This is a genomic window from Bailinhaonella thermotolerans (assembly GCF_003594875.1).
In the GTDB taxonomy this organism is placed as follows: domain Bacteria; phylum Actinomycetota; class Actinomycetes; order Streptosporangiales; family Streptosporangiaceae; genus Bailinhaonella; species Bailinhaonella thermotolerans.
The window spans coordinates 683,398-738,307 of the sequence record NZ_QZEY01000003.1 but is presented as its reverse complement, the minus strand read 5'-3'; the positions used below and the strand labels follow the sequence as shown (position 1 = coordinate 738,307).

The 54,910-nt window shown below is 72.9% G+C and carries 47 protein-coding genes and 1 pseudogene (1 of these 48 cut by a window edge); 21 read left to right on the top strand and 27 right to left on the bottom strand.

Going from position 1 to position 54,910, the window contains the following annotated elements; translation table 11 throughout:
- Positions 1 to 56: 56 nt before the first annotated feature.
- The 7 genes from D5H75_RS12545 to D5H75_RS12515 form a co-directional block, all read right to left on the bottom strand.
- On the bottom strand, positions 57 to 1,328 hold the full coding sequence (locus D5H75_RS12545; RefSeq protein WP_119926537.1) for a sensor histidine kinase: 1,272 nt from the start codon (positions 1,326 to 1,328) through the stop codon (positions 57 to 59).
- A gap of 6 nt (positions 1,329 to 1,334) precedes the next feature.
- Positions 1,335 to 2,003 (bottom strand): response regulator transcription factor, encoded by a 669-nt coding sequence (locus D5H75_RS12540; protein WP_119926536.1) that lies wholly within the window; start codon positions 2,001 to 2,003, stop codon positions 1,335 to 1,337.
- A gap of 111 nt (positions 2,004 to 2,114) precedes the next feature.
- Positions 2,115 to 3,680: an acyl-CoA carboxylase subunit beta gene (locus tag D5H75_RS12535; protein WP_202638071.1), complete on the bottom strand. Its 1,566-nt coding sequence runs from the start codon at positions 3,678 to 3,680 to the stop codon at positions 2,115 to 2,117.
- A 333-nt stretch (positions 3,681 to 4,013) separates the two neighbouring features.
- Entirely contained in the window at positions 4,014 to 4,508 is a 495-nt protein-coding gene (gene bfr, locus D5H75_RS12530) for a bacterioferritin (protein WP_119926535.1), read from the bottom strand.
- A gap of 12 nt (positions 4,509 to 4,520) precedes the next feature.
- On the bottom strand, positions 4,521 to 4,700 hold the full coding sequence (locus tag D5H75_RS12525; RefSeq protein ID WP_119926534.1) for a (2Fe-2S)-binding protein: 180 nt from the start codon (positions 4,698 to 4,700) through the stop codon (positions 4,521 to 4,523).
- A 123-nt stretch (positions 4,701 to 4,823) separates the two neighbouring features.
- Entirely contained in the window at positions 4,824 to 5,453 is a 630-nt protein-coding gene (locus D5H75_RS12520; RefSeq protein WP_119926533.1) for an MBL fold metallo-hydrolase, read from the bottom strand.
- A gap of 199 nt (positions 5,454 to 5,652) precedes the next feature.
- Positions 5,653 to 6,738: an S-(hydroxymethyl)mycothiol dehydrogenase gene (locus D5H75_RS12515; RefSeq protein WP_119926532.1), complete on the bottom strand. Its 1,086-nt coding sequence runs from the start codon at positions 6,736 to 6,738 to the stop codon at positions 5,653 to 5,655.
- Positions 6,739 to 6,922: 184 nt separating this feature from the next.
- Between D5H75_RS12515 and D5H75_RS12510 the strand changes: the two genes are divergently transcribed.
- Both D5H75_RS12510 and D5H75_RS12505 read left to right on the top strand, forming a co-directional pair.
- On the top strand, positions 6,923 to 7,774 hold the full coding sequence (locus tag D5H75_RS12510) for a neutral zinc metallopeptidase (RefSeq protein ID WP_119926531.1): 852 nt from the start codon (positions 6,923 to 6,925) through the stop codon (positions 7,772 to 7,774).
- A gap of 173 nt (positions 7,775 to 7,947) precedes the next feature.
- A complete protein-coding gene (locus D5H75_RS12505; RefSeq protein WP_119926530.1) occupies positions 7,948 to 8,754 on the top strand; it encodes a neutral zinc metallopeptidase in 807 nt (268 codons plus the stop codon).
- A gap of 480 nt (positions 8,755 to 9,234) precedes the next feature.
- Here D5H75_RS12505 and D5H75_RS12500 read toward each other — a convergent pair whose 3' ends face one another.
- Together D5H75_RS12500 and D5H75_RS12495 are read right to left on the bottom strand one after the other, a co-directional pair.
- Positions 9,235 to 10,149: a hydroxymethylglutaryl-CoA lyase gene (locus D5H75_RS12500; RefSeq protein WP_119926621.1), complete on the bottom strand. Its 915-nt coding sequence runs from the start codon at positions 10,147 to 10,149 to the stop codon at positions 9,235 to 9,237.
- A 301-nt stretch (positions 10,150 to 10,450) separates the two neighbouring features.
- Entirely contained in the window at positions 10,451 to 11,227 is a 777-nt protein-coding gene (locus tag D5H75_RS12495) for an enoyl-CoA hydratase/isomerase family protein (RefSeq protein ID WP_119926529.1), read from the bottom strand.
- 185 nt (positions 11,228 to 11,412) lie between these two features.
- Here D5H75_RS12495 and D5H75_RS12490 point away from each other — a divergent pair, with 185 nt between their 5' ends.
- Positions 11,413 to 11,925 carry a PH domain-containing protein gene (locus D5H75_RS12490; protein ID WP_119926528.1) on the top strand — a complete coding sequence of 171 codons (513 nt, stop codon included), beginning with the start codon at positions 11,413 to 11,415 and terminating at the stop codon, positions 11,923 to 11,925.
- A gap of 65 nt (positions 11,926 to 11,990) precedes the next feature.
- A complete protein-coding gene (locus tag D5H75_RS12485) occupies positions 11,991 to 12,995 on the top strand; it encodes an adenylate/guanylate cyclase domain-containing protein (protein WP_119926527.1) in 1,005 nt (334 codons plus the stop codon).
- A 68-nt stretch (positions 12,996 to 13,063) separates the two neighbouring features.
- On the opposite strand, the gene D5H75_RS12480 is transcribed toward D5H75_RS12485, so the two are convergent.
- Positions 13,064 to 13,888, bottom strand: coding sequence for a biotin--[acetyl-CoA-carboxylase] ligase (locus D5H75_RS12480; protein WP_119926526.1), 825 nt, complete (start codon positions 13,886 to 13,888; stop codon positions 13,064 to 13,066).
- 77 nt (positions 13,889 to 13,965) lie between these two features.
- On the opposite strand from D5H75_RS12480, the gene D5H75_RS12475 reads away from it, so the two are divergent.
- From D5H75_RS12475 to D5H75_RS12465, 3 genes are read left to right on the top strand one after another with little or no spacing between them, the layout of a single operon-like run.
- Entirely contained in the window at positions 13,966 to 16,173 is a 2,208-nt protein-coding gene (locus D5H75_RS12475; RefSeq protein ID WP_119926525.1) for an FdhF/YdeP family oxidoreductase, read from the top strand.
- Complete coding sequence (gene fdhD, locus D5H75_RS12470) at positions 16,166 to 17,137, top strand: formate dehydrogenase accessory sulfurtransferase FdhD (RefSeq protein WP_242454175.1); 972 nt, start codon at positions 16,166 to 16,168, stop codon at positions 17,135 to 17,137. The genes D5H75_RS12475 and fdhD overlap by 8 nt, the downstream gene beginning before the upstream one ends.
- A 28-nt stretch (positions 17,138 to 17,165) precedes the next feature.
- Entirely contained in the window at positions 17,166 to 17,966 is an 801-nt protein-coding gene (locus D5H75_RS12465; RefSeq protein ID WP_119926524.1) for a hypothetical protein, read from the top strand.
- Positions 17,967 to 18,477: 511 nt separating this feature from the next.
- Here the strand turns inward: D5H75_RS12465 and D5H75_RS12455 are convergent.
- Positions 18,478 to 21,051 carry a phosphoenolpyruvate carboxylase gene (locus D5H75_RS12455; RefSeq protein WP_202638100.1) on the bottom strand — a complete coding sequence of 858 codons (2,574 nt, stop codon included), beginning with the start codon at positions 21,049 to 21,051 and terminating at the stop codon, positions 18,478 to 18,480.
- A 295-nt stretch (positions 21,052 to 21,346) separates the two neighbouring features.
- Here D5H75_RS12455 and D5H75_RS12450 point away from each other — a divergent pair, with 295 nt between their 5' ends.
- The 5 genes from D5H75_RS12450 (at position 21,347) to D5H75_RS12430 (ending at position 26,535) form a co-directional block, all read left to right on the top strand.
- On the top strand, positions 21,347 to 22,933 hold the full coding sequence (locus tag D5H75_RS12450; protein WP_119926521.1) for an acyl-CoA carboxylase subunit beta: 1,587 nt from the start codon (positions 21,347 to 21,349) through the stop codon (positions 22,931 to 22,933).
- 150 nt (positions 22,934 to 23,083) lie between these two features.
- Positions 23,084 to 23,308 (top strand): acyl-CoA carboxylase subunit epsilon, encoded by a 225-nt coding sequence (locus D5H75_RS12445; RefSeq protein ID WP_119926520.1) that lies wholly within the window; start codon positions 23,084 to 23,086, stop codon positions 23,306 to 23,308.
- A gap of 171 nt (positions 23,309 to 23,479) precedes the next feature.
- Entirely contained in the window at positions 23,480 to 24,415 is a 936-nt protein-coding gene (locus D5H75_RS12440; protein WP_119926519.1) for an NYN domain-containing protein, read from the top strand.
- A 67-nt stretch (positions 24,416 to 24,482) separates the two neighbouring features.
- Positions 24,483 to 25,925, top strand: a complete 1,443-nt coding sequence (locus D5H75_RS12435) for a DNA-3-methyladenine glycosylase 2 (protein WP_119926518.1) — start codon at positions 24,483 to 24,485, stop codon at positions 25,923 to 25,925.
- A gap of 106 nt (positions 25,926 to 26,031) precedes the next feature.
- Positions 26,032 to 26,535 carry a methylated-DNA--[protein]-cysteine S-methyltransferase gene (locus D5H75_RS12430; protein ID WP_119926517.1) on the top strand — a complete coding sequence of 168 codons (504 nt, stop codon included), beginning with the start codon at positions 26,032 to 26,034 and terminating at the stop codon, positions 26,533 to 26,535.
- Positions 26,536 to 26,619: 84 nt separating this feature from the next.
- On the opposite strand, the gene D5H75_RS12425 is transcribed toward D5H75_RS12430, so the two are convergent.
- The 12 genes from D5H75_RS12425 to D5H75_RS12370 all read right to left on the bottom strand — a co-directional run bounded on the left by D5H75_RS12425 (position 26,620) and on the right by D5H75_RS12370 (position 38,216).
- The gene (locus D5H75_RS12425) at positions 26,620 to 27,651 is read right to left on the bottom strand and encodes a hypothetical protein (protein WP_119926516.1); all 1,032 of its coding nucleotides are present in this window, start codon (positions 27,649 to 27,651) and stop codon (positions 26,620 to 26,622) included.
- Entirely contained in the window at positions 27,648 to 28,316 is a 669-nt protein-coding gene (locus tag D5H75_RS12420) for a hypothetical protein (RefSeq protein WP_147425128.1), read from the bottom strand. Before D5H75_RS12420 ends, D5H75_RS12425 begins: the two co-directional genes overlap by 4 nt.
- A gap of 131 nt (positions 28,317 to 28,447) precedes the next feature.
- On the bottom strand, positions 28,448 to 31,294 hold the full coding sequence (locus D5H75_RS12415) for a BTAD domain-containing putative transcriptional regulator (RefSeq protein ID WP_119926514.1): 2,847 nt from the start codon (positions 31,292 to 31,294) through the stop codon (positions 28,448 to 28,450).
- 72 nt (positions 31,295 to 31,366) lie between these two features.
- Positions 31,367 to 31,936, bottom strand: a complete 570-nt coding sequence (locus D5H75_RS12410) for a Tad domain-containing protein (protein ID WP_242454174.1) — start codon at positions 31,934 to 31,936, stop codon at positions 31,367 to 31,369.
- Positions 31,933 to 32,328, bottom strand: a complete 396-nt coding sequence (locus tag D5H75_RS12405) for a TadE family protein (RefSeq protein ID WP_202638069.1) — start codon at positions 32,326 to 32,328, stop codon at positions 31,933 to 31,935. The genes D5H75_RS12410 and D5H75_RS12405 overlap by 4 nt, the downstream gene beginning before the upstream one ends.
- Before the next feature lie 14 nt (positions 32,329 to 32,342).
- The gene (locus tag D5H75_RS12400; RefSeq protein ID WP_119926512.1) at positions 32,343 to 32,897 is read right to left on the bottom strand and encodes a TadE family protein; all 555 of its coding nucleotides are present in this window, start codon (positions 32,895 to 32,897) and stop codon (positions 32,343 to 32,345) included.
- A gap of 45 nt (positions 32,898 to 32,942) precedes the next feature.
- Complete coding sequence (locus tag D5H75_RS12395) at positions 32,943 to 33,182, bottom strand: Flp family type IVb pilin (RefSeq protein ID WP_242454173.1); 240 nt, start codon at positions 33,180 to 33,182, stop codon at positions 32,943 to 32,945.
- Between the two features lie 11 nt (positions 33,183 to 33,193).
- Positions 33,194 to 34,102 (bottom strand): type II secretion system F family protein, encoded by a 909-nt coding sequence (locus D5H75_RS12390; protein ID WP_119926510.1) that lies wholly within the window; start codon positions 34,100 to 34,102, stop codon positions 33,194 to 33,196.
- Positions 34,099 to 35,157, bottom strand: coding sequence for a type II secretion system F family protein (locus D5H75_RS12385; protein ID WP_119926509.1), 1,059 nt, complete (start codon positions 35,155 to 35,157; stop codon positions 34,099 to 34,101). Before D5H75_RS12385 ends, D5H75_RS12390 begins: the two co-directional genes overlap by 4 nt.
- The gene (locus D5H75_RS12380) at positions 35,157 to 36,461 is read right to left on the bottom strand and encodes a TadA family conjugal transfer-associated ATPase (RefSeq protein ID WP_119926508.1); all 1,305 of its coding nucleotides are present in this window, start codon (positions 36,459 to 36,461) and stop codon (positions 35,157 to 35,159) included. The genes D5H75_RS12385 and D5H75_RS12380 overlap by 1 nt, the downstream gene beginning before the upstream one ends.
- A complete protein-coding gene (locus D5H75_RS12375; protein ID WP_242454172.1) occupies positions 36,458 to 37,342 on the bottom strand; it encodes a hypothetical protein in 885 nt (294 codons plus the stop codon). The genes D5H75_RS12380 and D5H75_RS12375 overlap by 4 nt, the downstream gene beginning before the upstream one ends.
- Position 37,343: 1 nt before the next feature.
- Positions 37,344 to 38,216, bottom strand: coding sequence for a hypothetical protein (locus D5H75_RS12370; protein ID WP_202638068.1), 873 nt, complete (start codon positions 38,214 to 38,216; stop codon positions 37,344 to 37,346).
- Between the two features lie 406 nt (positions 38,217 to 38,622).
- Here D5H75_RS12370 and D5H75_RS12365 point away from each other — a divergent pair, with 406 nt between their 5' ends.
- The gene (locus D5H75_RS12365) at positions 38,623 to 38,880 is read left to right on the top strand and encodes a hypothetical protein (protein WP_119926507.1); all 258 of its coding nucleotides are present in this window, start codon (positions 38,623 to 38,625) and stop codon (positions 38,878 to 38,880) included.
- A gap of 302 nt (positions 38,881 to 39,182) precedes the next feature.
- Positions 39,183 to 43,721, top strand: coding sequence for an FtsK/SpoIIIE domain-containing protein (locus D5H75_RS44060; RefSeq protein ID WP_119926506.1), 4,539 nt, complete (start codon positions 39,183 to 39,185; stop codon positions 43,719 to 43,721).
- A 133-nt stretch (positions 43,722 to 43,854) separates the two neighbouring features.
- Here D5H75_RS44060 and D5H75_RS12355 read toward each other — a convergent pair whose 3' ends face one another.
- Positions 43,855 to 45,135 carry a YncE family protein gene (locus D5H75_RS12355; protein ID WP_119926505.1) on the bottom strand — a complete coding sequence of 427 codons (1,281 nt, stop codon included), beginning with the start codon at positions 45,133 to 45,135 and terminating at the stop codon, positions 43,855 to 43,857.
- A gap of 159 nt (positions 45,136 to 45,294) precedes the next feature.
- On the opposite strand from D5H75_RS12355, the gene D5H75_RS12350 reads away from it, so the two are divergent.
- Positions 45,295 to 45,939: a TetR/AcrR family transcriptional regulator gene (locus D5H75_RS12350; protein WP_119926618.1), complete on the top strand. Its 645-nt coding sequence runs from the start codon at positions 45,295 to 45,297 to the stop codon at positions 45,937 to 45,939.
- A gap of 103 nt (positions 45,940 to 46,042) precedes the next feature.
- Entirely contained in the window at positions 46,043 to 46,939 is an 897-nt protein-coding gene (locus D5H75_RS12345; protein ID WP_202638067.1) for a LysR family transcriptional regulator, read from the top strand.
- Positions 46,940 to 46,994: 55 nt separating this feature from the next.
- On the opposite strand, the gene D5H75_RS12340 is transcribed toward D5H75_RS12345, so the two are convergent.
- Positions 46,995 to 48,248 carry an MFS transporter gene (locus D5H75_RS12340; RefSeq protein WP_119926503.1) on the bottom strand — a complete coding sequence of 418 codons (1,254 nt, stop codon included), beginning with the start codon at positions 48,246 to 48,248 and terminating at the stop codon, positions 46,995 to 46,997.
- A 259-nt stretch (positions 48,249 to 48,507) separates the two neighbouring features.
- On the bottom strand, positions 48,508 to 48,783 hold the full coding sequence (locus D5H75_RS12335) for a WXG100 family type VII secretion target (protein WP_242454171.1): 276 nt from the start codon (positions 48,781 to 48,783) through the stop codon (positions 48,508 to 48,510).
- Between the two features lie 172 nt (positions 48,784 to 48,955).
- Here D5H75_RS12335 and D5H75_RS44595 point away from each other — a divergent pair.
- The 3 genes and pseudogenes from D5H75_RS44595 to D5H75_RS12325 form a co-directional block, all read left to right on the top strand.
- A pseudogene (locus D5H75_RS44595) lies at positions 48,956 to 49,051 on the top strand (DUF2510 domain-containing protein); the annotation flags it as partial.
- Between the two features lie 69 nt (positions 49,052 to 49,120).
- Positions 49,121 to 49,936, top strand: a complete 816-nt coding sequence (locus tag D5H75_RS12330) for a hypothetical protein (RefSeq protein ID WP_242454170.1) — start codon at positions 49,121 to 49,123, stop codon at positions 49,934 to 49,936.
- 191 nt (positions 49,937 to 50,127) lie between these two features.
- Positions 50,128 to 51,882 carry an acetyl/propionyl/methylcrotonyl-CoA carboxylase subunit alpha gene (locus tag D5H75_RS12325; RefSeq protein ID WP_119926501.1) on the top strand — a complete coding sequence of 585 codons (1,755 nt, stop codon included), beginning with the start codon at positions 50,128 to 50,130 and terminating at the stop codon, positions 51,880 to 51,882.
- 129 nt (positions 51,883 to 52,011) lie between these two features.
- On the opposite strand, the gene D5H75_RS12320 is transcribed toward D5H75_RS12325, so the two are convergent.
- Positions 52,012 to 52,818, bottom strand: coding sequence for an SAM-dependent methyltransferase (locus D5H75_RS12320; RefSeq protein ID WP_119926500.1), 807 nt, complete (start codon positions 52,816 to 52,818; stop codon positions 52,012 to 52,014).
- A gap of 94 nt (positions 52,819 to 52,912) precedes the next feature.
- On the opposite strand from D5H75_RS12320, the gene D5H75_RS12315 reads away from it, so the two are divergent.
- Positions 52,913 to 54,247 carry an MFS transporter gene (locus tag D5H75_RS12315; protein WP_119926499.1) on the top strand — a complete coding sequence of 445 codons (1,335 nt, stop codon included), beginning with the start codon at positions 52,913 to 52,915 and terminating at the stop codon, positions 54,245 to 54,247.
- A gap of 135 nt (positions 54,248 to 54,382) precedes the next feature.
- Positions 54,383 to 54,910, top strand: partial view of a hypothetical protein gene (locus D5H75_RS12310; RefSeq protein ID WP_206781956.1) — the 5' portion only. Its footprint extends 864 nt past the window's final position; 528 of the gene's 1,392 nt are visible here — the first part of the coding sequence; it begins with the start codon at positions 54,383 to 54,385; the stop codon falls past the right edge of the window.

The window sequence follows — 54,910 nt, the reverse complement described above, 5'->3', positions numbered from 1 at the left end:
GCCATCACCATCGCCAGCCTGATCATGTGGCTCAACCAAGAACCACAAAACACGCCCTAGGCGGGTCCCGCCACCACTCGGGTACGGGATTCTTCTACCGGGCGGAGGAAGATGGCGAAGGCGGCCGGTTTGGGGCGGACCAGTTCCAGGCGGCCGCCGTCGGCCGCGGCCAGCCCGCGGGCCAGGGTCAGGCCGAGGCCGGTGCCCTTGCCGCCGGTCACGTTGCGTTCGAAGATCCTGGTGGCGAGGTCCTGCGGGACGCCGGGGCCCTCGTCGCCCACCTCGATCACCACGGACCCGCCGCGCTCGGCGGTGGTGATCGTGACCGTGCCGTCCCCGTGGGTCAGGGCGTTCTCCAGGAGGGTCGCGATCACCTGGGCCAGGCCGCCCGGGGTGGCCAGGGCGTGCAGGCCCTTCTGGCCCTGCACCTGGATGCGGCGCTTGGCGTGCTTGAAGGTCGGCGTCCACTCCTTGACCTGTTGCTCGATCACGTGGTCGATGTCCGTGGGCTCCGCATGGGAGTGGCGCTGGCGGCGCGCGGCCGACAGGAGCTCGTCGATCACGGCCGTCAGGCGTTCGGCCTGGACGATGGCCGCGGCGCCCTCCTCGCGCACGACGTCCGGCTCGTCCGCGGACGCCACGATCTCCTCCAGCCGGATCGTGAGGCCCGTGAGCGGGGTCCGGAGCTGGTGGGAGGCGTCCGTGGCGAACTCGCGCTCGGCGGCCAGGAGGTCGCTGATGCGCACGGCGCTGCGGTCGAGGACCTCCGCCACTCGGTCGAGCTCGCGGATGCCGTACCGGTGCTTGGACGGGCGGGCGTCGCCGGAGCCCAGCCGGTCGGCGATGTCCGCGAGGTCCTGCAGGGGCAGGGTGAGGCGGCGGGACTGGACGATGGCCAAGCCGACCGCGACCGCGATCGCCATCGAGCCCACCACGCCGATGATGACCAGGGCGTCGGTGGACTGCTCGGTGACCTCCCGGGCGTCCATCATGATCAGGACGCGGGTGCCGCTCTCGGAGCGGACCTGGGAGCGCATGGCGCTGTCGGCGGGGGGAGGGGTGCCGATCGTGATCCGCTGATTGCCCGGCACCAGGTCGATCTCGATGTACCGGCCTGGGTTGTTGCGGGCGATCTGGTCACGGTCGATCGGACGGTCCAGCGGGTCGCTGTTCTCCACCTCGTTGAGCAGCCGCACGGCCTCCCTCTCCAGCGAGTCGCGCGTCTCGTCGGTCACCAGCCGGCTCATGACCACCGCGAGGGGGATCCCGAGCAGGAGGACGGCGACGACGGCGACGGACAGCGTGGAGAACAGCAGCCTGCTACGCATCTCCCGTCACTCGCGCTCGAAGCGGAACCCGACTCCCCGGACCGTGGTGATGTACCGCGGCTTGGTCGCGTCGTCGCCGAGCTTGCGGCGCAGCCAGGAGATGTGCATGTCGAGCGTCTTGGTCGAGCCCCACCAGTTGGTGTCCCAGACCTCCCGCATGATCTGCTCGCGGGTCACGACCTTGCCGGCGTCGCGGACGAGCACGCGCAGCAGGTCGAACTCCTTGGTCGTCAGGTGCAGCTCCTTGTCGCCCATCCAGGCGCGCCGCGAGTCCGCGTCGATGCGGACGCCCTGGACGACGGGCGTCTCCGAGGTGCCGCGCCGCAGCAGGGCGCGGACGCGGGCGAGCAGTTCGGCCAGCCGGAACGGCTTGGTGACGTAGTCGTCGGCGCCGGCGTCCAGGCCGACCACGGTGTCGACCTCGTCGACGCGCGCGGTCAGCACGAGCACGGGCGTGCCGTGCCCTTCCGAACGGATACGACGGCATACCTCCAGGCCGTCCATCTCCGGCAAACCCAAATCAAGCACTATAAGGTCGACGCCGCCCGACAAAGCCCTTTCCAGGGCTTGCGGGCCATCGGGAGACACCTCGACCTGATAACCCTCGCGGCGCAGGGCTCGCGCGAGCGGTTCCGAGATCGAGGTGTCGTCCTCGGCGAGAAGTACGCAGGTCATGACCCGATCGTAAGACCTTAGGCGTTCGTTTCCCCGCAACAGCGAGCGGTTTGACGTGCCATTGGTAAATCTATTGTCGAGCGCAAAGGCCGAATTATGGAACAGCCTTACCTATACCGGCGTGACCCCGTGGCGGCGGCGGGAGAATGACCGGTCTTTTGTGCTCGCGTCCGCGAATCTCCGGATCAGTTCCGTACGGAGCTCCTCCGGCTCGACGATCGTGTCCACGACGAGCTCGCCGGCCAGCCGCACGACGTCGATGTCGGCCTCGTACTCCTCACGGAGCCGTTCGACGTACGCCTGCCGCTCGGCCTCGTCCTCGATCGCGGCGATCTTGTTGAAGTAGACGGCGTTGATCGCGGCCTCCGCGCCCATGACCGCGATCTTCGCGGTGGGCAGCGCGATCGTGGCGTCCGGGTCGAAGCCGGGACCGGCCATGGCGTACAGGCCGGCGCCGTACGCCTTGCGGACGATCACCGAGATCTTGGGCACGGTGGCCTCGGAGACCGCGCTGATCATCTTGGCGCCGTGGCGGATGATGCCCTCCTTCTCGACCGCCGTGCCGACCATGAAGCCGGGCACGTCGGCGAGGAAGAGGAGCGGCACGTTGAACGCGTCGCAGAGCTGGATGAACCGGGCGGCCTTGTCGGCGGAGTCCACGAAGAGCACGCCGCCCTTGAACATCGGGTTGTTGGCCACGACGCCGACCGGGTGCCCGTCCAGGCGGCCGAAGCCGACCGTCAGCTCCTTGGCCCACAGCGCGTGGATCTCGAAGAACGAGTCCTCGTCCAGCAGGCCCCTGGCGTACTTGCGCATGTCGAACGCGACGCGCTCGCTCACCGGGACCATCGCGCGCAGGTCGGTGGGCTTGGGGTCGCGCGGCTCGGCGCGCGGCGGGGCCTGCTCCCAGTTGGCCGGGAGGTAGGAGAGGAAGGACCGGACGGCGTTCAGCGCCTCGGGCTCGTCCTTGGCCAGGTGGTGGCCGACCCCGGAGACCGCGCAGTGCATGCGGGCACCGCCCATGTCCTCCAGCGTCGTCTTCTCGCGGACGACCATCTCGACCATGCGGGGGCTGCCGAGGTACATGGAGGCGTTGCCGTCCACCATGCTCACGAAGTCGCAGAACGCCGGGATGTACGCCCCGCCCGCCGCCGACGGGCCGAACAGCGCGCAGACCTGCGGGATCGACCCGGAGGCGCGCACCTGCGTGTGGAAGATCTTGCCCGCGCCGCGCCGCCCCGGGAACATCTCCACCTGGTCGGTGATCCGCGCCCCGGCGGAGTCCACCAGGTAGATCATGGGGATGCGCGTGTCGTAGGCGCGCTCGATGATCCGGATGATCTTCTCGACCGTGCGGGCGCCCCACGACCCGGCCTTGACCGTGGAGTCGTTGGCCATGATCGCCACCGGCCGGCCGTCGATCCGGGCCACGCCGGTGATCACGCCGTCGGCGGGCAGGTCCCCGGCCATCACGTTCGCGTAGAGGCCGTCCTCGACGAAGGAGTCCTCGTCCACGAGCAGCCTGATCCGCTCCCGCGCGAAGAGTTTGCCCTTCGCCGCGTTCGCTTCGTGGTACTTGGGCGCGCCGCCCTGTTGGACCCGCGCGCGCAGATCGGCCAGGTGCGGGTGGCCCGGCTCGTCCTCAGTGACACCGCTCTGCGGAGTAACGTCGCTCACACCAGCCGAGCCTAGTCAGCGCTCCCCCACGCCCCGCAAGACCACACGCGCGATCATCGGGTACGGCTCCCGCGGCCCTCGCCGTCGCGACCTCGCGATCCCGGCGCCAGGCGGGCGCGCGTCGCCTGCGCGTACGGCGGGCACGCCTGACCGCGGACCGCGGACCGCGGGCACGCACGGCCGCGGGCACGCACGGCCGCGGGCACGCACGGCCGCGGACACGCACGGCCGCGGGCGGCCCGGACGGCGGCACGCGCGGCCCGGACGGCGGCACGCGCGGCGCCGGTGGTGGCGTTGGCGCGGGATCGCGGCAGGGCCCCGGCGGGCCTCCGGTCAGGCGGTCTCGGTGCCTTCGCCCGGGGCGTCGGTGAGGCGGAGCAGGTAGTTCTGCTCGCCCAGGCTCTCGATCAGGGAGAGCTCGGTCTCCAGGTAGTCGATGTGCTCTTCCTCGTCCGCGAGGATGTCCTCGAAGATGCGGGCCGAGGTGACGTCGCCCTTGGCGCGCATGAGCTCGATGCCGGGGCGGAGCCGCTGCACGGCCTCCATCTCGACCTCCAGGTCGGCGCGCAGTTGCTCGGGGACGCTCTGCCCGATGCGCAGGGTGCCGAGGCGCTGGTAGTTCGGCAGGCCGTCGAGGAACAGGATCCGGTCCGTCAGTCGCTCCGCGTGCCGCATCTCGTCGATGGACTCCTCGCGCGTGTGGCGGGCGAGGCGGGTGTATCCCCAGTTCTGCTGCATCTTGGCGTGCAGGAAGTACTGGTTGATCGCGGTCAGCTCAGCGGTGAGCTGCTCGTTGAGCAGCGCGATGATCTCTTTGTCGCCCCTCATGACCAGGGCTCCCTAGTGTGTCGAAACGAGTGAGTCAGCCTTCTTGAGGATCTCACATATGCGCATGACACAGGAGCCGCACCCCGTCCCGGCGCCGCATGCGTCGCCGATGTCGTCGGGGGTCTCCGCACCGTCCGCGATGCAGTCGGCCACCTCGTTCTCGGTCACGGCGTGACAGATGCACACATACATGGGCTGACTTCGACTCTCTCGACGCGGCGGTTGGTTAGGCACACCTTCCTTAGGTATGCCTAACCTACCTGACGCCAAACCGATTTGACCAGACCACCCCAAACCGGACAGGCCGAAACCGGGCTAGTGACCGCGTCTGATCCAGTCGTCCAGGTGCGGGGCCTCCGCTCCGATGGTGGTGTCGTCGCCGTGGCCGGTGTGCACCACGGTCTCCGGCGGGAGCGTCAGCAGGCGGTCGCGGATCGAGGCCACGATGGTCGGGAAGTCCGAGAACGACCTCCCGGTCGCCCCCGGCCCGCCGTTGAAGAGCGTGTCGCCGGTGAAGACCGCGCCCAGGTCCGGGGCGTACAGGCTGACCGCGCCGGGCGCGTGGCCCGGCGTGTGGATCACCCGCAGCTCCACGCCGCCGGCCGTCAGCACGTCCCCGTCCGAGAGGGCCGCGTCCGGGCGCCGGCCGCCGTACTCCATCTCCCACAGCGGCGTGTCGGCCGGGTGCAGCCAGATCGGCGCGCCCGTCGCGCGGGACAGCTCGGCCGCCGCGTTGATGTGGTCGTTGTGGGCGTGGGTGCACACGATCGCGGTGACGCGGCGCTCGGCCACCGCCTCCAGGATCACCGGGGCGGAGTGCGCGGCGTCGATCACCAGCACCTCGGCCCCGTCGCCCACCAGCCAGACGTTGTTGTCGACGTCCCAGGTCCCGCCGTCCAGCGTGAACCGCCCCGACGTCACCACCCGCGTGATCGCGTCACTCATTCCGCCCCCGCCTTCCATCCGATCGCCATACCCGTTTTCCCGACGTACGCCCCGATCGTCCCGTACGTCCTGACCGCGCGGCGCGTTCCCGGACCGCGCGTCCCGGCCGCTCCGGTCGTCCCGCCCGCATCGCGCGTCCCGGCGGGACCGCCCGCGCCCGCCGTACGCCTGGTGGAGGGCGCGGGCGTCCCCGTACGGGTCACAGGACGACCACGGAGCGGAGGACGTCGCCGCGTTCCATGGCGTGGAAGGCGGCTTCCACGTCGTCCAGCGAGATGGTCTCCGAGACGAATCCCTCCAGGTCGAGGCGCCCCTGGAGGTAGAGGTCGATGAGCATCGGGAAGTCGCGGGAGGGCAGGCAGTCGCCGTACCAGGAGGACTTGAGCGACCCGCCGCGGCCGAAGACGTCGAGCAGCGGCAGTTCGAGCTTCATCTCCGGGGTGGGCACGCCGACGAGGACCACGGTCCCGGCCAGGTCGCGGGCGTAGAAGGCCTGCCTGTACGTCTCCGGGCGGCCGACCGCGTCGATGACCACGTCCGCGCCGAACCCGCCGGTCAGCTCGCGGACGGCCTCGACGGCGTCGGTCTCGGCGGAGTTGACGACGTGGGTGGCGCCGAAGCGGCGGGCCAGGTCCAGCTTGCGCGGGTCGATGTCCACGGCGATGATCCGCGCCGCCCCGGCGAGCGACGCGCCGAGCACGGCCGCGTTGCCGACGCCGCCGCAGCCGATCACCGCGACCGAGTCGCCCCTGGTCACGCCGCCGGTGTTGATCGCCGCGCCGAGCCCGGCCATCACGCCGCACCCGAGCAGCCCGGCGACGGCGGGCGACGCCTCGGCGGGGACCTTCGTGCACTGCCCGGCCGCGACCAGCGTCTTCTCCGCGAAGGCGCCGATCCCGAGCGCGGGCGACAGCGCGGTCCCGTCGGCCAGGGTCATCTTCTGGGTGGCGTTGTGGGTGTTGAAGCAGTACCAGGGCCGCCCGCGCAGGCAGGCGCGGCAGTTCCCGCAGACCGCGCGCCAGTTGAGGATCACGAAGTCCCCCGGCTCGACCCCGGTCACGTCCGGCCCGACGGCCTCGACGGTCCCCGCCGCCTCGTGGCCGAGCAGGAACGGGAACTCGTCGTTGATCCCGCCCTCGCGATAGTGCAGGTCGGTGTGGCAGACGCCGCACGCCCGCACCTTCACCAGCGCCTCCCCCGGCCCCGGATCGGGCACGTGGATCGTCTCGACGCCGACTGCCTTGCCGCGCTCCCGCGCCACGACACCCCGGACCTCATGCCCCATGACCCGCTCCCTCCGCCCGTGTACGGCTTACGCGCGCCGATCGTAGGCCGTGCGCGCCGTACCCGGAAGGAGCCTTCCATCCACCGGGTATGTCCCGGAACGGGATCAACTGCATCGCGAACGGGACAATGACCGCTCTACACGGCGATCCTCCGTAAAGCTCGCGATACGGTCTCGCATCATTATGTTGATCTCCCTCGTCAAGCGCTCGTTCGCCGTCGCCGCCGGCGTCGTGGCGCTCTCGGCCCCGCTCGTCGTCGCCACCCCCGCGACCGCGTCGGCCACCTCGACCTCCACCTCGGCCTCCACCTCGACGTCCACCTCGGCCTCCTCCGCGGTCGCGGTCGCCGCCAAGCCCCGCACGAACAAGCTGCACTCGATGGGCAAGCTGCCCGACCTCGGCTGCCGCGCCGCTCGGGTCGAGGACATGGACTCGGCGGTGCGACACCTCAAGTCGATCGGCGACTGCCTGAATCGTGCCTGGGGCAAGCTGTTCAAGGCCTCCGGGAAGAAGTTCATGGCCGCGGCCGTCAAGCCCGCGACCAGCCGTACCAAGACGCCGTGCGGGACCTTGGACCAGAAGCAGTGGGTGCTGTACTGCGTAGGCGGAGGGAAGGCCTCTATCCACCTGTTCGTGGACGAGGAGGACTTGGAATACGAAAGCGGCCTAGTCGTCGGCTTCGATCTGGCGGCGACGTACGGGTACCACGTCCAAGAGATCACGGAGATCTGGCGGACCTATCCCGAGCCGAAGGGCAAGAAGGCCGCGGCCGAGTGGTCGCGCCGCTACGAGTTGCAGGCACAGTGTCTGGGCGGGGTGTTCTTCGGCAGCGCCCGCAAGACCCTGCCCGTCAGCGAGTCCGCCTGGCGGCAGCTTCGCGAGGAGATGGGCTACAGCGGCGACGATTACTGGGGCGGCGACACCTACGGCAAGAGCAAGTCGATCCGCTACTGGATGGACAAGGGCTTCCGCTCCGGCTCCCCCAAGGCCTGCAACACCTGGAAGGCCCCGTCCGCCCAGGTCGCGCGCGGCTGAGGCCGTTCTTCGTCCCCCGCTCCCCGGACGGTCACCGCGCCGGCGGGAATCCGGAAGGGGAGCATTCCACTCAACGGATGGGTTCCGAATAGGAACCGGCTATATCGCGAACAGGGGAAAGCCAGGGAAATGGGGTGATCTTTGTCAGAGGTTCCGGCTACAGTCCGCACACTATGTCGATCTTCTCAGTCAAGCGATCCCTGGGCGCGTTCGCCGCCGCCCTGGCGATCTCCGCCCCCATCGCCGCCCTGGCCCCCGCCGCGTCGGCCGCAACCGCCGGCGCCGAGTCCGCCACGGCCGCCGCCAAGCCCCGCGCCAACCGGCTGCACTCCATGGGCACGCTGCCCGACCTGGGCTGCAAGCCGGGCAAGGGCACGGACGTGGAGTCCGCCAAGCGACACTTCAAGGCCCTCGGCTCGTGCGTCGACCGCGCCTGGGCCAAGGTGTTCAAGGCCGCGGGCATGCGCTACCGCCCCGCCAAGCTGCACATCGTGACCAAGCCGGTCAAGACCGAGTGCGGCTCCTGGGAGAAGGGCCTGGTCTTCCGCTACTGCGCGGGCGCGGACACCATCCACGTGCTCGTCCGCGAGGACACCCTGGACTCGAACCCGCTCTTCGACTCCTTCACGCTCGCGGCCACGTACGCGTACCACGTGCAGGAACTCGCCAAGATCGAGAAGACCTACCCGGAGCCGAAGGCCAAGAAGGCCGCGGCCGAGTGGTCCCGCCGCTACGAGCTGCAGGGCCAGTGCCTGGCCGGCGCGTTCTTCGGCAGCGCCCGCAAGGGCCTGGGCGTGAGCGACTCCGCCTGGCGGCGCCTGCGCACCGAGATGGGCAGCACCGGCGACGACCACCACGGCGGCGACACCTACGGCAAGAGCAAGAGCATCAAGCTCTGGATGAACAGGGGCTTCCACGCCAAGTCCCCCAAGGCCTGCGACACCTGGTCGGCGCCCTCCGTCCAGGTCGCCAGCCACTGACCCACACCCCCACAGCCCCGGTCTCACACCGTCCCCGGACACGCCGAGCCCGGGGCTCTCCACCGTTCTCGTAAGGGCGTCACCCGGTCACGTTCGCCGTCCCGCTGAGACGACCGCTCGCAGCCCTCGCCGCCGTGGCCGCCTTCACGGCGCTCACCTCCCGCACCACCCCGCGCGAGGCCCTGCCCGGAGCCGAGGCCCGACCATGCCACATGGAAGGCCCCCGGGTCACACGTCTCCCGGCCCCGCTCGGAGCCTGCGGCCTCGCGGCGTACGGCACAGCATCAGGCTCGCCGGGGAGGCGGGATCGCGGGCGCGGGCGCGGGCGTGGGCGCGGACGGCGTGGGCGCGGGCGCGGGCCGCTCGGGCCCCGCACCGCCCTCCCGGCGCCTCGGGGGTCCACCGCCCGGGCCGGGACGGGAGGGGTCCCGCCCCGGACGTCTCCGGCCGCCGTTGGGTGGGCGGCGGGCGGAGGGGTGGTCAGGCGGGGGTGAGGCGGGTGCGGGGGCCGGCTCTCAGGACCTGGCTGGGGAGCTTGTGGCCGACCATCCGCTCGGCTCTCGCGGCCACCTCGATCAGGGCGTCGAGGTCCACGCCGGTCGCGATGCCCATGTCCTCCAGCATGTGGACGAGTTCCTCGCTGGCGATGTTGCCGCTGGCGCCGGGGGCGTAGGGGCAGCCGCCGAGGCCGCCGACCGAGGCGTCGAAGTCGTCGACGCCCAGTTGGAGGGCGGCGTAGACGTTGGCCAGGCCGGTGCCCCGGGTGTTGTGGAAGTGGAGGTTGAGGGGCGTCTCGGGGTTGCGGGAGCGGAACTCGCCCACCAGGCGGGTCACGCGGGCGGGCGTGGCCATGCCCGTCGTGTCGCCGAAGGAGACGGCGTCGGCTCCGTCGGCCACGGCCCGGGAGGCCACGGACACCACGCGCTCGGTGGGGATGTCGCCCTCGTAGGGGCAGCCCCAGGCCGTGGAGACGATGGCCTGGACCGTCGCGCCGCGCTCGTGGGCCTCGGCGATCAGGCGGGCTATGTCGTCCAGCGACTCCTCGGTGGAGCGGTTGACGTTCTTGCGGTTGTGCGTGTCGCTGGCCGAGACCACCACCTCGATCTCGGTGAAGCCGGCGTCCAGCGCCCGCAGCGCTCCCCGCAGGTTGGGCACCAGGGCCGAATAGCGCACGTCGTCGGCCTTCTCGGCCCTCCGCCACACCTCGTCGGCGTCCGCCATCTGCGGGATCGCCTTGGGATGCACGAACGACACCGCCTCGATGCGCGACACCCCGGTCCGGGACAGCGCGTCGATCAGCTCCACCTTGTCGTCGGTCGGCACGGGCGCCTCGTTCTGCAACCCGTCCCGAGGCCCGACCTCCCGCAGCGAGATCCTGTCCGGCAGATCACCCACGACGATCACACCCTTCCGTCCGCCCGGCGACGCCCTCGTCCCCGGGCCCGTACGAACAATCCAACCTCGCCCCCGCTCCCGGCGCTCCGCCACCCCCGGCCGTGACGACCGCACCCGCAGACGACGGCCGCACCCCGGAGATGACGGCCGCCCTCAAGCCTGACGGCGCGCCCCGAGGTGACCGCCGCGCCCGGAGGTGACCGCCGCGCCCGGCCCGCCGTACGGCCGGCGCCCCGCCGCCCGCCGTACGGCTCCCGCCCGGCGCTCCCCCGGAGCGCGGGCGCCCGCTCGTCGCGCGGGATCACTCACCCGGCCACTTGGGGGGTCTCTTCTCGTTGAAGGCGGCGATGCCCTCCTTGCGGTCGGCGGAGAACGCGGCGGTGCGCCAGGCGGCGTCCTCGATGTCGAGGGCGGCCTGGAGGTCGGCCGGCCGGCCCCGGCGGAGGGCCTGCTTGGCGGCGCGCACCGCGACCGGGGAGTTGGCCGCGATCCGCTGGGCGATGGCGATCGCCTCCTCCCTCGCCTGGCCGTTGGGGACGCGGCGGTCGAGCAGGCCCATGCGCTCGGCCTCGAAGACGTCGATCCGGCGGGCGGTGAAGATGAGGTCGGCGGCGCGGGATGGGCCGAGGCGGTGGAGGGCGAGCTGTGTGCCGCCGCCGCCCGGGACCAGTCCCACGGAGACCTCGGGGAGGGCGAAGACGGCCGTCTCGTCCGCGACGATCATGTCGCAGGAGAGGGCGAACTCGCAGCCGCCGCCGAGGGCGTATCCGTGGACGGCGGCGATCGACGGCTGCGGGAGGCCCAGCACCCCGCCGAAGGCCGCGCGGAAGACCGGGCGTTGTCGCAGCAGGTCGGCGTCGCTCATGGAGTTGCGCTCCTTGAGGTCGGCCCCGACGCAGAACGCCTTGTCGCCGGCGGCGCTGAGCACCACCGCGCGCACCTCCGGATCGGCCCCGATCTCGGCGGTCACCGACGCGAGGCGCCGGGCCATCGCGGTCGAGAGGGCGTTCATCGCGTCGGGCCGATCCAGCACGATCTCGGCCACGCGGTCATGACGACGTACGGACACACCATCCATGTCCCGCAGGCTACTCCGGCCCGCCCCGCCACCTCCGCCACCACTCCGCCCCTGTGGACGACGACGAGCCTGCCCATCGTTTTGGTGGGAAATATCCGGATATCCGGCTGTGGACAACGGACGCGCACGTGAATGCCCGCAGGAAGGGCTGCGCGACCGCGGCCAAAGATGTCACGATTTGCGCCATGGGAATCCCTGAGCACCACCTGACCGACGGCGAGCGGGTCGTACACGCCTTCCACCCGCACTGGAAACGCCTGGTCCTGCCGGTCATCCTGCTCATCGGGACGGTGGCCGCCGCCGTGGCCGCCCTCTACTTCATCCCCTCCGGCGAGGTCTACTCCACGTACGCCAGGATCGCCGTCGCCGTCGTCGCCCTCGTGGGGCTCACGCTGTGGACGCTGATCCCGTTCCTGCGCTGGAAGACCACGTCGTACGTCCTGACCACGCACCGTTTCGCGATCGGCGCGGGCATCCTCAGCAAGTCCAACGACGACATCCCCCTGGCCAAGGTGAACACCGTGCAGTCCGACCAGACGCTCATGGAGCGCATCCTCGGCTGCGGGACGCTGGTCGTGGAGTCCGCGGGCGAGCGCGGGCAGCTCCAGCTCAGCGACATCCCCAAGGTCCAGCTCGTGCGGTCGGAGCTGTTCCGCCTGGTCGAGGACGCCTCCGACGGCCAGATCGACCGCCGCTGAGGGCCCGGCGGCGCATGAGACCGTGGTTGCGCGAGTGGCGTAGCCTCCTTCCCGGGGGGAGAAGCATGGACGGTCAGGAAACCGGCCCGGCACAGCGGCCGACCAGCGAGGACATCGAGCGGCTGCTGCTCGGCGCCGAGCCCCGCTACACCCCCGACGAGGTCGCCGAACGCGCCGGGGTGAGCAAGGAGTTCGCCACCCGGGTCTGGCGCGCGCTGGGCTTCGCCAGCCTGCCCGACGAGGCCGTGGCGTTCACCGACGACGACGCGGACATGCTGCGGCGCGTGGCGCGGCGGATCGAGCGCGGGCTGATCGACGAGCAGACCGCCGTGCGGATGGCGCGGGCCATGGGCCAGACGATGTCGCGGCTGGCGCAGTGGCAGGCCGACATCATGATCGGGGCCGAGCTGGACCCCAACCACCCGCCCACCGACGAGGACATCAGCCGCATCATCGACCTGGCCTCCAAGCTGCTGCCCGACGTCGAGGCCATGCTCGTCCACGTGTGGCGGGTGCAGCTCGCCGCCGCCGGCACCCGCAGCCTCGCCGTCGCCAGCATCAACGAGGAGGTCCCGCACACCCGGGTCAACATGGCCGTGGGCTTCGCCGACCTCGTCTCCTTCACCCAGATGTCCCGCGAGCTCGACGAACTCGCCCTGGCCGACCTCATCGAGTGGTTCGAGGCCACCGCCGCCGACATCGTCGCGCCGTACACCGCGCGCATCGTCAAGTCCCTCGGCGACGAGGTCCTGTACACCGCCGTCGATCCCCTGGAAGGCGCCGAGATCGCCCTGCGCCTCACCGAGGTCATCAAGGGCGAGGGCCCCGACGTGCGCATCGGCGTCGCCTACGGCCCCGTCCTGCCCATGATGGGCGACGTCTTCGGCTCGACGGTCAACCTCGCCGCCCGCCTCACCGCCATCGCCCGCCCCGGCACCGTCCTCGTGGACACCGGCCTGGCCAAGGCCCTCGAAGGCGCCCCCGACTACGACCTCCACCGGATCCGCCGCCGCCCCGCCCGGGGCTTCGGCATAGTCCAGCCCTACAACCTCCGCCGCCCCGCCCCCTGAGACCGTGCCCGCCTCACGTCACGGGGCGGAATCCGGCGCGGGCCGGGGCTGGGGCGAGGAGCGTGGAGTCAGGAGGCGGCGGGGCGGACGTGGACGACGTCGCCGGCGCTGAGGGGGTGGGTCTCGCGGCCGTCGTGGACCAGGAGGCGGCCCCATTCGTCCACGCCGGTGGCGACGCCGGTGAGCATGCGTTCGCCGGGGAGTTCCACGCGGACCTCCTGGCCCACGGTGGCGCTGGCCGCCAGGTAGGCCGCGCGCAGGCCGCTGCCGTCGGGGTCGCCTTCGGCGGCCTGCCACTCGGCGTAGTGCTCGGCGAACTCGCGGAGGATCGCGCGGAGCAGGGGGTCGCGGTCCACGCAGGCGGCCTCGGCCACGGCCAGGGACGTCGCCCGCTCGGTGGGGAGCTCGTCGGCGCGGAGGGAGACGTTGAGGCCCATGCCCACCACCACGGCGTCGTCGTAGCGCTCGGCCAGCACGCCGGCGAGCTTGCGTTCGCCGATCATGAGGTCGTTGGGCCACTTCAGGCGCACGTCCACCTCGGCGAGGCGCCGTACGGCCGACGCGGACGCCACCCCCATGAGGAGGGGCAGCCAGCCGAAGCGGGACGGGGAGACGCGGGGGCGCAGGACGAAGGAGAACGTCAGGCCGGAGCGGGGCGGCGCGGTCCAGGCCCGGCCGAGGCGGCCGCGCCCGGAGAGCTGGGACTCCGCGACCAGGACCGTGCCCTCCAGCGCCCCTGTGCGTACGGCGGCGGCCAGGTCGGAGTTGGTGGAACCGGTCCGGTCCACCACCGAGACGCGGGTCCACAGGGCCCCGGGGCGGACGAGGGCGCGGGCGAGCGCCGCCTCCTGGAGCGGGGGCCGGTTGAGGTCGGAGTACGGCGAGTCGGGCATCGTCCCATCCTCTCGCATGCGGACGACCCGGACACGCCACCTTCCAGGAGCCCCGGCGCAGGGGCCAGGATGGAGGGGTGAAGCACCCGAAGAAGCTGATCGACCCGGCGAACTGGGCGAGCCTGAAACCGTTCGGCATCGGCGAGCGGAAGCCCAACAACTACCTTGAGCTGTGGAAGGCGTTCAAGGAGAGCAAGGGGCGGCGGCGATACGCCTGGAAGATCCTGAACCGGGGCACCTGTGACGGTTGCGCGCTCGGCACCAAGGGCATGCGCGACTGGACCATGGACGAGATCCACCTGTGCAACATCCGGCTGCGCCTGCTCAAGCTGAACACGATGCCCGCGCTGGACCCGGCGCTCCTCGCGGACGTGTCGGCGCTGGAGCGCAGGAAGAGCGCGGAACTGCGGGACCTCGGCCGCCTGCCGTACCCCATGCTGCGCAGGAAGGGCGAGAAGGGCTTCACGCAGATCGGCTGGGAGGAGGCCCTGGACCTCGCGGCCGGGCGGCTGCGGGACCCGGACCGGCTCGGGGTGTACCTGACCAGCAGGGGCACTCCGAACGAGAACTACTACGCCGCGCAGAAGGCCGTGCGCGCGATGGGCACGAACTCCGTGGACAACGCGGCGCGGATCTGCCACTCCCCCTCGACGGTCGCGCTCAAGGAGACGATCGGGGCCGCCGCGACGACGTGTTCGTACACCGACTGGATCGGCGCGGACTACGTCGTCTTCATCGGCTCGAACCCGGCCAACAACCAGCCGGTCTCGATGAAGTACCTCTACCACGCCAAGAGGGCGGGGACGAGAATCGCGCTGGTCAACGCATACCGCGAGCCCGGCATGGACAAGTACTGGGTGCCGTCCAACGTCGAGAGCGCGGTCTTCGGGACGAAGATCACCGATCACTTCTACGGCGTGAACGTGGGCGGGGACATCGGGTTCCTCAACGGCGTGCTCAAGCACATGATCGAGAACGGCTGGGTGGACGAGGACTTCGTCGCGGCGCACACGTCCGGGTTCGAGGACGTGCGCACGGCCCTGGCCGCGCAGAGCTGGGAGGACCTGGAGAAGGTCGCCGGCGCGAGCCGGGAGCTGATGCTGGACCTGGCGCGGCGGCTCGGCACCGCGCGTTCGGCCGTGCTCGTCTGGTCGATGGGGATCACCCAGCACACGCACGGCGAGGACAACGTGCGCGCGATCGTCAACCTGGCGCTGGCGCGCGGCTTCGTCGGCCGCGACAACTGCGGGCTCATGCCGATCCGCGGGCACAGCGGCGTGCAGGGCGGCGCCGAGATGGGCGCGTACGCCACGGGACTGCCGGGCGGCCTGCCGATCACGGAGGAGAACGCGCGCCGTTTCTCCGAGATGTGGGGGTTCGAGGTGCCGACGGGCCCCGGGCTCACCGCGACCGAGATGATCGACGCGGCGCACGCGGGGAGGCTGGACGCCCTGGTCAGCTCGGGCGGGAACTTCCTGGAGGTGCTCCCTGACCCGGAATACTGCCGCGAGGCGCTGTCGCGGCTGAAGCTGCGCGTCCACATCGACATCTGCCTGTCCAGCCAGATGCTCGTGCCCGCCGACGGCGACGTGCTGCTGCTGCCCGCGCAGACCAGGTACGAGATGGCGGGCGGCGTCACCGAGACCTCCACGGAACGCCGCGTGATCTTCTCCCCGGAGATCCCCGGCCCGCGCCCGGGCGCGGCCTGGCCGGAGTGGAAGATCTTCTCCGCGCTCGCCTCGCGCGTGAACCCCAAGTTCACGCCGTTCTCGGGCACGGCCGAGATCCGCGAGGAGATCGCGCGCGCCGTGCCGTTCTACGACGGCATCCAGCGGCTGCGGAAGTTCGGTGACAACGTGCAGTACGGCGGCCGCCACCTCTGCCCGGACGGCCGGTTCATGACCGCCGACGGGCTCGGCCGCTTCTCCGCCGTGGACCTGCCCGACCTCACCCGCCCCGACGGCACCTTCCTGGTCACGACGCGGCGCGGGAAGCAGTTCAACAGCATGGTCCACGAGCGCCGCGACGGCTTCAACGGCGCGGTGCGCGAGGCCGTCCTGATGAGCCCCGTCGACGCCGGCCGCCTGGGCCTGGCCGACGGCGATCCGGTGGTCCTGACCAGCCCGTCGGGCACGCTGGAGTGCCGGGTGCTGCGCGCCCCCGTGACCCCCGGCAGCCTCCAGGTCCACTGGCCCGAGGGCGAGGTCCTGCTCGACCGCTCCCGGCGCTCCCCGAACGCCAAGATCCCGGACTACAACGCGGCGGTGACGGTCACCCGTGCCTGATCACGTCGACGACCCCGCACGTCTCCCGCCCGCCGGGACGGCCGGCCCGGCCGCGGACGCCGTACCGCTGGAACGCCACGACGCGGTACGGCTCGCGCCGGCGCGGGCGGAGCGGCGCGGGGCCGTGGAGCGGGTGCGGGTGCGGGCGGTCGCGGACACGGCCGAGCGGGACCGGCGCGACGCGGTCGCGGTCGAGGAGCCGATGGAGATCCGCGTGGCCTGCGGCGGCGAACGCCGCACGCTCGCGATCACCATGCGGACGCCCGGGGCGGACTTCGAGCTGGCGGCGGGCTTCCTGGCCGGCGAGGGCGTGATCGCGGGGCCGGAGCGGATCCAGGGGATCTCGTACTGCGACGACCCCGACGTCCCCGCCTCGGCGCGGTTCAACACCGTGACCGTACGGCTGCGCGGGGAGCGACTGCCGGAGATGCCCGGACTCGACCGGCATTTCCTGACGTCGAGCGCATGCGGCGTGTGCGGCACGGCCAGCCTGGACGCGCTGCGCGAACGCCCCTTCCCACCCGGCGCGCTGCCCCCGGAGCACCCGGCGGTGCGCCCCGAGGCGCTGTACGAGCTGCCCGGGCGGCTGCGGGAGGCCCAGGGGATCTTCGGGAAGACGGGGGGCCTGCACGCGGCCGGGCTGTTCACCGCCGACGGCGAGCCGGTGGCCGTGCGCGAGGACGTCGGCCGGCACAACGCCGTGGACAAGCTGGTCGGCTGGGCGCTGCTGGACGGGCGGCTGCCGCTGCGCGACCACGTCCTCATGGTCAGCGGCCGGACCAGCTACGAGATCACGCAGAAGGCCCTGGCCGCGGGCGTCGGCGTGGTGTGCGCGGTGTCGGCGCCCTCGTCGCTGGCGGTGGACCTGGCCAGGGAGTTCGGCATGACGCTGATCGGGTTCCTGCGGGATCGCCGCTTCAACATCTACGCGGATTCGGGCAGGGTGAGGACGACGACCCCCTAGCGTCACGGCCGAACCGCCGGGAGCGCCCATGACCGACGGACCCCCCGACCGCGCCCGCAACCCCTACCTGGCCGAACCCGGCGAGTCGCCGTACCGGCCGGGTCCCTACGAGGACGGGGTGGGACAGGGGCCGCGGACGGCGCGCCGCCGGTGGCCGGGGCCGGTCGCGGCCGGGCTGGGGCTCGTGGTGGCGGCCGGCGTCCTGTACGGCGTGGCGCGCGCGACCGGGCCGGAGCCGCCGCAGGGGACGACCGGTGCGACGAGCCCGGCGAAGGAGCCCGTGTTCACCCGCCTGCCGGCCCCGTGCGGCCTGGTGAGCGCGGAGACCGCCGGGGACCTGGTGCCGGGGGCCGAGCCGGAGTCCGTCCCGGCGAAGACGACCATGCCCGGCCACGCCTACGCGTCCTGCCGCTGGCGGAGCCCCTACCGGCACGACAGCGCCGTCCAGCGCGAGCGCGACATCGCGGTGCGCGTGGAGCTGTTCTCCGGCGTCTCCCGGGCCGGCGCCGACGACGCGAGCCGGCTCTTCCGCTCCGAGCGCGACCGTTGCCGCCGCAACCAGCACACCACCGACCGGGCCGGCTTCGCCTACCGCGCCTGCGAGGACCTGCCCGCGATCGCGCCCCAGGCGTTCACCGCCTACTACACGATGACCACGGCCACCTCCAGGCTGGGTCTCACGGAGACCGCGTTCCGCGCCGGCAACGTCCTGGTCTTCATCGAGTACAAGGGCACCGACCTCCCCGCCGACGTCCCCATCCCCGAACCCCACGCCCGCCGGGCCGCCGAACGCCTGGCCCAGGAGACCTCCCGCAACCTCCGCCCCTGACCCTTCCAACCCCACCCTTCCCACCGCGGCCTCCCCCACCGCGGCCTCCCTCGCCACGGCATTCCCCACCACGGCATTCCCCACCACGGCCTCCCTCGCCGTGGCATCCACACCGTGGCACCACCTCGCATGGCACCACCTCGCGTGGCACCACCTCGCGTGGCACCACCTCGCGTGGCACCACCTCGCGTGGTGCCACCTCGCGTGGTGCCACCTCGCCGTGATCATGCAGTTTTGCGCACACGGTGTGATCAAAACTGCATGATCACGGCGAAGGGAGGCTCGCGGGAGGGCTGGCCCTGAAGGAACGGCCCGGCAGGAGGTGGCCCGGGAGAAGGTGGCCCGGGAGAAGGTGGCCCGGGAGAAGGTGGCCCGGGAGGAGGTGGCCCGGGAGGAGGTGGGGCGGGAGGAGGTGGCCCGGGAGAGAGTGGCCCGGGAGAAGGTGGCCCGGGAGGAGGTGGGGCGGGAGGAGGTGGCCCGGGGGGTTGCCCCCCGGGCCCGAGGGCGTGGGTCAGCCGGTGTTCTGGAGGCCGGCGGCGACGCCGTTGACGGTCAGGAGGAGGAGGGTCTCCAGGCGGTCCCGCGCGTCGTCGTCGAGGGGGGCGCCGGAGCGGAGGGCGCGCAGGGCGCGGAGCTGCAGGTGGGATAGGGCGTCCACGTAGGGGTCGCGGAGCTGGACGGCGCGCGACAGCACGCGGCGGTTCTCCAGCAGGCGGGAGTGGCCCGTCACCGAGAGCACGAGCTCGCGGGTGCGGTCGTACTCCTCCAGGACCTGCGCGGCGAAGTCCTCCCTGCCGCCCAGCGCGAGGTACCGCTCGGCGATGGACCGGTCGGTCTTGGCCAGCGACATCTCGGCGTTGTCCAGGAGCGAGGCGAACAGCGGCCACTCGCGGTACGCCTCGCGCAGCTCGTCCGGCGAGGCGGCGGCCAGGCCGCTGCCCAGGCCGTACCAGCCGGGCAGGTTGACCCGGGTCTGCGTCCAGGAGAACACCCACGGGATCGCCCGCAGGTCGTCCAGCGAACGCGGCGCGCCCAGGCCGCGGCGGGCCGGGCGGGAGCCGAGGCGCAGCGAGCCGATCTCCTCCAGCGGGCTGACCAGGCCGAACCACTCGGGGAAGCCGGGAGCCTCCACGAGCGCCCGGTAGGCCCGCTCCGAGGCCCGCGCCACCTGCTCGGCGACGGTGCGGAAGCGCGCGGCCGCGGTCGCCGTGCGCGCCTCCACCGACGGCGTGGACGCCAGCAGCACGGCCGAGGCCACCTGCTCGATGTGGCGGCGGGCGATGGCCAGGTGGCCGTACCGGGCGAAGATCACCTCACCCTGCTCGGTGACCTTGAACCGGCCCGCGACCGAGCCGGGGGCCTGCGCGAGGACCGCGCGGTTGGCCGGGCCCCCGCCGCGTCCCAGCGCGCCGCCGCGCCCGTGGAAGAGCGTCAGCCGCACGTCGTGCTCGGCGGCCCACGCCGCGAGGGCGGCCTGCGCGTCGTAGAGGCGGAGCGTCGCGGCGGCCGGGCCGAGCTCCTTGGCCGAGTCGGAGTAGCCGAGCATCACCTCGAGCCGCCGGCCGTTGGCGTCCAGCCGGGCCCTGACCTCCGGCAGCTCCAGCATCCCGTCGAGTACGGCGGGCGCGTGGTCCAGGTCCTCCCCCGACTCGAACAGCGGCACCACGTCGAGCACCGGCGTGCGCGGCCCGAGCGTGGCGGCCAGCTCGTACACCGCGGCGACGTCGTCCGAGCCGCGGGTGAAGGAGACGACGTAGCGCGAGCACGCCGCGACGCCGAACCGCTCCTGGATCCAGGAGATCACCCGCAGGGTCGCGAGCACCTCCTCGGTGCGCTCCGACAGCTCCCCGCCCGCGCGCACCTCCGCGAGCGCGGCGGCGTGCACGGCCGAGTGCTGCCGCACCTCCAGCTCCGCCAGGTGGAACCCGAACGTCTCCACCTGCCAGATGAGGTGCTGCAGCTCGCCGTACGCCTGCCGGGGGGCGCCCGCGGCGGCCAGCGAGTCCTGGGCGAGGCGCAGGTCCAGCAGCAGGTCGTTCGGGGACAGGTAGGCCAGGTCCAGGTCGCGCCGGCGGGTCGCCTCGATGCGCGCGGCGACGTACAGCAGCCACTGGCGGTGCGGCTCGGACGGCGAACGGGTCGCGATCTCGCTCGCCAGCGCCGGGTGCTCGTTCTCGGCCTCGCTCAGCGCGGCGCGCAGCTCGGCGCTGGCGGGCGTGGTGAGCGGGGAGGCCACGGTGAGCGTGCGCCCGATGCGGGTCGTGGCGGCCTCCAGCGCGGCGAGCACGTGCTCGGACTGGATCTGGATCGCCTCGCGGGTGACCTTCGCGGTGACGTACGGGTTGCCGTCGCGGTCGCCGCCGATCCAGCTTCCGTACCGGATGAAGGCCCTGGACCGGGGCGGGCGGGCCCCGGTGCCGGGCGCGAGGGCGGCGTCCAGGGACCGGTAGATCGCCGGCACCGCGCGGAAGATCGTCTCGTCGAACGCGGCCATGGCCGTACGGACCTCGTCGAGCGGGTCCAGCTTGGTCGCGCGGAGCTGGGCGGTGCGCCAGAGGATGTCGATCTCCTCCAGCAGCCGCCGCCGGGCCTCCTCGCGCGCCGACGCGCCCCGGGTCGGGTCGGCGTGCTCCCAGAGGCGAGCGCTGATCCGCTGGATCGCGGTGACCACGGCGCGGCGGCGGGCCTCGGTCGGGTGCGCGGTCAGCACGGGGTGAAGCTCCAGGCCCTCGATGATCTCCGAGTCGCCGTCCACCTGGCGTACGGCGTCCGCCAGCGACTCGCGCAGGGGGGCCTCGCCGGTGTCGCGCTGGTTGAGGATGCGGATGCGGTAGTGCTCCTCGGCCAGGTTGACCAGGTGGAAGTAGCAGGTGAAGGCGCGCGCGATCTGCACGGCGCGGGCGAGCGGCCAGGAGGAGACCAGCTCGGTGATCTCGTCACCGGTCACCTCTCCGCGCCGGGCCGCGATCACGGCGTGGCGCAGCCGTTCCACGTCGTCGAGCAGGTCGGGCCCGCCCTGTTCGGCGATCACCTGCCCGAGCAGCTCCCCGAGCAGGCGGACGTCCGCCCGCAGCTCGTCGGGCATCTCGAGACGGGCGCTCTGACGGTCGCCCGTGCGGTTCCCGGTGCGACGTTCGGCCTGCTGGGAGGCGTCAGACGAGGCGATAGAGGACATGCTGGAAGCGTAACGGGCCACCCCCCGCTCTGAGACACCAGGTCTCAGCCCGCGAGACGCTTTCGAGCCCTCCCACATCGCGCGGCACGAGGGCTCCGCCGTGATCGTTCCGAGCGTCCGCAGGGGGGTTCTCAACGGGGTGCGCACACGCCCGGGAGGTGGGGGCCCGGGGGGCGGGAATCAGTGGGCGGTTACGCTAACCCGCATGGCAGCAGAGGCTTCGCAGGGTCCTGAGATCGACATCCACACGACCGCGGGGAAGATCGCGGATCTGGAGCGGCGGCTGGACGAGGCCGTGCACGCCGGATCCGCGCGCGCGGTGGAGAAGCAGCACGCCAAGGGCAAGATGACCGCGCGGGAGCGCATCGCGGCGCTGCTGGACGAGGGCTCCTTCGTGGAGTTCGACGAGTTCGCGCGGCACCGGTCCACGGCGTTCGGGCTGGAGAAGACGCGGCCGTACGGCGACGGCGTGGTCACCGGGCACGGCACCGTGGACGGGCGGCCGGTCGCGGTGTTCAGCCAGGACTTCACGGTGTTCGGCGGCTCGCTCGGCGAGGTGTTCGGCGAGAAGATCATCAAGGTCATGGACCACGCGCTGAAGACCGGGTGCCCGGTGATCGGGATCAACGACTCCGGCGGCGCGCGCATCCAGGAGGGCGTGGTCTCGCTCGGGCTGTACGGCGAGATCTTCTACCGGAACGTGCAGGCCTCGGGCGTGATCCCGCAGCTCTCGCTGATCATGGGCCCGTGCGCCGGCGGCGCGGTCTACTCCCCGGCGATCACCGACTTCACGCTGATGGTCGACCAGACCTCGCACATGTTCATCACCGGCCCCGACGTGATCAAGACGGTCACCGGCGAGACCGTGTCGTTCGAGGAGCTGGGCGGCGCGCTCGCGCACAACTCCAAGTCCGGCGTCGCCCACTACCAGGCGACGGACGAGCAGGACTGCCTGGAGTTCGCCCGCGCGCTGCTGTCGTACCTCCCGTCGAACAACCTCGACGAGGCCCCGGCCTTCGACGCCGAGGCCGACCTCGGCCCGGTCCCGGAGCTGGACACGATCATCCCGGATTCGGCCAACCAGCCGTACGACATGCACCAGGTGATCGAGCACATTCTCGACGACGGCGAGTTCCTGGAGATCCACGCGGGATTCGCGCAGAACATAATCGTCGGTTTCGGACGTATCGAAGGTCGTTCCGTCGGTGTCGTCGCGAACCAGCCGATGCACTTCGCGGGGTGCCTCGATATCGACGCCTCGGAGAAGGCGGCGAGGTTCGTCCGAACCTGCGATGCCTTCAATATCCCTGTCCTGACTTTGGTGGACGTTCCCGGATTCCTCCCTGGCACCGACCAGGAATGGAACGGCATCATCCGCCGCGGCGCCAAGCTCATCTACGCGTACGCCGAGGCCACGGTCCCCAAGGTCACGGTCATCACCCGCAAGGCGTACGGCGGCGCGTACGACGTCATGGGCTCCAAGCACCTCGGCGGCGACGTGAACCTGGCCTGGCCGACGGCGCAGATCGCGGTCATGGGGGCGCAGGGCGCGGTCAACATCCTCTACCGGCGCGAGCTGGCGGCGGCCGACGATCCGGACGCGCTCCGGGCGCAGAAGATCACCGAGTACGAGGACACGCTGGCCAACCCCTACATCGCGGCCGAGCGCGGCTACCTCGACGGCGTCATCAAGCCCTCGGACACCCGATCCCACGTCATCAGGGCCCTGCGCGCCCTCCGCACCAAGCGCCAGACCCTGCCCCCGAAGAAGCACGGCAACATCCCGCTGTGACCCGCCCGCCCGAGCCGCCCCCGTGATCCGGTGGTTCCCGCCCCGGGCGGGAACCACCGGATCACGGGGGACGGGCACCAAGTACGCCCGGCACACCCAGTACGCCCGGGAACCGGTACGCCCGGGAAGACGACGAGCACGGAGGAGCGGATGGCTGACGAGGAACGGCGGCCGGTGCTGCGGGTGGTGCGCGGTGACGCGACCCCCGAGGAGATCGCGGCGCTGGTCGCGGTGGTGACGGCGCGGGCGGCCGCGGCGGCGGGCACGCGCGCCACGCCCGGGCGGCGCGGCGCGTGGGGACATCCGCGACACGCCCTGCGCGAACCCCTCCAGCCCGGCCCCGGAGCGTGGCGGGCCAGCGGATTTCCGCGCTGATCTCGGCCCGTCCTCCGCGAGTTCCCTGCGAACGACCCCGCACCGCCGTACAATGATCACAGGGTGCGAGGGAAAGTCCGAAGAACTATTACCTCAAGAAAGTCACCAGCCGCCGAGAAAGTGGGCAAAATAGCTATTTGATCGCCTAGTGACGAGGTCTGGAGGACAACCATGGCCATCCCGGACCTCACGCATCCCGGGGCCGTGAAATACGCCGTTCTGGTTGATGTGGGGTATCTCTACGCCGCGGCGGGCGAGGTGCTGCTGGGCGCGAAGGAGCGGCGCGAATACCGGGTGGCCGCCGACGAGCTGATCAAGACGCTGCAGAGGCACGCGGAGGAGCGCCTGCCCGGTGAGCTGCTGCGGGTCTACTGGTACGACGCCGCCCGCGACCGCGTGCCCACCGTGGACCAGCGCGTGATCGCCGCGCTCCCGATGGTCAAGGTCCGGCTGGGCAACCTGAACGCCCGCGGCCAGCAGAAGGGCGTGGACGCCCAGATCCGCACCGACCTGGAGGCCCTGGCCCGCCACCGCGCGGTCACCGACGCCGTGCTCGTGGCCGGCGACGAGGACATGGTGCCCGCCGTCGAGGCCGCCCAGGCGTACGGCGTGCGCGTGCACCTGTGGGGCGTGGAGCCGCCCTACGGCACCAACCAGGCCGAACGCCTCGTCTGGGAGTCGGACACCGTCGAGGTGCTGAGCGCGGAGTTCATCCGCCCCTACTTCAGCCGCGCCGCCGTGATCCCCGCGCCGCCGCAGGCCCCCTCCCCCGCCCAGGTGTTCGCGGGACGCACCGCCACCAAGCCCGTCGTGCGCCCGCCGCAGACGGGCGTGACGAAGCTCGGGCCGAGCCGTCCCCGCGTGGAGGAGGTCGGCGAGCACGTGGCGCAGAAGTGGATACTGACCCGGGGCAGGGACAACATCCGCGACCTGCTCCCCGGGCCGATCCTGCCGACGGTCATCGACACCGAGCTGCTGATCGAGGCCGAGAAGGAGCTGGGCCACTCGCTCCGGCCCTACCCGGAGGCGCGCGTGTGGCTCCGCGACGGCTTCTGGGCCCGCGTCTACCGCGAGTTCGACATCGGCGTCGGCATCAGCTCCAAGTGACCCCGCCGGCCATTGAGGTCTGATTTCCGCGCGTGCGCCCCGGTCTGCCTCGGGTTTACTCGTAGATGTGACTCTCGACTTCGACGCCTGCTACCGGGCGGTCAGCGCCCGGGACCGGCGGTTCGACGGGCGGTTCTACACGGCCGTGCGGACGACCGGGATCTACTGCCGGCCGATCTGCCCGGCGCGCACCCCGCGCCAGTCCAACATCACGTTCTACCGGCACGCCGCCGCCGCCGAGGCCGCGGGGTTCCGGCCGTGCCGCAGGTGCCGCCCGGAGCTGAGCCCGGGTGACCCCGGCTGGGACTACCGGGGCGACCTGGTCGGGCGGGCGCTGCGGCTGATCGACGAGGGCGTGGTGGACGACTTCGGGGTGGCGGGGCTGGCGCGGCGGCTGCACGTCACCGAACGCCACCTGCTGCGGCTGTTCACGGCCGAGCTGGGGGTCGCGCCGCTCGCCGTGGCGCGGACGCGCCGGCTGCTCACCGCCAAGCAACTGCTCACCGAGACGTCCCTGCCGGTCACCGACGTCGCGTTCGCCAGCGGCTTCGGGAGCGTGCGCCAGTTCAACGCGACGTTCCGGGAGGCGTACGGCTTCGCGCCGTCCGACCTGCGGGCGCGCGGGCGGGTGTCGGAGCCGCTGGACCGGCCGTTCAGCGTGCGGCTGGACTACCGGCCGCCGTTCGACGCCGCGGCGCTGCTGGGCTTCCTGGCGTCCCGGGCCGTCCCCGGCGTGGAGCGGGTGGACGAGAACGGCTACACCCGGACCGTCCCCGGCCCCGGCGTCATCACGCTCACCCCGGCCGACGGGCACGTGCGGCTGCGCGCGAACGTCCCCGACCTGCGCGGGTTCAGCCGGCTCGTGCACCGCTCCCGGCGGCTGCTCGACCTCGACGCCGACCCCGAGGCGATCACCACGATGCTCTCCCGCGAGCCGGTCATGGCGCGCCTGGCCGCCGCCCGGCCCGGGCTGCGGGTGCCGGGCGCGATGGACGGGTTCGAGCTCGCCGTGCGCGCGGTCGTCGGCCAGCAGATCTCCGTCGCCGGGGCGCGCACGCTGCTCGGCCGCATCGCCGAGCGGGCGGGCACGCCGTACGCCGCGGAGTGCGGGCTGACCCGGCTGTTCCCCACGGCCGCCCAGCTCGCGGACGCCGACCTGAGCGGGCTCGGCCTGACCGGCCGCCGCGTCGCCACGCTGACCGCGCTGGCCTCGGCCGTCGCGTCCGGCGAGCTGGACCTGGACGGCGGCGACCCGGCCGAGACCGTGGACGGCCTGCTGGCGCTGCCCGGGATCGGGCCGTGGACCGCCGGGTACATCGCCATGCGCGCCCTCCGCGACCCCGACGCCTTCCCCGCCGGTGACCTGGCCCTGCGCAACGCCATGACGCGCCTGGGCATCGAGGGCGAGGCGGCGGCCGAGGCGTGGCGGCCCTGGCGGGCGTACGCCGCCCTCCACCTGTGGACCTCGCTGTCCGACCCCGAGGCGTCCGCCCTGCCGCGGACCGCCTGAGCCCACTGAGACCCGAACCCCCGAGCCCACTGAGCCCGAGCCCTCGAGCCCTCTGAGCCCGGGCCCCCTGAACCTGAGCCTGAGCCCCCTGAACAGGAGCCCCTACATGATCGACGCGATCGTCCTGGAGACCCCGCCGGGCCCGCTGTCCCTGCTGGAGCACGACGGCGCCATCGTCGCCGCCGGCTTCACCCCCGACCCGGCCGCGATGCACGCCCGGCTGCACAGGACCCTCCGCCCGCATCCCCTGCGGCGGGTCGCCGACCTGGGCGACCTGGGCAAGCGCGTCGGGTCGTACTTCGACGGCGACCTCGACGCGCTGGACGACCTGCCGGTGAACCAGCCGGGCAACGAGCGGATGACGCGCCTGTGGGCCGCGCTGCGGGAGGTCCGCGCGGGCACCACGGTCAACTACGCCGAGCTGGCGGGCATGGCCGGCTACCCGCCCTCGCACGCCCGCGCCGCCGGCGGCGCCTGCGCGCGGAACCTCATCGCGCCCATCGTCCCCTGCCACCGCGTCCTCCCCCAGGCCGGCGGCTACGGCGGTTACTACTACGGCCCGCCGGTCAAGCGGTGGCTCCTCGCCCACGAGGGCGCGACCCTGCCCTAGGCGTACGGCTCCCGCCGGGGCGTGCCCGGCGCGGGAGGTGGCAACGCACGCACCCCACTCAGCCTCCCGCGCCGGTCACGCGCTCTAGGGGCGCCGCTCCACGGTGCTCTGCACCTCGTGCACCGGCACGTCGATCGAGGCGGTCACGACGACGTTCTCGAGCTGGCTGAAGTCGAAGAAGCGGTCGGGCCCGTCGCCGCCGCCGGGAGGGGCGCCCTCGCCGTATCCGCTGACCTCCCACTCGGTGGTCACCGTCAGGACGTACACCTTGTCGGGCTGGTCGATGGAGGCCTGGAGGTACTGGGCGCCGCAGGTGAACTCCGCGCCCCGGGTGTACGGCTGACCGGGCGCCTCGCACTCCGGCGTGTGGCGGACCCGCGTGGCCGGGGCGCCGGGGTCGATCTTGAACTTGGTGAGGTTCGCGACCACCGTGGCGCTCATGCCCGGGATGGAGGCGGTGACGGACTTGCGGCGCTCGCTCGCCGGCATGTTCTCCAGCCAGACGTGCGTGGGCAGGTTGACGAAGCTCTTGCCGCCGGGGCTCAGCCCGATCTGCGGGTCCGGGACGGTCATCGCGCCGCGCGCCAGCCGGGCGAGGGTCTCCATGGTGATGCCGGTGGGAGGCGGGGCCTGCCCGTCGGGGACCCACACCGCGGTCAGCGATTCGCGGCAGGCGTCGCTGGCGCGGTCGGCCGCGTTGAAGGCGGGCATCCACCAGCGGCCCTTCTCGTCGAGCTTGCCCGACCACTCCTCGACGCGCTTCTCCCACTCCGCGCGTTCCTCGGGTGTCGCGCCGTCGAGCCAGTCCTTCTGGAAGCGTTTGCGCTGGTCGAGGTACTCCCGCGCGTCCGGCCCCGGCTCGTGCCAGCAGGCGGGCGGGCGGTACCCGTCGCCCCGGCCGCCCTTGTAGCCGCTGCCGGAGAACCTGACCTGGGAGTCGTGCACCCAGACCGTGACGTCCTTCCCGTTCTGCGAACCGCCGCCGCCCGGCGGCTGGGTCGCCGCCGCCTGCGGCGCGGCCGGCGCGGACCCCGACGCCGCCAGGGACGCGGCCCCCGGCACCGTGACGGCCCCCAGCAGTGCCGCCCCCGCGGCAACGATCAGCAGACGCCTCATCGCAGGCACTCCTTCGCCTGTTCGTTCGGGTGGGGCCGGAAGGTGCTGACCCTCCACCGCCCGTCCTGTCCCTTGGCCAGGGCCACGAGCGCGCGGCTCGCCGGGGCCCGCTTCCCCGCGGTCGGGCCCGGGCGGACTCCGCGCCGGTCCACGCACACCGCGAGCGCGGCGCCCTTGCCCTGGTACACGCTCTCGACGGCGAGCCTGGTGAGCCGCACCGAGCCGCGGTCCCCCGGCGAGAAGCCCTCGACGGCGTCCTGCGGGATGGTGCGGGCCAGCCTCGCCTTGGTCTCGATGCCCCGGTCGCTGTCGGCCACGGCCTCGCGCCACGCGCGGTCCGCGCCCTTGGTCACGACGGCGCGGTAGACCCCGACGTAGAAGTCGCGGTACGCCGCCGCGATCGCGGCGTGCTCGGGCTCGCCGGGCGCGGGGCCGTACAGGACGCTGAGGCCCGGCGCGATCTCGATCGTCTCCACGCCGGCCGGTACGGCGGAGCCGGGCGCGGCGGTCGAGCCGGGCCGCCCCGGGGCGGGGGTGGCGGCGGCCTGGGGGTTCTCACCGGCGGGCTGGAACGGCTTTTTCGGGCCGTCCGATCCGCAGGCGGCGGTGGCAGGGAGGAGCAGGGCTAACAGCAGGCCCCCGACAAGCTCTGTCCGGCGACGCATCAGCCTGCCCCTTTGAGCAGATAGGCCCTTTATGCCACAAGAGTTGTCAACGTCTGTGATCGTAGCGATCTGCCGCATTCCCCACCTACTGTTATGCGCAGAGGGCATGACCGGCCCCGGTAAGACCCGGGTCATATGGCCTGGAGCCGCCACGCGGGCAGCAGTTCGTCGATGAGGGCCTCGGTCTCCGGGGCGATCCCGCCGGGGAAGGCGTCGGAGCGGCGGCGCACCGCCTCGACCACGCCGGTCAGGCGGGCGCGGTCGCCGGTGGCGTGGGCCGCGCGGAGCAGGTCGCGCCACAGGGCCTCGTCGTCGGTGGCCAGCAGCAGGCCCGCGCGGGCCGCCGCGAGCGCCCCGGCCGCCTCGCCGCGCGCCAGCCGTATCTCGCACAGGCGGTGCGCGGCGTCGGCCACCCGGGCGGTGACGTCGAACTCCAGCTCGTCCGTGGCCAGCCAGGCGTAGCGGCCCGGCGGCCGGCCGTCGAGCAGCGGGCCGCGCACGAGGCCGAGGGCCTGGTCGAGCAGCGCCGGCTCGCTCGCGGGGTTGCGGCGGGCGCGGCGCACGAGTTCGCGGAAGATCTGCCAGTCCACCCGGACCTCGGGGCCGAGCCGCAGCCGGCCCGCCTCGTCCACGACCAGGTTGGGGCGGCCTGCGGAGTCGCGGCCGAGCCAGTCGCGGACGCGGGCGATCGTGGCGTCGCGGACCGAGGCCTGCCCGCCGCGCGGCCACAGCGCCCCGCCGAGCACGACGGGGTGGACGCCGCCGGGGTGGGTGGCCAGGTAGACCACCAGCTCGGTGGCCAGCGGCAGCCGGCCCTCCTCGATCGCGTGGGCGGTGGCCACCTCGGGCGCGCCCAGGACCCGGACCTCGGCCGAGGGGCGGAACGCGGGCGCGAGCTGGGCGGCGGCGGGCCCGGTGAACTCGTCGTCGGGCGACAGGCGCGGCCCCTCGGTGAGCGCGGCGGTCGTGAACAGGTCCACCACCGCGTCGTACTGCCGCCGGGGCAGCAGTTGCGCCTCCACGTCGAAGCCGAGCACGTCGATGCGGGCGCGGCCGTCGGGGGTGACCTCCCACACCCAGGTGGCGTCGGGGACCTCGCCCGCGACGACGTATCCGGCGGCCATCCGGGTGCCGGTGCGGGCCAGCGCGAGCAGCCGCTCCTGCTCCTCCGGCGTCGGCGGGACGGCGGACAGCAGGTAGTGGGGCATCCACGCCTCGCCGTACACGCCCCTGCTGCGGCCGGTCAGGACGGAGTCGGCGCCGAACGCGGCCAGCGCGGCCCGGACGTCCTGCGCGCGCGCCTCCAGCTCGGGCAGCGCCTCGCGGAGCGTGGCCACGGCGCGGATGCGGTCGGGGGCGATCGCGGTCAGCTCGTCGCCGAACCCGACCAGCGTGATCCGCATGTGGTCGGACCAGCGGTTCGTCCCCAGCTCGGCGGCCAGCGCGGCGAGCGCGGCGGTGGTGGCGTGGCGCGGCCCCCGGATGTTGATCAGTCCGTGCGCGGCCTCCAGGTCCACGAGCACGCGCCCGGCCTCGTTGGAGCCGAGCGAGACCAGGCCGGGGTACGGCGCGAGCACGCCCGCCACCGCCGCCTCGTCCAGGCCCCGGCCCTCGGTCGCGGGCAGCCGCCACACCTGGCCGCCGTCGTGCGCGGTCCACGGGGCGGGGGCGATGCGCTCCGCCGGGTGGATCCACAGGTCCAGGCTCTCGGCGGACAGGTGCACGCCGTAGATCGTGGGGGGGGTGCGGCCGAGCATGGCCATGTCGCGGCCGAGGTACCGCAGGCCCAGGTCGAGCATGCGGGTGCCGGGGGCGTCGGCGCCGATCCGCAGCGCCATCTCGGCGACGCCCGCGTCCCCCTCCGGCCGGGGCAGGCGGCGGCCGAAGGCGCGGGTCCAGAGCTGTTCGCGGCGGCGGCTGCCCAGCGCCGCGAGCAGCCCGGCGGCCAGCAGGGAGGACGCGGCGAGGTAGTCGAGCAGTTCCAGGCCCCGGGCCTCCTCGGCGGGCGCGGGGGCCTGCGTGACCGGGGGCTCCTGGTAGGGGTCGACCTGGCGCACGGCGGGCTGCGCGGCGTGCTTCCCGTTGACCGCGTGCTTCCCGTTGACCGCGGGCTCGCCGGGCCGCGCCGGCTCCAGCCGGTCGGAGTCGGTCCTGATCGCCGGGGGCCTGGCGGTCTGGGTGCGCCCGTCCAGCTCGGCGGGCTTGCCGCGGTGGTCCTTCAGCGTCTCGCGGCGCTTCTCGTCGGCGGGGACGATGTGCACGCCGATCGCGTCGGCGGGCATGTCGAGGACCCAGCCGGGCCGGATCAGGTCGGCGATGCGCAGCTTCGTGCCGTCCGGCTGCTCCTTGTGCTTGTTGAGCCGGTAGATCTCGGGGTAGCGCCGCCCGTCCCCGAGGCACTTCTCGGCGATCTCCCACAGGCTCTCGTGGTGCCGCCCGTGCGGGGGCTGCACGACGTAGACCTTCTTCGTCTCGGCCACCGCGTCCAGCGACACGCGCGGGGTCACCGGCGCGGGGGCGGACGGGGTCGTGACCGGCACCGACGTCGTCATCTGCGGCTTGACCGGCGGCGGTCCCGGCGTGCGGACGATCGGTATCACCACGGCCGAGGCGGTGAACAGCAGCAGCGCGGCGGTGACCAGGCGGTGGGCGAGCGCCTGCGGCGTGCCCGACAGCGGCACGCGCGCGGGCATGCCCACGCGCCGGATCCCGGCGTACAGCTCGACGATCACGCACAGGGCGAGCTGGAGCCAGGCCAGCCAGACGAGCACGACGAGGATGCCGATCACCGTGCTCGCGCCCACCTGCCGCGTGAGCATGTCCAGGGTGGGCAGTTCGTCCGGCAGCCCGAAGAACCTGATCAGGGCGTACGGCACGCCGACCATGAGCCCCGCCAGCGCGAGCACGGCCAGCAGCCCGACCCCGACGTCGGCGGGGCTGCGGCCGGGCTTGATGCGTACGGGCTGAGGCGGCGGCATGCCTGTCCCTTCTCCTCGACGTCTACACTGCGCTTTCGATCAGCCGATGGCCAGCGTCCATTCCCGATGGCTCTATGGCGCGACCCCCTGCGTCCCCTGGTTGGGCCCGGCGGTGGCCGCGCCCTCCATCTCGTACGTCGCGAACCCGAGCAGCCCGAGGAACAGCGAGTTCCCCGTCACCGTCACCGTGACGGTGACGCTGTCGGCGGCCTGGTCGCATCCGGTCATCTCGGCCCTGGCCTCGTCGTGCGCGTTGACGATCTCCTCGGCCTTCGCGCACGCCTCCCCGTCGAGGATCCGCAGGTTCCCTGTCTCCCGCAGGTGCTCCTCGTCGATCTGGTCCGCCCCCGCCCGCGCCCCCTGCTCGGCGATGTCCGCCGCCCGCAGCCGCGCGTTGATCGCCGCCCCGCCGTCCACCAGCAGCCCGGCCATGAAGAACACCGCGACGGAGAACAGCACCACGAACACCGACATCGACCCGCGATCCCGGCTCATCCGGTACGGCCGCGCCGCCCGCTCCCCGCGCCTCCGGGCGGCGCCGTACGGCCCGGCGGCGCCGTACGAGCGGGCGGTGACGTGCGCCCTGGTGGGGGCGTGCGGCCGGGCCGGGCGGGGGCCGGGCGGGACCGGGCCGGGGGTCACTTCATCCTCCGGAACTGCTCCAGCGGCGCGACCGCGCTCGCCGACATCTCCTTCTGCGGCTCGATGCCCAGGAACGACACCACGGACAGGTCGATCGTGCAGGTCACCGCGGCCTCGGCCAGGCCGCCCGCGAGCCCCTCGCCCCCCTCTGCGGCCTGGAACTCGACCTCCACCCGCGGCCCGTTCGCGCACGAGTCCTGGAGGGCGGCCTGCGCCGCCTGTTCGGCCGCCGCCTGGCCCTGGGCCTGGTCGCGCTGGACCGAGGCGGCTCGCACGGCGTCCCGCGCGGCCCCCGCGACCTCGCCGTGCGCCTCGACGATCCGCCCGGCGGCGACCAGGAACAGCATGAAGACGAGGAAGACCGGCGCCAGCAGCACGGCCTCGGTCGTCATCGACCCGCGTTCCCTCATGGGGCCTCGCACGCGACCCCCTCCCCCACGTCGGGCCTGAAGCACTCCACGGGACCCCCGAACGTGGCGGTGATCTGGATGTTCAGCTCGCCGAAGAGGGGCACGACCGCGACGGCGTCGCCGGTGACGGTCACCCCGCGCGAGTTCCCCTCCTCCCACGCGTCGGCCTGGGCGTTCTCCAGCAGCTTGGGACCGATGGCGCGCGCGACGCTCTCGGCCCGCTCCTCCGCCTGCGCGTCCCACCCCTGCCCGCTCGCCATGGACCGCGCCACGCGCGCCCCCTCGCGCGCCGCCGCGTCGGCCACCTGCCGGCCGTGGAACCACAGCGCGAACTGGATGATCAGCAGGATGATCGCCAGCACCACCGGCATGATGAACGCCAGCTCGACCACGGTCACCCCCCGGTCGCCCCGCCGCCACCGGCCCGGGATCGCGCCGCGGGCCCGCCGTGCCGGGACGGCGGGGCGGGCGCGGGCGGCCTCGGGCGCGCGCGGGCGCGGCCCGGCGGCCCGGGGCCGGCCGGTCCCGGGCGCGGGCTTCGGCGAGCGCATCGCGGCGTTCCTCACGTTCGGCGCGGCGTCAGGCGGTCAGGCGGGTCACTTGGCGTTGCCGCCGCCCTTGCCGAACTCGCCCTTGATCTCGTTGGACTTGTCCTCCACGAGCTGCTTGATCAGGAGCGCGAGGGCCATCGCCACGCCCGCGATGATGGCGGTGATGATGACCCACTCGACCGCGCTGGCGCCGCGGGTGGGCGCGGTGCGGGCGCGGTGGACGCGGGTCCGCAGCAGTGCCTCCAGGTACAGGCCCTGGGGGGTGTTGAAGGGGAACATATTCATGACGGGTCTCCTCAAGCGCCCATGAGCATGACGGCTGCCGGGTAACCGAGAAAGATCAGGAAGCCGGCGCACAGCAGGAGCTGGGCGACCAGCATGGATTGCGAGCGTTCGCCCGCCTGGCCCTCCACCTCGGCCAGCTCGCGGCGGCGCATGGTGGCGGAGCGGGCGGTCAGGGAGGCCCGCACCTTGGCGCCGTCGTCGGCGACCAGGCCCAGGGCGCTCGACAGGTCCCGCAGCTCGTCCACGTTGACCTCCTCGCCGAGGCGGCCGAGGGCCTGCCAGGGGGTCATGCCGACGATGCGGGCGTTGGCCAGGGCGTCGCGGATGCGGAGCATGGCCCAGCCGTCCCCGATCGTGGAGGCCGTCATCAGGGCCTCGGGGACGCCCCGGCCCCCGGCCAGGTTCATGGCCACGAGGTCGAGGAACGCGCCCACCGTGTGGCGGAAGTCGCGGCGGCGCTCGCGGGCGTCCCGCCGTACCTGCACGTTGGGGAGCAGGTAGAAGATGAGGGCGAGCAGGAGCGCGATCCACAGCGGGAACGTGAGCGAGGTGCCCCAGCCCATCAGCAGCAGCCAGGCGCTGAAGATCGGCACGGCGAGCAGGGCCGAGGCGGCGAGCAGGAGCTTGGTGGCGAGGAAGCCCTCGAAGGAGCGGGCGAGGATGGCCAGGTCGGCGCGGATCGAGCTGACCTCCCAGCCACGCGCCTCGTAGAAGGCGGCCATGCGCTCGCCGAGGCGCAGCCGGAACTCGCTGACCTCCTCGTCGGTGGTGATCACGCTGACCCGGGACTCCTGGCCCTGCCGGGCGGCGTCCAGCGCGGACAGGCGCGCGGCCAGGCCGGGCCGGTTGGGGAACAGCGCCCGGCTGAGCAGGAACAGGCCCAGGCCGAGTACGGCTCCCGCCAGCAGCGCCTCGGTCATCGCGCGTCTCCCTTCGTGGCGCCGAGACCGCCGGGGCCGCCCGGACCGTCCTGACCTCCCGGACCCCCTGGACCTCCCGGACGTCCGGGCCGGCCGGCGTCGGCTCCGACGCCGGCGCCGTTGGTGGACTGGAGGACCCGGCCGAACGGCGGCGGCGCGGCGGCCTCCGGCGACTGGCGCGGCGCGGGCACCTGCTGGGCCGCTGCCGTCTGGAGGAGGCGTTCGGGCTTGGTGAACTTGGCCAGCCGCCGCATCCAGGCGAACCCCGCGCCGTAGAGCCCGCCGACGCCGATCAGCACGATCTGCCCGATCAGGTCGTCGTACGGCTCGACGTAGGACCGGTTCATGATGATCACGCCGGCCGCGAACGCCAGCGAGAAGCCGACGACGATCTGCACGCTGCGCCGGGTGGCCCGCCGCTCGGCCTCGACCCGGCGGCGCATGTCCAGCTCCTCGCGGGCGGACACGGCCAGCGCCCCGAGCACGTCGCGCAGGCCGGGCCCGCGCAGCCGGGCGTTGAGGATCAGCGCGGCCACGACCAGGTCGGCGGAGGGGTCGTCGAGCTCGTCGGCGAAGCGCTGCAGCGCGTCGGGCAGCGGCATGCGGGTGTGCAGGCGGTCCACCATCGTGCGCAGGTGCGGCTGGAGCGAGGGCGCGGCGGCGCGGATCGAGGCGGGGATGGCCTGTTCGAGCCCGGCCGCGCCCGCGATCGTGTCCCGCAGCGACTCGGTCCAGGCGGCCAGCGCCTCCAGCCGCCGCATCGCCGCGCGTTCCTCCGCCGCGCCGCCGACCAGCCCGTGCCAGGCGATCACCATGAGCACGGCGCCGCCCGCCAGCACCGGCCAGCGCGTCACGACCAGCACGATCGAGCCGATGATGACGCCGAGTCCGGTGCGCGTGGACAGCCGCCGCAGCAGTTCGGAGCGCCGTCCGCCGCCGGGCGCCGCGGGCTTGGGCCGTACGCCCCGGATGGCCAGGCCCAGCAGGAACAGGCCGCCGCCGACCCCCGCGCCGCCGAGGAGGGCGATCAGCGTGGCGAGCTCGGTGGAGATCATCACCAGCCTCCGGGACCCGGGTCGTACCCGTACTCGGCCAGCTCGTCCAGGCAGGAGATCGGCGCGTGCGGGATGGCGCCGCCGTCGGGGCCCGGCGCGAACACCTCGGAGGAGAGCACGCGGCCGTCGCAGCCGGTGACCTCGCGGACGCTGGAGACGAACCGGCGCAGCCGCCCGCCGCGCGCGTAGTCGTTGTGCTTCTCGACGAAGACCACGAAGTCGATGGCGCCCGCGATGAGCATGTGGGACGCCTCGATGGGCAGGCGCTCCTCGGCCTGGAGGGCGTACGTCGCGATGCGGTTGAAGACCTCCATGCTGGAGTTCGCGTGGATGGTGGACAGGGAGCCGTCGTTGCCCTGCGTCATCGCGTTCAGCATGGTCACGATCTCGTCGCCCAGCACCTCGCCGACGATCACCCGGGAGGGGTTCATGCGCAGCGAGCGGCGGACCAGTTCGGCCATGGAGATCTCGCCCTGGCCCTCGGAGTTGGGCAGGCGCTGCTCGAACGCGACCACGTTGGGGTGCAGCTCGGGGAACTGGTCCAGCCCCAGCTCCAGCGCGCGCTCGACGGTGATCAGGCGCTCGTGCGGCGGGATCTCGTTGGCGAGGGCCCGCAGGAGCGTGGTCTTCCCGGCGTTCGTAGACCCGGCGATCATGATGTTCTTGCGGGCGGCGACGGCGGCGGCCAGGAACCGGCCGAGCATGGGGCTGAGGGTGCCGTTGCCGACCAGGTCGGACAGGAACACCTTGCCCAGCCGGGCGCGCCGGATGGAGACGGCGGGGCGGATCGTGACGTCCATGACGGCCGAGAGCCGGGACCCGTCGGGAAGGCGCAGGTCGAGCTGGGGGTTGGCGGTGTCGAACGGGCGGCTGGACAGGCCGCTGTAGGCCGCGAGGATCTGCACCAGCTCGATCAGCTCCTCGTCGGACTCGGCCACCGGCTCGTGCATGACCTCGCGCCCGTCGGCGTACCCCACGAAGACCCGGTCGCAGCCGTTGATGTCGATGTTCTCGACCTCGGCGTCGTCGAGCAGCGGCTGCAGCCGCCCGACGCCGAACAGCGCCGCGTGGATGCCGGAGGCGAGCGCCTCCTCCTCCTCGGCGTTGGGCGGGGTGCGGCCCGAGCCGATCTCGTTCCTGGCGTGCTCCTCCAGCACCTGCGCGATCAGGGCGCGGGCGAACTGGCGCTCGTCCTCGCCGGTCATCGGGGGGATGCCGGAGGCGGCGTCGAGCCGGCGCTGGTGGGCGAGGCGGTCGCCGACCTCCTGGCGGAACCGTTTGACGAGCGTGTGGTCGACGTTCACGCGTTCACCCCCGCCGGCGGGTCGAACTGGGGCGCGGGCGGCGGCGGCACGCGCGGGCCCGTCCGCTGTACGGCCTGCGCCTGCCGCGCCTGTTCCTGGGCCTGCGCGGCGAGCCGCCCCGCGAGGCGCCCGGCCAGCTCACGGGCCGTGCGGATGAGCAGGGAGCGGTCCAGCCGCCCGCCCCACTGGCCGCGCAGCATCTCCGCGCCCTTCGGGTCGTGGGCGATGCCGCCCAGGACGGAGACGGGCACGCGCGTGGACTCGGCCGAGGCCGTGACGATGCGGCGCACCTCGTCGATCGAGCCACGGTACTGGCGTGGATCGGCGATCACGACGACGCCGATCTGGGCGGGCGTGACGCGGTTGCGCTCGGTCAGGGCGCGGGCGACGGCGCTGATGCGTTCCCGCAGGTGGGCGACGTGGTCGAGGTTCGCGCGGGCGAGCAGGAGCACGATGGACGCCTCGGAGAGGAGCTCGTTCATCTGCGGGTGCGCGCCGAGGCGGCCGCAGTCGGCGAGCACGTCGGCGTCGGGCATGGCGGCCATCGCCTTGCCGAGCGGGCCCCACAGCCAGGTGAGCCCGGCGGCCTGCTCGCCGCTGGTCAGGCCCACGAGGACGTCGAGGCCGCCGACGAGCTTTTGGGTGTGCTCCCAGATCTGCTCGGGGTGCAGGCCGCGGCGGGCGGTCGCGCCCAGGCTGAGCAGGCCCTTGGCGGGGTTGAGGACGCCGCCGTCGATGCCGGGCAGGCGGTAGACCAGGTCGCCGCCGGCCGGGTCGCACTCGGCGAGCAGCACGGCCCGGGGCCACACCGCGCCGAGCGCCGTCGCCACGGTCGTGACGCCCGGTGCCCCCTTGTCGGCGGCGAGCGCGATCAGCGCCACGTCAGTTGCCCCCCTGCCCGGGGCCCGGGGTGCGGCCCTGGTTCTGCCCCTGGCCCGGTCCCTGGTTCTGGCCCTGGTTCTGGCCCGGGGGGTTCGAGGCCGGCGGGGGCTGCTGGGAGGCGCCGGGGTCGGGCGGGGCCGGGGCGTCGGACTCGGCCGGGGCGGGGGCCGTGCCCGCGCCTGCCCCGGCGGGCACCTCGGCCACCGAGACCTCGCCGCGCGAGGAGTGACCGGCGATGACCGGGGCCTGGGCGGCGTCCACGACCACGGACAGGGACGCGCCGCCGCCCTTGGCGGTGTAGAGGATCTGGTCCACGAGGGCGCCGGAGGCGAGCAGGCGGCCCTGCTGGGCGCTCCGGCCCTCGCCCGGGGTGTAGATGATCTGCACCCGGTCGCCGCGCTGGATGTCGCCGGGCACCTGGCCGGGCTTCAGCGCGAGGCCGACGATCGCCCGGCCGGGCCCGAACTCCGGCGTCTGCCGCGCCATCGCGTTCGTGAAGAGCGTGCCCGGCACCAGGTCCACGGCGGCGTACGACCGGGCCACCTTGAACCGTTCCGACCAGGCCACCCACTCGATGCCCGTGTCCGCGATCTGCACCTCCTCCATCGCCTGCTCGGTGATGGGCTGCCCCGCGCCGATCTTCTGGGTGATGCGGATCGCCGACACGCGGTCGCCGCTGCGCATCACGAGCCAGGTGGTCGCGAGGGCGCCGCCGAGGATGAGGAGCACGGCCAGGGCCGCCAGCGCCGGCTTGCGCTCGCGCGGGGGGACGGGGAGCTTTCGGGACGCGGGCCCGGAGAGCCCGCGCTGCGCCGTGGTCTGGGTATCCGGTCGCGACGTGCGGGTGTCGCGGGACTGCTCGCGTGTCCTCATCGGTGGGGGCTCCAGAGTCGGACGCAGGCTTATGCGGATTTCACGCCATTATGTGCACGTTGAGAGGTACGCCGTGGGGGGACGGCGGCGTTCCATGCTCGTCTCCCCGCCACAGATCCGTCAATAAAGCCCCAGCCGAGCCTTACCGCCCCGACAGCCCTCTCCTGACAATCCTCATGTCACTAATTCAGGGTTACGGTCAACCGAATCGACAAACCCGCAGGCAGAACGGGAACGCTGGCTTACCGAATTGCGTCCCATACCGGTTTCATCCGATTTATCAGGAGCGACTTCAGCCTCACGAGGAGTGAACGGCGAGGGGTGGGGATGTAACCAGAGTGTTACCGAGTACCGAAAGCGGGAGCGCCCTCCCTGAACTCGTTCAAAATATGCCAGACTTGATCTCATGAGCAGGTGGCAGAGGCTGCGCGACGCCGCGCGGCGATGGCGGGCAGACCGCCGGACGCGCCGCCGCGCCCTCGCGGCCGAGCAGGTGACGGCACAGATCACCACCGAGGTGTACGGCAGGCTGCACCGCGCGGCCGCCAACCTCGCCGACCTCGCCTCCGAAGTCCACGCCTACGCCGACCTCCTGGAGGAGAAGACCGGCGAACTGGAGGCCCGCCACAAGAAGGCGCCGCCCCCCAAACTCCCCACCCCCTGACATCGGCCGCCCTTTCGCCGTGCTCCTGCGGTTTCCGGCACAGGGTGCGCGCGGCACAGGACGTGCACGGCAGGCTGCGCGTGAAACCGCGGGATCACGGCGGGGTCCGGCGCGAAGGGCCCCGGGCGGGGGCGGGCGACAGCCGTACCGCGAGGAGGATTCCGGTTCGGGTGCGGAGGGGCAGCGATCGCGACGCATTGTGGCGATCATGCGAGACGGTGGCGCGAAAAGGGTGTTCGGGGGGCTGAAACGTAATTACGCTTGCGGCGACGTTGAGCCGTAGCCAGCGAGGAGATTCCGCGATGCGGATCACGCTCACGGCACTGACCCCCCAGGGGGCGCACGACGTGGTCGTCGAGGGTGACGAGGGGTCCACCGTGGCGGGGCTGGCGGTGGCGCTCCAGCACACCCTGCGCACTCCGAAGGAGCAGCTCGCCGACGTACTCCAGCTCCCCAGGCCGCGGCAGGCCGGGCGGCACGCGCGGCGGCCGTACTCCGCGGAGCGGCTGACCGAGCCCGCCGCGCCGGTGATCTGGCTGGACGGCAGACCGCTGGACCCGGCCGCCCGGATCTCGCAGGCGCTGCGCGACGGGGACCTGGTGGCGCTGGACCGGCGCGGGGCCGCGGCGACCGTGAAGGGCGAGCCCGCCGGGACCGTCGAGGTGCGCGTCAGCTCGGGCCCCGCCGCCGGCGCCGTGCACCGCCTCGGGTTCGGTACGGCGGTGCTGGGCTCGGGCCCGAGCGCGGCGATAGCCGTACCGGATCCGGCGCTCCCGGCGGTGGCGGCGACCGTGCGCGTGACGCCGGAGGGGGTGCGCGTGGAGCCCGCCGGCGGGGCGGCGGTCACGCTGGACGGGGAGGCGGTCGAGGAGAAGGCGGAGTGGCTGCCTGGGGGCGTGCTGAAGGCGGGCTCGTCCGTGCTGACGCTGCACCACCCGGAGGCGGCGGACGCGCACCTGGACCGGCTGCCGGACGGCGGGCTGGCCTACAACCGGCCGCCCCGGCTGCGCCCGCCGGACCGGCAGCGGCGGCTGGAGGTGCCGATCGAGCCGAAGCGGCCGGAGGGGATGCGGCTCCAGCTCCTGGCCGCGTTCCTGCCCGCCGTGCTCGGGGTCGGGCTCGCGTTCGCCATGAAGACCTGGTACTTCCTGCTCTTCGCCCTCATGACCCCGATGATCATGATCGGGCAGTGGTGGAGCGACCGCCGGCACGGGAAAAAGAAGCACCGGCAGGCGATGAAGGAGTACCGCGAGCGGCTGGCCGCCTTCGAGGAACGCCTCGAACGCGCCCAGAAGGTGGACGAGACCGAGCGCCGCGCCAACTCCCCCGACCCGGCCGAGGTGCTGCTGACCGCGACCGGGCCCCGGCGGCGGCTGTGGGAGCGGCGCATCCACGACGGGGACACCCTGCGGCTGCGCGTCGGGCTCGCGGACCTGCCCGCCGACCTGGAGCTGGTCCCCGAGCGCGGCGCCCCGGCCGACGCCGTCGTGCCCGAGCTGCCCACCTCCCACGCCGTGCCCGTCGCGCTGGCGATGCAGCGGCTCGGCGTGGTCGGCCTCACCGGGCCCCGGCGGCGGGCGCGGGCGCTGGCCCGCTGGCTGATCGGGCAGGCCGCCGTCCTGCACAGCCCACGCGACCTGGCCATCGTCGTGCTGTCGGCGAGCGCCGAGGGCCCCGCCGAGTGGAACTGGGTGCGGTGGCTGCCGCACGCGAGCCCCCGCGACGGCGAGGAGTGCGTGGCCCTGGTCGGGGCCGACCCCGAGGCCGCCGCCAAGCGCGTGTCCGAGCTGGTCGCCAAGATCGCCGAACGGCGGGGAGAGCGCGAGGAGGCGTCCCTGACCGGCGGCCCGTTCGGGCGCTCCCCGTTCGCCGCCGAGGAGGGCACGGCGTTCGCCGCGTACGACGATCGTCCATACAACGTGCTGGTGGTGCTGGACGGGGCGCAGGTGCTGCGGGCGCTGCCGGGCATGCCGCAGGTGCTGCGGCAGGGCCCGCACGTGGGCGTCTACACCGTGGCGATCGACGACGACCAGCGGCTCCTGCCCGAGGAGTGCGCGACCGTCGCCACGATCGACGACGAGGGCTCGGTACGGCTGCGCGGCGGCGGGCTGGACGCGCTGGGGCGGGTGCTCGCCGACCAGGTGAGCCCGGCCTGGTGCGACCGGCTGGCGCGGTCCCTGGCGCCGGTGCGGGACGTGAGCCGGGCGGACGGCGACGCGCTGATCCCCGAGGCGGCGCGGCTGCTCGACCTGCTGGACCTGGCCGACCCCTCCGCCGACGTGATCGCCTCGTGGTGGCGGCGCGGCGGCCGCACGACCTCGGTCCCCATCGGCATCGGGGCGGACGGGATCTTCACGGTCGACCTGCGGGTGGACGGGCCGCACGGGCTGATCGCGGGGACGACCGGCGCGGGCAAGTCCGAGCTGCTGCAGACGCTGATCACGTCGCTGGCGGTGGCGAACCGGCCGGACGAGATGACGTTCGTGCTGATCGACTACAAGGGCGGGTCGGCGTTCAAGGACTGCGCCCGGCTGCCGCACACGGTCGGCATGGTGACGGACCTGGACGGCCACCTGACCGAACGCGCGCTGGAGTCGCTGGCGGCCGAGCTGCGGCGGCGGGAGCGGCTGCTGCTGGAGGCGGGCGCCAAGGACATCGACGACTACCAGGACCTGCGGGACGCCGCCCGGGTCACGCGGCGCGGCGGCGGGCTCCCCGCGCTGCCCCGGCTCGTGCTGATCATCGACGAGTTCGCGGCGCTGGTGTCCGAGCTGCCGGACTTCGTGACCGGGCTCGTGGACATCGCGCGGCGGGGCCGGTCGCTCGGGGTGCACCTGATCCTGGCCACCCAGCGGCCCGGCGGCGTGGTCACCGCCGACATCCAGGCGAACACCTCGCTGCGGATCGCGCTGCGCGTCACCGACGCGGCCGAGTCCGCCGACGTGATCGGGCAGTCGGACGCCGCGCACATCTCCAAGTCCACGCCCGGGCGCTGCTACGTGAAGTCCGGGGCGTCCAAGGCGGTCGCGGTGCAGACGGCGCGGATCGGCGGGCGGCGGTCGGCGGGCGGGACCGTCGAGGCCGCGCCGCTGAACGTCGTCCCGCTCCCCTGGCCCGCCCTCGGCAAGCCCCTCCCCCGCCCGGCCTCGGACGACGCGGCCGACGAGTCCATGGTCACCGACCTGGCCGTGCTCGTGGACGCGATCCGCGCGGCGGCCGTGCAGCTCGGGATCAAGCGCCAGCCCAGCCCGTGGCTGCCGCCGCTGCCCGAGCGCGTCGTCCTCGCCGACCTCGGGCCCGCGCGGCCGTACAACCCGGGGGTGGACGAGGTGCCCGCGCTGCCGTACGGGCTGACCGACATGCCGTGGGCGCAGACGCGGCGGCCGCTCGTGCTGGACCCGGCCTCCGGCGGGCACGTGCTGATCGCCGGGACGACGCGGACCGGGCGGTCCACGGCGCTGCGGTCCCTGGCCGGGTCGATCGCCCGTACGGCCTCGCCGGCGGACGTGCACCTGCACGCGATCGACTGCGGGTCGGGATCGCTGCTGCCGCTGGTGGCGCTCCCGCACTGCGGCGCGGTGGTGACCCGGGACCAGCTCGACCGGGTGGAACGGCTGATCACGCGGCTGCGGACCGAGGTGGGGCGGCGGCAGCAGGTGCTCGCCGAGGCCGGGTACGCCTCGCTGGCGGAGGCGCGGGCCGCGGGCGGGACCGAGCGCATGCCGTGGATGCTGCTCCTGCTGGACCGGTGGGAGGGGTACGTCGCCGCGTTCGAGCCGTACGACTACGGGCGGCTCATCGAGTCGCTGCTGTCGCTGCTGCGGGAGGGCCCGGCCGTGGGGCTGCGGGCGATCGTGACCTCGGACCGGTCGGGGCTGCTCGGGCACGTGTCCACGGTCTTCGACGAGCGGCTGCTGCTGCGGTTGGCCGACCCGACGGACGCCGGCCTGCTCGGGATCCCGATCAAGAGCATGCCCACCCGCCAGCCGCCGGGGCGGGTGGTGGCGATGGGCGCGTCCGGGCTGGTCGAGAGCCAGATCGTGCTGCTTGACCCGGACCCGTCGGGCCCGGCGCAGGTGAGCGCGCTGCAGGCGCTCGCGCGGTCCTCGGAGGAGTGCTTCGGTCGCCCGCCGCGCGGGCTGCGCCCGCTGCGCGTGGACGCGCTCCCGATCCGGGTCACGGCGGCGCAGGCGCTGGCGCTGGACCCGGACTTCTCCCCGCCCTCGCCCCTGTGGGCGCTGCTGGGCGCGGGCGGGGACGAGCTGGCGCCGTACGGCGTGGACCTGCTGTCCCAGGGGCCCGGCTGCGTGATCGGCGGGCCCGCGCGCTCGGGCCGGTCGTCGGCGCTGGTCACGGCCGTGCGGTCGCTGACGGGGCGCGGCGTCCCGGTGATCGCGGTCACGCCGCGCCGCTCGCCCCTGCGCGACCTGGGCGCGGCCGACGGGGTGGTCGGCGTCCTGCCGGGCGACGCCACGCGCGAGGACCTGGCCGCGCTCACGTCGGGGCTGGCCCGCTACGTGGTCGTGGTGGACGACGCGGAGCTGATCTCCCCCGACTCGCCGCTCGGGCAGGCCCTGGAGGACGTCCTGCGGACGGGCCGCGACGCGGAGCACGGGCTGCTGATCGCGGGCACCACGGGCGACCTGGCCTCGGCCTACCGGGGTTTCGTCGCCGAGGCCCGCAAGGCCCGGACGGGCCTGCTCCTGTCGGTCCAGAGCCCCACCGACGGCGACCTGTTCAACGTACGGCTCCCGCGCAACGCGGGCGGGGGCCCGGCGGGCCGGGGGCTGCTCGTCCACCTGGGGACCCTCATCCCGATCCAGGCGGCGCTGCCCGACTGAGCCCCGGAAACCGGCCGCCCCCGGCCGGCGTCGCGGCGCCGGCCGGGGGCAGGTGATCGGCGCGGGAGCCCGGGGGGCGGGCCACCGGGAAGGTCAGCCCCGGGATGGGAAGGTCAGCCCCGGGCCGGGAAGGTCAGCCCCGGGCAGGGCCCGTCCAGCCGGCGGGGAGGTGGCCCAGGCGGACGCGCTGCGGGTGGTCGCCCACGGGAACCGACGTGATCTTGTTGCCGGTGGCGAAGTCGATGGCGGTGACCCGGTCGGCGGCGCTCTCGGAGATCACGCACGCGGCGCCGTCGCCGCTGACGGTGGCCCAGTACGGCTTGGCGGCCGGCACCAGCGGGCCCTCCTGGAGGGTGGCGCGGTCGACGACCGTGGCGTACTCGTCCATGGTCCCGGCGACGCACAGCCTGGTGCCCGCCGGGTTCATGGACAGGCCGTGGTGGCGGGAGTCGTTGACGAACGTGGTGCGGTCGTCGGAGGTGTCCGGGTTCTCCGGGAGCGTCTTCATCCGGGTGATCTTGTCGGTGGCGATGTCGTACTCGAAGAAGCCGTTGAAGAAGGAGACCTGGAAGTAGAGCTTGGACTCGTCGGGGGTGAAGGCGACCGGCCGTACGGCGTCGGACATGTCCCGGCGGCCGAAGGCGTCGAGGCGCTGCCGCATGTCGACGGTCCTGACGACCTGGTACGTGCTGGCGTCGGCGATGGTGATCCTGCGGTCGCCCTTGAGGAAGTCCTGCCAGGGCGCGTCGAAGTCGTTGTTGACCTCGCCGATGGACATGTTCCAGATCTTGCCGTCGCGGGTGAAGACGTTCTCGTGCGGCTTGTCGCCCGTGGGGAACGAGCCGAGCTGCCGGCCGGTGCCGACGTCGAGCACGTGGACGGTGTTGCCGGTGGAGGCCGACACCGCGACCCGGGCCCCGTCGGGCGAGAGGGCCATGTGGTCGGCGCGGTATCCCGACACGGCGAACCGCCACCTGAGCGCGCCGGTGGCCGTGTCGATGGAGACGACGTCGGCGAAGCTCGGGCGCGAGACGACGATGGCCGAGCCGTCCGGCGTGGTGTAGAGGTCGTCGGTGAACTGGTCGTGCCCCTCGCCGACGGTCTCGCGGATGCCGAGGAAGTAGGCCAGCCGCACCGGGTTGGTGTAGATCTCCAGGAGCCGCTGGTGCTTGTCGGGGATGAGGTTGATCCGCCCGATCTTGGCGAAGTCGCCGCGCGACCTGATCACGTCGGCGGTGCCTTCCCAGTTGTTGCCGACCAGCAGCACCTCCTGGAGGGCGGCGGCGCGCGCGGGTACGGCGGCGGGCGCGGGTACGGCGTGCGCGGCCGGGGTGACGAGGGTTCCGGCGATCACGGCGGCGAGGGCGGCGCCGAGCAGGGCTCGGCGCCGGCGCGTGGCGGGGGAGGCTCGCATGTCCGTACTCCTGTCGGGGGGATGGGGGGAGAGGAGGTCTAGACGCACACAGCTTGAAAATCATCGTTTTCAAACTTTGTTACTGGATGGTAGGCAGATGTGACGCGCGCCACAAGACCCGATGCGGAAGAATTGGCGGCCCAGGCGGAGGGGGGCGCGTTGGCGGGCAGGAGCGCACCGGCGGCCGGCCGGTACAAGGGCAGGTCGGCCGGCGAACGCCAGGCCGAGCGGCGCAGCCGCTTCCTCTCGGCGGGACTGGATCTGTTCGGCACCGCCCCCGGCTACCGCGCCACCAAGGTCATCGACCTCTGCAAGGCCGCCGGCCTGTCCACCCGGCAGTTCTACGAGGAGTTCACGAGCCTTGAGGACGTCCTGGCCGAGCTGCACCTGTACGTCAACGACGCCGCCCAGCGGGCCGTGCTCGCCGTCGTCCCGGAGGTGCGGGACCTCCCGCTGCCCGAGCGCCTCACCCGGATGATCCACGCCTACGTCCAGGGCGCCGCCGCCGACCCGCGCCACGCCCGCATCGCCTACGTCGAGGTCATCGGCGTCAGTCCCCGGATGGACCGGCAGCGCCTGGAACGCCGCTCCGTCTGGATCGACTTCCTGATCCGCAACATCGACGAGGCCGTCGCCCGCGGCGAGATGCCCCCGGGCAACTACCGGATCGCCGCCGCCGCCTTCATCGGCGCGGTCAACGGCCTGATGCACGACTGGGTCGTCGGCTGGGTGGACGCCACGCTCGACGACATAGCGGCCGAACTCCACCAGACCCTGATGGGCCGCTACAGGATCTCTCTCTGACCCCGGCGGAGGGCACGGGTCGCGGGATCGCGGGGAGGGGGCGCGTGGGCGGGACTTGTGAGCGCCGATGCATAGTGCCGAAGAGACCTTTAAGCTGGGCTGCATGCTTGATGCGCGGCGGATGCAGGTGCTGAACGCGGTGGTCAGCAAGGGGTCGGTCACGGCGGCGGCCGCGGCGCTCGGGTTCACCCCCTCGGCCGTGAGTCAGCAGGTGGCCGCGCTGGAACGGCAGGCCGGGGTGGCGCTCCTCGAACGGGTGGGGCGCGGGGTACGGCCCACGGCGGCCGGGCTGCTGGTCGCGCGGCACGCGGCGGCGATCGACGAGGAGGTCGCGCGGGCCGAGGCGGGGCTGGACGACCTGCGGGCCGGGCGGAGCGGGCGCGTCTCGCTGCGCTACTTCTCCACCGCCGGGGCCGCGCTGGTCGCCCCGGCCGTGGCGCGGTTCCGGCGGGCGCACCCCGGCGTCCACGTCGACCTGGAACTGGGCGAGGCCGGCGACCCGCTGGGCGCGGTGGCCCGGGGGCAGGCCGACCTGGCGCTCGTCGTACGGGACGGCGAGGAGGCCGTTCCCGGCGTACGGCTGACGCACCTGCTGGATGATCCGTACCTGGCGGTCCTGCCCGCCGGGCATCCGCTGGCGGAGGGGGCCGCGCCGGGGCTGGCGGACCTCGCGGGCGAGGCGTGGATCGGGTGCGCCAGGCCCGGCCCCTGCGCGGACGCCCTCCTGGAGAGCTGCGCGGCGGCGGGGTTCCGCCCGGAGTTCGCGGTGGAGAGCGAGGACTACGCGACGGCGCAGGCCTTCGCCGCCGCGGGCCTGGGCGTCGCGGTCATCCCCGCCCTGGCGCTCGCGGCCCCCCAGCCCGGCGTGGTGGTCCGCCGGCTCCGCGAGGGAGAACCCGTACGCGCGATCCACGCCGCCACCCGCGAGACGCCCAATGACCGACCGGCCCTGACCGCCCTGGTCCACACCCTCCAGGCCACCGCCGCCACCCTCTCCTGACATCTCCACCCGGGAGCGGCCCGGCCGGTGCGCGCCCTCGCCGGCCGACGTCGGGTCAGCGGGCCGCGGTGGCCTCGCCGGGAGCATGCGCGGATCGGCCGCGGGAGCGCAGCGGGCTGAGGGTGACCGGGAGGAACGCCAGGGACAGCACGATCGCGCCCGTCCAGAGGGCGGGCCGGACGGCCGTCAGCTCGCCGATCAGCCCGGCGGCGGCCGCGCCCAGGGCCAGGGCGCCGGTCAGCAGGGTGCGGAAGGTGGCGTTCATGCGGCCCAGCAGCGGGTCGGGGGTCATGCGCTGGCGGAGGGTGACCCCGAGCACGTTGTCCATGCCGGTCTTGGCCATGGCGAGGAAGTACCCGGCCCCGGCGAGCCACAGCCCGGCCCCCCGGTCCACGAGCGGGAGGAGGAGGGCGGCCGGCGCCATGACCGGCCCCGCGAACACCAGGGCGCGGCCGGGGCCGAGCCGTACGGCGAGCGGGCGGGCGAGGCGGGCCCCGGCGAGGAGGCCCGCGCCGCCGGCCATCCAGAACAGGCCCAGCGTGCCCGCCGGGTATCCCAGATCGCGGACGAAGACGATCGGGAGCATGGTGTTGACGATCTGGGAGCCCAGGTTGTTGAACGTCGCCGTGAGGGCGAGGGCGCGCAGCTCGGGGACGCCGAAGACGTGCCGGACGCCCTCGCTGATCTGCGCCCGGAGGCTCGCCCGCCGCGCCGGGGCCGCGGGGGGCGGGGTGGGCGGCAGCGCGGACAGCCGGAGGGCCGCGACGAGGTGGGCGACCGCGGTGCTCGCGGCGGCGACGGGGGCCGTGAGGAACTGGACGATCGCCCCGCCCGCGCCCCGGCCGCCGATGTTGGCGAGCGCGATGAGGGTCATCACGGCGGAGTTGGCCGGGACGAGGCGGTCCCGCCCCACCAACTGGGGCAGGACGCTCTGCGAGGCGATGTCGAAGAAGACGGTCGCGCAGCCGTACAGCACGACGACCGCGTAGAGCTGCCCCAGCGTGAGCACGCCGAGCCACCAGGCCACCGGGATCGACAGATAGAGGGCGGCGCGGACGAGATCGGCGGCGATCAGCACCCGCCGGTGCCGCATCCGGTCGATCCAGGCCCCGGCGGGCAGCCCGATGACCAGGAACGCGACCGTGCTCAGCGCCGAGAGCACCCCGACCTGTCCCGCCCCGGCCCCGAGCGCCGTGACGGCGATCAGGGGCACGGCGATGTACCCGACGTTCACGCCGAACTGACTGAAAGCGGCCCCGGCGAACAACGTGCGAAACCCCGAGGCACCCCAAGGAGAACCGGTGCGCATGACCCACTCAAGAGCAGAAGGAAGTACCAGCCACCCTTCCGCCCCCGACCCTTAACCACAAGGCCAAAGTTCTGCACACACCGTGAAGCACAACTAAAAGGTCTCTCCCCCCTCCCCTCCGCCGGACCCGCCCCCTCCAGGCCGCGCATTAACCAAGCGTGCGGATCCCGCGTCTCAATGGATCCGCTCGAATAGGCAAGATCCCAGAAATGCGAAACCCCGGCAGGCGCACTGCCGCCGGGGTTTCGTCCGTCTGCTTCTACCTGGTCGCGTGCTCGATGTTGCCCCGGTACGTGTTGATGACCCGGGAAGCCTCCTGAAGCTCCTCGGTCATCCGCTGGAAGGCGGCGCGGTAGTTCTGCCAGGAGTCGCGGAAGCGCTCGGCCCCAGGGCCCTGCCACGCCGTTCCGATCTTGGCAGCCTCGCGGTCGAGGGCCGACATGACGTCACGGACCTGGCCTGCCTGCTGGGTGAACTGCGCGGCCATGTTTTGCATCTCTGCCGGGTTACCACCCAGCATCCCGGGGTCGGGCATGCCCCTCTCCTTCCGTTCGCTGGACCAGTGATCAGGCTAAAGATAGTCGCATATCCCCGACTTGCAATCGCCTCCCACCGATAACGCTATAACGGGCAAGCTCAACCGGCATTTCCAACAGACCGTTACAAAGGGTTGTTTATGGAGCAGCGTAAACCTATTCTTCGGCGGTATGACGGATCACCCTCCGGCGGGCTGGTATGAGGACCCTGGCGACCCCGACCGAATGCGCTGGTGGGATGGCCAAAGCTGGACCTCCTCGACTCGCCCGGCATCCCCGTATGGAGGGGCGGCCGCTCCGCCGCGATCTCGTTCCGATCGGTTCTCCGAAACCCCGGTGATGCACCCGCAGGGCGGCTCCCACGCCTGGCACGAGCGCGTCGAGCGTGATCGCCCGTTTCGCGAAGGCTTCACCGAGCCCAAGGACTTCGGTGCCCAGCGCAGGGGGCGGCGCAAGCTGTGGACGGCGGTCGCGGCCGCTGCCATAGCCGTGGCGGTCACCACCACCGTCATGGTGATCCTCATGAGGAACGACGAACCGGCGCGAAAGCCGGTGGTCGCCGCCTCCCCCAAACCGACGACCCCTGCGCCCGTCACCATCGAACCCCAACCCGGATACACCAATGACTACGTCGCCGGCGTGACCTACAAGGAACCGCAGGGGGCAGGCTGGAAGGACTTCAAGGAGTATCCGGAGTTCCGCGGCGGGTGGACGGGCGGAAAGCTCATGCGTGTGGAGGACAGGCCGGGCAGCCGCAACGACCTTTACGCGATAGCGCTGACCAAACCGGTGCCGGAGTCGCAGGCGAAGGTCTACCCGGAGCTGAGGGATCTGCGCTCACTCGGCGTGCTCCTGAGCAACGAAATCGCCTCGCTGTACTTCCCCGCGCCACACCAGAAGACCGACCTCGGCAATGGAGTGGGCGCGCTGGGAGGCGGCAAGGGTCTCGCCTGGGTGTTCAAGTTCAAGGTCGATTATCCGGAGGCCTCCAAGGAGCACGGGTGGCGGGCGAAGGGCGCGGTGTGCGCTGTGACGGTGATACATCGCGGCGAAGGCAAGCGCCCGGCCATGTTCGTCGTGGCCGTGCCGGACAACATGGACATCAGCATCGTGGACAAGCTCGCCGCCGAGGCCGGTCCCCTGGGGGCTTGAGGCGACACCGCACTCGGCCCCGCTTGGGGGCGATCTTCGGCGTGCCGGGGGCGAGGGTGCGCGTGAGCTGGGAGGATGCGGGTGGGGTGGGGGGTAGTCGGGAGGGTACTTACTGGCGGATGTCGGGGGCCTCTTAGACTCCCCTCAGGTTGTTGGTGAGGGCGGGGACGCCAGAAGAGGAGACGACTTCCGTGCGGAAAGTCCTGATCGCCAATCGGGGAGAGATCGCGGTGCGGGTGGCCCGGGCGTGCCGTGACGCGGGGATCTCCAGCGTCGCGGTGTACGCCGACCAAGACCGCGACGCGCTGCACGTGAAGGTCGCGGACGAGGCGTACTCACTGGGAGGGTCCACGCCCGCCGAGACGTACCTCGACATCGAGAAGCTGCTGAAGGTCGCCGAGGAGACCGGGGCGGACGCCGTGCACCCCGGGTACGGGTTCCTGTCGGAGAACGCCGACTTCGCGCAGGCGGTGATCGACGCCGGGCTGACCTGGATCGGGCCGCCGCCGGACGCGATCGTGAAGCTGGGCGACAAGGTGCAGGCCCGGCACATCGCGCAGAAGGTGGGCGCGCCGCTGGTGGCCGGCACCGCCGACCCGGTCGCCGGGGTCGAGGAGGTCGTAGCGTTCGCCGAGGAGCACGGGCTGCCGATCGCGATCAAGGCGGCGTACGGCGGGGGCGGGCGCGGGCTGAAGGTCGCGCGGACGATCGAGGAGATCCCCCACCTGTACGAGTCGGCGGTGCGCGAGGCCGTGACGGCGTTCGGGCGCGGCGAGTGCTTCGTCGAGCGGTACCTCGACCGGCCCCGGCACGTGGAGACGCAGTGCCTGGCCGACTCCCACGGGAACGTCGTCGTCGTGAGCACGCGTGACTGCTCGCTCCAGCGCAGGCACCAGAAGCTCGTCGAGGAGGCGCCCGCGCCGTTCCTGAGCGAGGAGCAGATGGGGCTGCTGTACTCCTCCTCCAAGGCGATCCTGCGCGAGGCCGGATACGTCGGGGCCGGGACCTGCGAGTTCCTCGTCGGCCAGGACGGGACGATCTCGTTCCTGGAGGTGAACACGCGGCTCCAGGTGGAGCACCCGGTCACCGAGGAGGTGTCCGGGATCGACCTGGTGCGGGAGATGTTCCGGATCGCGGACGGCGAGGAGCTGGGCTACGACGACCCGCCGCTGCGCGGGCACTCGATCGAGTTCCGGATCAACGCCGAGGACGCGGGCCGCGGCTTCCTGCCCGCGCCGGGCACGATCACCCGCATGGAGACCCCCTCGGGCCCCGGCGTACGGCTGGACGCGGGGTACGAGACGGGGATGACCGTGCCGCAGGCGTTCGACTCGCTGGTGGCCAAGCTGATCGTGACCGGGCGGGACCGGACGCAGGCGATCGAGCGGGCGCGGCGGGCCCTGGCCGAGTTCGAGGTCGAGGGCATGCCGACGGTGATCCCGTTCCACCGGGTGGTGCTGGACGACCCGGCGTTCACGGACGAGCCGTTCCGGGTGCACACCCGCTGGATCGAGACCGAGTTCGACAACCGGATCGAGCCGTACTCCGGCCCCGTGGCCACCCCGGAGGACGAGGCCCGCGAGCGGGTGACCGTCGAGGTGGGCGGCAAGCGGCTGGAGGTCGTGCTGCCCGCCGGGCTGGGGGCCACGGCGGCCGCGGGCGCGGGCCGTACGGCCAAGGCGGCGCCCAGGCGGAGCGGCAAGGCCAGGTCGCAGGGGGCGGCGGTGAGCGGTGACTCACTGGTCAGCCCGATGCAGGGCACGATCGTGAAGGTGGTCGCCGAGGACGGGGCGACGGTCGCGGCCGGCGACGCGATCGTGGTCCTGGAGGCGATGAAGATGGAGCAGCCGCTGACCGCGCACAAGGCGGGCACGATCTCCGGGCTCACGGCCGAGGTCGGGCAGACGGTGAACAGCGGCGCGGTGATCTGCGAGATCAAGGACTGACCCCGCGCGCGTGCAGGCCGGGAGGGTCAGTCCCTTCCGGCCTACGCGTTCCGTTCACCCTTCGCGTGACCCTGTCTCCCGGAGGCCGTACGACCGCGTTTCCCAGGGGCCGTACGCCCGGGGGCCGCCTTACGGCTTGCGCCCGACGCCGCCCAGGAAGTACGCGCCCCGGCCGGCGTACCTGCGGGCCTCCGCCTCGTCCTCCGGCCGCCACTCGGGCAGGTTGACCACGCCCGGCTCCAGCAGCTCGACCCCGGTGAAGAACCGCTCGATCTCCGGGGAGGTGCGGGCGATGAAGCGGGCCGTGGCGTTGTCGTACGCCGCGGTGACCCCGGGCGCCTTCGACGGGTCGATGTCCACGGCGACGTGGGAGAGCACGAGGTAGCCGCCGCTCGGCAGGGCGTCGCGCAGGGTCGCCAGGATGCCGTCGGGGTCGTCCGAGTCGGGCACGAAGTGCATGATCGCCAGAAGCAGGATCGCGACCGGCTCGTCGAAGTCGATCAGGCGGCGCACGTCGGGGTGGTCGAGGATCTCGCGCGGCCTGCGCACGTCGCCCTGGACGATCGCCACGTCGTCGTGGCCGCCGGCGAGCAGCGCCCGCGCGTGCGCCAGCACCACCGCGTCGTTGTCCACGTAGACCACGCGCGCGTCCGGGTCCACCTCCTTGGCGACCTCGTGCACGTTGTTCTGCGTGGGCAGGCCGGTCCCGATGTCGAGGAACTGGCGCACCCCCATGCCGGCCAGCGTCCTGACCGTACGCCGCAGGAACGCGCGGTTGAACCGTACGCTCTCCCGGATCTCCGGGACGACGCTCAGGGCCTGCTCGGCGGCGGCGCGGTCGGCGGCGAAGTTGTCCTTGCCGCCCAGATAGTAGTCATACATCCGGGCGACGTTGGGGATGGTGGGATCTACACCCTCTGGAACCACATCAGCCATTTTCGCCACTCCGAATCCCGATATACAAGCAATTTCGTGATCTTGTCAGCTCTACTCTGGTGCATCCGGTCCCGGGCTGCCACGATCATGTGCCATGGTCGCCCCCCGGACTCCCCGCGTACTCGGCCTGCGCCTCGCCGACGGCATCGGCAAGGGAAACATGTGGGCCCTCCTCACGCTGGCGTTCTTCTCGACGCTGGCGATCACCTTCCTCCCGGCCACGCAGGCGTACATCCTCACGACCGTCCTCGGCGTCCCCCGCGAGCAGCACGGCACCATCGTGGGCAGCCTGGGCGTCGCGGCCGAGATCGCGATGCTGGTGTCGCTGCTCTGGTACGGCGCGCTCGCGGACCGGATCGGGCGGCGGCCGATCGTGCTCGCCGGGTTCACGCTGCTGGCGCTGGGGGCGCTGCTGTTCCCGTGGGCGGGGAACACCTGGGTGCTGCACGCGCTGCGGGTGGTGTTCGCGTTCGGCGTGGCCGCGCTGAACACCATGCTGTCCACGATCGCCGTGGACTACGTGCGGGACCGGTGGCGCGGCCGGTCGTACGGGATCACCGGGCTGTTCGGCGGCGTCGGGGCGATCGTCGCGACGATGGTGGTCGTCAAGCTGCCCCGGATGTTCGAGGCGCAGGGGATGGAGCCGGTCACCGCCGCCCGGGTGGCGTTCGCCATCGTCGGCGTGGGGATCGCGCTCGTGGGCGTGATCCTGTGGTTCTCGCTGTCGCCCAAGCGGATCAGCGAGACGGCCGCGCGGACCCCGCTGACCTCGCTGATCGCGGCCGGGGTGCGGCAGGGCCGGGACCCGGGCGTCGCGCTGGCCTACGCGGCCTCCTTCGTGGCCCGGGCCGACCTCGCCGTCGTGGCCGGCTTCCTGTCCCTCTGGGTGATCAACCACGGCACGCACGCGGGCGGGCTGAGCGGGGCCGAGGCGCTGGCGCGGGCCGGGGCCGTGGTCGGGATCGCCTACTCGATGGGCCTGATCGCCTCGCCGGTCTTCGGCTGGCTCGGCGACCGGATGAAGCGGCAGAACGTGGTGATCCTGGCGCAGCTCGTCTCCGCGGGGGCCTATCTGTCCACGTTGTTCATCTCCGACCCGCTGGGGTCGGGGATGTTCGTCGTGGCGGTGCTCGTGGGCATCGGGGAGATCGCCGCGATCACCACGATCGGGCCGCTCCTGGCGCAACAGGTCCCCGCGGACGTGCGCGGGACCGCGTACGGCGTGCAGACGCTGTGCGGGGCCGCCGGGATCCTGATCGTGTCCGGGCTCGGCGGGTGGCTGTACGACGTGTGGCGGCCGGCCGCGCCGTTCATCCTCGTCGGGCTGATGGGGCTGGCGGTGGCCTGCTTCGGGCTCGTCGTACGGCGGCGCGTGGTGCCCTCCCCGCTGCCCCCGGCCGAGGACGAGGCGGCCGCCGTACGGGCGTGAGTCCCGGTCCTTCGCCTGACGGCGCGATGCCGGGGGTTCTTCGGGGTAGTCGATCGGAGGGGATACCTTCGAAGTGGCTCTGGAACTTATGGGATCCGCCGTTCGTCCATGTGGCGAAGGAGGCAGTTGACAGTGATGACCACCAGCCGTGCCCCGCGGGTCGCCGCCGTACTGGGGGTGCTGCTCGCCGGGATGCTCGCCCTCATGGGGACGACGTCGCCGGCGCACGCCTCGGCCGCCGCGCCCGAACCGGGCCCCATCTCGAACGCCTGGAAGAGCAGTCCCGTCTACTTCGACTCCGGGAGCCCGCTCTCGTCGGCCGATCGCGACAAGATCAGCTCCGCGATCAGGGACTCCAAGGCCCCGATGTACCTCGCGGCGCTGCCGAACGGCGCCATCGGCGCGGAGTCCGAGCTCAACACGTTCATCCCCTCCCTGGGCAAGGACCTGGAGAGCAGGGGTGTCAACGACGCCACGATCGTCGTCCTCAACGGAAAGACGCTCTTCGCCGGCTCCGCCGCCATCAAGCAGAGCGGCGCCGCCCGCCTGGCGAACAGGGCGATCACCGAGCACCGCGGTGACGTGGGCGCGCAGGTGGAGTCGTTCGTGAACATGGCGAACATCGCCATCGAGAACGGCGGCGGCCCCAGGGCCGTGAACAAG

Excerpts from the sequence above, each read along its gene's own strand:
- D5H75_RS12545 (WP_119926537.1), bottom strand. The coding sequence starts at position 1,328 with ATGCGTAGCAGGCTGCTGTTCTCCACGCTGTCCGTCGCCGTCGTCGCC.
- D5H75_RS12540 (WP_119926536.1), bottom strand. The coding sequence starts at position 2,003 with ATGACCTGCGTACTTCTCGCCGAGGACGACACCTCGATCTCGGAACCG.
- bfr (WP_119926535.1), bottom strand. The coding sequence starts at position 4,508 with ATGAGGGGCGACAAAGAGATCATCGCGCTGCTCAACGAGCAGCTCACC.
- D5H75_RS12525 (WP_119926534.1), bottom strand. The coding sequence starts at position 4,700 with ATGTATGTGTGCATCTGTCACGCCGTGACCGAGAACGAGGTGGCCGAC.
- D5H75_RS12520 (WP_119926533.1), bottom strand. The coding sequence starts at position 5,453 with ATGAGTGACGCGATCACGCGGGTGGTGACGTCGGGGCGGTTCACGCTG.
- D5H75_RS12515 (WP_119926532.1), bottom strand. The coding sequence starts at position 6,738 with ATGGGGCATGAGGTCCGGGGTGTCGTGGCGCGGGAGCGCGGCAAGGCA.
- D5H75_RS12510 (WP_119926531.1), top strand. The coding sequence starts at position 6,923 with ATGTTGATCTCCCTCGTCAAGCGCTCGTTCGCCGTCGCCGCCGGCGTC.
- D5H75_RS12505 (WP_119926530.1), top strand. The coding sequence starts at position 7,948 with ATGTCGATCTTCTCAGTCAAGCGATCCCTGGGCGCGTTCGCCGCCGCC.
- D5H75_RS12495 (WP_119926529.1), bottom strand. The coding sequence starts at position 11,227 with ATGGATGGTGTGTCCGTACGTCGTCATGACCGCGTGGCCGAGATCGTG.
- D5H75_RS12490 (WP_119926528.1), top strand. The coding sequence starts at position 11,413 with ATGGGAATCCCTGAGCACCACCTGACCGACGGCGAGCGGGTCGTACAC.
- D5H75_RS12485 (WP_119926527.1), top strand. The coding sequence starts at position 11,991 with ATGGACGGTCAGGAAACCGGCCCGGCACAGCGGCCGACCAGCGAGGAC.
- D5H75_RS12480 (WP_119926526.1), bottom strand. The coding sequence starts at position 13,888 with ATGCCCGACTCGCCGTACTCCGACCTCAACCGGCCCCCGCTCCAGGAG.
- D5H75_RS12465 (WP_119926524.1), top strand. The coding sequence starts at position 17,166 with ATGACCGACGGACCCCCCGACCGCGCCCGCAACCCCTACCTGGCCGAA.
- D5H75_RS12455 (WP_202638100.1), bottom strand. The coding sequence starts at position 21,051 with ATGCCCGACGAGCTGCGGGCGGACGTCCGCCTGCTCGGGGAGCTGCTC.
- D5H75_RS12450 (WP_119926521.1), top strand. The coding sequence starts at position 21,347 with ATGGCAGCAGAGGCTTCGCAGGGTCCTGAGATCGACATCCACACGACC.
- D5H75_RS12445 (WP_119926520.1), top strand. The coding sequence starts at position 23,084 with ATGGCTGACGAGGAACGGCGGCCGGTGCTGCGGGTGGTGCGCGGTGAC.
- D5H75_RS12440 (WP_119926519.1), top strand. The coding sequence starts at position 23,480 with ATGGCCATCCCGGACCTCACGCATCCCGGGGCCGTGAAATACGCCGTT.
- D5H75_RS12430 (WP_119926517.1), top strand. The coding sequence starts at position 26,032 with ATGATCGACGCGATCGTCCTGGAGACCCCGCCGGGCCCGCTGTCCCTG.
- D5H75_RS12425 (WP_119926516.1), bottom strand. The coding sequence starts at position 27,651 with ATGAGGCGTCTGCTGATCGTTGCCGCGGGGGCGGCACTGCTGGGGGCC.
- D5H75_RS12420 (WP_147425128.1), bottom strand. The coding sequence starts at position 28,316 with ATGCGTCGCCGGACAGAGCTTGTCGGGGGCCTGCTGTTAGCCCTGCTC.
- D5H75_RS12415 (WP_119926514.1), bottom strand. The coding sequence starts at position 31,294 with ATGCCGCCGCCTCAGCCCGTACGCATCAAGCCCGGCCGCAGCCCCGCC.
- D5H75_RS12405 (WP_202638069.1), bottom strand. The coding sequence starts at position 32,328 with ATGACGACCGAGGCCGTGCTGCTGGCGCCGGTCTTCCTCGTCTTCATG.
- D5H75_RS12400 (WP_119926512.1), bottom strand. The coding sequence starts at position 32,897 with ATGCGCTCGCCGAAGCCCGCGCCCGGGACCGGCCGGCCCCGGGCCGCC.
- D5H75_RS12395 (WP_242454173.1), bottom strand. The coding sequence starts at position 33,182 with ATGAATATGTTCCCCTTCAACACCCCCCAGGGCCTGTACCTGGAGGCA.
- D5H75_RS12390 (WP_119926510.1), bottom strand. The coding sequence starts at position 34,102 with ATGACCGAGGCGCTGCTGGCGGGAGCCGTACTCGGCCTGGGCCTGTTC.
- D5H75_RS12385 (WP_119926509.1), bottom strand. The coding sequence starts at position 35,157 with ATGATCTCCACCGAGCTCGCCACGCTGATCGCCCTCCTCGGCGGCGCG.
- D5H75_RS12370 (WP_202638068.1), bottom strand. The coding sequence starts at position 38,216 with ATGAGGACACGCGAGCAGTCCCGCGACACCCGCACGTCGCGACCGGAT.
- D5H75_RS12365 (WP_119926507.1), top strand. The coding sequence starts at position 38,623 with ATGAGCAGGTGGCAGAGGCTGCGCGACGCCGCGCGGCGATGGCGGGCA.
- D5H75_RS44060 (WP_119926506.1), top strand. The coding sequence starts at position 39,183 with ATGCGGATCACGCTCACGGCACTGACCCCCCAGGGGGCGCACGACGTG.
- D5H75_RS12355 (WP_119926505.1), bottom strand. The coding sequence starts at position 45,135 with ATGCGAGCCTCCCCCGCCACGCGCCGGCGCCGAGCCCTGCTCGGCGCC.
- D5H75_RS12345 (WP_202638067.1), top strand. The coding sequence starts at position 46,043 with ATGCTTGATGCGCGGCGGATGCAGGTGCTGAACGCGGTGGTCAGCAAG.
- D5H75_RS12340 (WP_119926503.1), bottom strand. The coding sequence starts at position 48,248 with ATGCGCACCGGTTCTCCTTGGGGTGCCTCGGGGTTTCGCACGTTGTTC.
- D5H75_RS12335 (WP_242454171.1), bottom strand. The coding sequence starts at position 48,783 with ATGCCCGACCCCGGGATGCTGGGTGGTAACCCGGCAGAGATGCAAAAC.
- D5H75_RS12320 (WP_119926500.1), bottom strand. The coding sequence starts at position 52,818 with ATGGCTGATGTGGTTCCAGAGGGTGTAGATCCCACCATCCCCAACGTC.
- D5H75_RS12315 (WP_119926499.1), top strand. The coding sequence starts at position 52,913 with ATGGTCGCCCCCCGGACTCCCCGCGTACTCGGCCTGCGCCTCGCCGAC.